This window comes from Klebsiella sp. JN_Kp126 (genome assembly GCF_033843325.1).
Lineage (GTDB): Bacteria > Pseudomonadota > Gammaproteobacteria > Enterobacterales > Enterobacteriaceae > Klebsiella > Klebsiella michiganensis.
Window position 1 is genome coordinate 1 of sequence record NZ_JAWXQV010000080.1, and the last position, 56,642, is coordinate 56,642.

Consider the following 56,642-nt stretch of genomic DNA (forward strand, 5'->3'; position numbering starts at 1 on the left):
AAAACACGCTGACCACGCAGTCAGAAAGCATCACCTCGCTGTCCGGAAGCATCAGCACGCTGCGCAACCAGGTCTCCAACCCGTGGTTTGATGGCTCGCTGGAAAGCTATGCGGATGGTCAGCAGATAAGCGGCAGCGGCGCAATCGTGACCACGGCGCAGAAATTTAACGGCAGCAGGAGCCTGAGGCTGCGCCGTGAGGCGAATAACGGCGGCAACAGCGACAAGCAGATAGGGCCATGGTCGAGTATCCGCGAGAATGCCGTGTACAGTGTTGAGCTGTGGGCAATGATGCCGGCAGACCAGTCCCCGTCGACGGGCTGGCAGACGATAGTCGGCATTCAGGGTCAGAATGCGGCAGGGCAGAACAGTTGGCAGGGGGCGGTCACCATAACGGAAAGTGGCCTGGGCGAGCGCGGGAAGTGGGTGAAGTTCAACGGCAAGGCGCGGATGAACGGAACCGGCAGGACGCGCGGTGTGGTATGGATTTCCACACGCGGAGCGACGGGTAGCGGAACGCCAGGTTACGATCTGTATATTGACGATATTGTCATTACGGATGTGACCGATGCTCAGAAAGCACTGGATGTAGCTGATGCCAGTACCACAGCTGTCAGTGGACTGACTACCCGCGTAACGAATGCTGAGACTAAAATCACGGCACACAGCCAGCAAATAACCAGTCTGCAGAGCTCCCTTAGTGGTAAAGCTGATGCTGGAGCAGTCAATACATTGTCCAGTCGGGTGACCAGTGCTGAAGATAAAATCGAATCAACAGCCAGCAGCCTGACCAGCCTGAATAGTACCGTCGGTACGTTATCCTCGACCGTACAGGCCCAGGGACAGACTCTGTCGGATACAAACGGCAAGGTTAACTCGACATACTCCATTAAGGTTGAAACAAATAACGGTAAGAAGGTTGGTGCGGGGATCGTGTTAGGGAGCGACGGCTCCACCAGTGACATGCTCCTCTATGCAGACCGCTTTTCACTGTTTAACCGCAACAGCAAAACCGCCGTGCCGGTGATGATTGCGGAAGGTAACGAGCTGTATATTGATTCGGCACGAATTAAAAACGGCGCGATTGATATTGCCAAAATCACAGATCGACTTTCCTCTACTAATTATGTGGCCGGATGGAGAGGCTGGAGTATTACCAAGAGCGGAAGTAGTGAATTCAATAACGTTGTGGTTCGCGGTGAAATTCAGGCTGATACAGGTACTTTAAATAATGTAGTTATTAATGAGAGTTGTAATATCCTGGGCACCGTAAGGGCTAATAAGATTATTGGAGACGTCGGCTCGTGGGCAATCAATATTGCTCAGCACCGCTCCCGTCGAATTGCGAAAGCACAATGGGCCTGGTTCGATTTGCTTGCTGTTGATCGCCAGCCGTTCGAGCAACGAGTGCAGCTTTTAGGCGCGCTTCGCCAGGACGACTCAATTAATATTACGGGTGGAGGTAAATTAACGGCAGGTATGGAGTACAAGAGTTATGAAGGTGGCTCGTTGAGTATGGGTAAACTAGGGTACTGTATTCTCATGCTGGGTACCGGCGCTACTTCGGGTGGTGGCCCCATGACCTGTGCGCTCTCTATTGATGGCGTTTTATATAAGCAGGAAAATGGGAGTATGGAAATTCAATCAATGGATTTCATCGTTCCGCCAGGTACCGGCCAGACTGTTGTGCGTTATGGGTACTATCTGGACAGAAACGGTGGTATGACGGGTGTAATCTTGTCACGTTTTCACGCGTTTGTTATGCGTAATTCAAATATTATTCGAGGTGTTTCAAGTGATTAAAAGGCTAAGCTCTGTTCTAAGGTGGTGATTTACCAGACCACGGATTGCGCAGTGAGTTAAATTTAATAGCCTGAAATACAAACCGAAACGGCGCCCTCATCATGGATGACATAGTGAGGGCGCTTTGCGTTCTGAAACTGAGGATGAATAAAAGCGACCAAAAAATTTGCTAATAAATGTTAATACAGCGCATAAATACGTACTTCGCCTCTCGACGCGGCGCGCTGAGCTGCCTATTATCCTTAGGCTTGTTCATTTTAAGATGTATCTGAGGGGAGAGAAGATGCGAGCTGCGTTTTTAGTGGGATGTGCTGCGCTGTTACTGTCGGCGTGTAGTAGCAATGATGAACCTGTTCAGCAGGCAACGGCGGCGCACGTGTCGCCGGGAATGCGTGCCGCGATGAGCAGCTCCGGCCAGGCAAACTGCGCCATGGTTGGCGGCTCGTTATCGGTCGCCCGCCAGCTTGATGGCTCCGCTATCGGCATGTGCGCATTGCCGAACGGCAAGCGCTGCAGCGAGCAGGCGCTGGCAGGCGGAAGCTGCGGTAACTATTAATTCATCAGGTCGGCGAGCTTATACACCAGCGTCTGGTCGGCGGTCGCCAGCGTCAGCTGCGTTTCCGTCAGGTCGACCTGCGCGCCTTCGCGCAGCATTTTGCTCAGCGTGGCGTCCAGCGCGTTCAGCTGCGAGTCCGTGCAGAGCATGCGGGTCATCGCCAGCTCTTCAACCTTCAGCTCGCCGTCAGAGACTTTGCCCGTGCCGCTGAAGCGGTTGCACATATTACCTGAAACAGACATCTTGCCCGTAATGGGCATCTTTTCGCCGAAGCTCAGCTCCTGCGGCTTCTCCGCGGCATTCAGCGGCTGCCCGTTAACGCTGGTCAGCACAAAACGGTGATGCTGAAGCTGTTCCGCTCTGGTTGACACCTTGCTGTTATAAACGCAGCCCGATAGCAACATTCCCGCCGCCAGCAGCGCAGCAAACTTGTTCATTTAATCTCCATAAATATTTATCGTATTAATAAATGAAGGGAATTGTAACTTTATCGCAGGCGATTACTGTGGGGATTATCTGAATGTGCCCCCCGCAGAGGAGGAGCACAAAAGGGAAAGGAATATCAGACCAGCGCGTTAGGGCAGGTTTCGCCAGCATCCACCTGACGCAGGTTGTCGAGGGTGGTTTGTGAAATGCTGATCAGCGCTTCCGCGGTCAGAAACGCCTGGTGACCGGTAAACAGGACGTTATGGCAGGCGGAGAGACGGCGGAACACATCATCCTGAATCACGTCATTAGACTTATCTTCAAAGAACAGATCGCGTTCGTTCTCATATACGTCCATCCCCAGCGCACCAATTTTCTGATGCTTCAGGGCGTCGATCGCTGCCTGCGAATCGATGAGCGCGCCGCGGCTGGTGTTGATGATCATCACCCCGTCTTTCATGCGATCGAACGCGGCATGGTTCAGCAAATGGTAGTTTTCATCAGTCAGCGGGCAGTGCAGAGAGATAACGTCAGACTCTCTGTACAGGGTTTCAAGATCGACATACTCCACGCCCATATCCAGCGCGGCGGCGCTTGGGTAGGGATCAAACGCCAGCAAACGCATACCGAAGCCTTTCAGAATGCGCAGCGCGGCGACGCCGATTTTACCGGTACCGATAACTCCGGCGGTTTTACCGTGCATGGTGAAACCGGTTAGCCCTTCAAGGGAGAAGTTCGCGTCGCGGGTGCGCTGATAGGCGCGATGAATGCGGCGGTTTAGCGACATCATCATGCCGATCGCGTGCTCTGCGACCGCTTCCGGCGAGTAGGCGGGGACGCGCACCACGCGCAGGCCCAGCTCTTTCGCGGCATCGAGATCAACGTTGTTGAACCCCGCGCAGCGCAGCGCGATGTACTTCACGCCGTGGGCTTTCAGTTCTTCGAGTACCGGGCGGCTACCGTCATCGTTTACGAAGATGCACACCGCTTCACAGCCGTTGGCGGTTTTGGCGGTTTTTTCGGTTAGCAGGAAGTCAAAAAATTCCAGTTCAAAGCCGTATGCATCATTGACGTGCTGCAGATACTTCTTGTCGTACTGTTTCGTACTGTATACAGCGATTTTCATAAGACTTTTCTCCAGTGATAATACCGTCACGGTAGCATAATTAAAATAATCTTACAAATGTTAAAAACTAGTTTAATCAGCAGGTTATAGTATTAATTCTAGAGCATATCGTAGAGTTAAGAAATCTCTTTAAAAGACAATACGTTTCATTAAAAGTTGAGGCTCAGCGCCCCTGGCGCCAGCAGGACCAGCGGCCAGAGTAAACCTGAACTGACGTTAGCGAGCTGAAACTGCCAGAGAGAGGTCCCGCTGGCGCCGGTGACCAGCGGCACGGTGGCGCGCAGCGGAGAGAGAAAGCGGCTAAAAAAGACCGCCCACGCGCCGTGGCGGCGCAGGAACAGCTGGCCGCGAGCGAGGCGTTCGGCATTAAGCCAGCGGATACGATGCAGATGGTGCCGGTAGCGGTAGCCCGTCAGCCACGAGAGCCAGAATCCGCCGATGGCGCCGAGGCTGGCGCTCATCCACATTAACAAAAAATGGCCGACGCTGGCCGATGCCAGGGTACCGAACAGCAGCAGTCCGGAGGTGCCGGGGATCAGCAGCGAGATAACGGCGCAAGATTTCGTGAACGTCAGCAGGAAAACCATCAGCAATACCAATGAATAGCGGCTCTGAGCGTATTCCATCAGCGAGATAATTAAGTCCACAGCACCATCCGTTTACGTTCGCAGGTGTGAACCAGTGTCGCAGGCGAAAACTAAACCCCGGTTAAATAGCCGGCTGGTGAATCACATGGCGGCGACTACGCTTAAACGGGATGGAAACTTTAACTCACAGGTCGAACGTGCCACAATAGCGGCCTCTCGGCTTTTACTTATTTCGAATCAGGATATTAGCTGCCCATGAAGGGTAAATATAAAGCCGCCATCGCGCTATTATTAGCCCTCGTGCTGCTACCGCTGGCTTTGCTATTAACGCTCACCCACTGGGTGCCCACGCTGGCAGGTATCTGGCTACCGGCGGGAACCCGAATCTCACTTAATGAAAGCCCGCGACTGACGCGCTCCGCGCTGCGTATTCCGGATCTGCGCTACCTGGTCGGCGACTGCGAAATCGCGCGCGTCGCCAATGCCTCGCTCTCGCGTCCCAGCCGCTGGCGTTTACATATCAGCGAGCTGGATATAAACAGCGCCTGCCTGAACAAGCTTCCGGAAAGCGAAGCCGCGCCGGGGGCGCCGAAAACCCTCGCCGAATGGCAATCAATGCTCCCTTACAGCTGGCTGACGATTGACAATCTGCGCCTGTCGCCGTGGGAGAAATGGCAGGGGCGGCTGGTGATGTCGCTAACGCCACAGCAGCAGGATATCGGCTATGCCGGTAAAGAGGTTACCCTCCAGGCGCGGCTGCGCGGCCAGGCGCTGACGGTCAGCGATTTTTCCGCGCGTCTGGTGGAAGACCAGGCGCCGGTGAAGCTGGTGGGCGAGTTTCAGATGCCGCTGGTGCCGGACGGTTTGCCGGTCGACGGCCACCTGTTCAGCACCTTTGAATTTCCACAAACCCCCGGTCTTGTCGATGCCGAGCTGGAGTGGCAGAAGAACCGCGGGCAGCTGCTGGTCACGCCGCGCGGTGAAGTGGAGCCGATGCTTGACCTGCCGTGGGAAATCACCCCGGATCGTATCGTCATCAGCGATGGCCGCTGGCACACCGAATACGCGGGCAACGCGTTGAGCGGCCGGGTTGCGCTTTCGCTGGGCAACTGGCAGCAGGGCACCGAGCAGATGCAGGTCAGCGGGCGTCTTAACGTGCTCACTCAGGGCCAGGCCGGGAAGGGCAACGCCGTGCTGAATATCGGCCCCGGTAAGCTGAGCATGGACAGCAGCGACATGCCGCTACAGCTGACCGGCGAGGCCAAGCTCGGCGATCTGATTTTTTATGCCCGACTGCCCGCGCAGCTGAGCGGGCCGCTTACCGCGCCGGTGCTCAATTTTCACCCCGGCGCGCTGCTGCGTTCGCGCGGGCGGGTCATCGATTCGTTGAATATCGATGAAATCCGCTGGCCGCTGGCGGGCGTTAAAGTGACGCAACAGGGCGTTGATGGCCGCCTGCAGGCTATTCTGCGCGCCCATGAGCAGGAGATGGGGGATTTTATCCTGCATCTTGATGGCCAGGCCGACAACTTTATGCCCGACCGCGGCCGCTGGCAGTGGCGCTACTGGGGCGATGGCCATTTCACCCCGATGCAGGCGCGCTGGGATGTTAAAGGCGCGGGCGAATGGGTTGATAGCGCCATTGTGCTCAACAGCCTGTCGACCGGCTTCGATAAGCTGCAGTATGGATCCATGCTGGTGAGTACCCCGCGCCTGACGCTGGAAAAACCGATCCACTGGCTGCGCGATGAGCAGCATCCTAAACTGACCGGCGCGCTGTCGCTGGATGCCGGGAAAACCACCTTCAGCGGCGGCAGCGAACTGCCGCCGTCAACGCTTAAGTTCAACATTGATGGCCGCGATCCGACCCGGTTCCGGTTCAGCGGCTCCCTGCATGCGCAAAAAATTGGCCCCGTGCGCGTGACCGGGCGCTGGGACGGCGAACGTCTGCGCGGCGAGGCGTGGTGGCCAAAACAGTCGCTGACCGTTTTCCAGCCGTTGGTGCCGCCGGAGTGGAAGATGAACCTGCGTGAGGGAACGCTCTACGCGCAGGTGGCATTCTCTGCCGCCGCCGAACAGGGCTTCGAGGCGGGCGGTCACGGTGTGCTCAAAGACGGCAGCGCCTGGATGCCGGATAACCAGATCAACGGCGTCGATTTTGTGCTGCCGTTCCGCTTTAGCGGCGGCACCTGGCAGCTTGGCACCCGCCATCCGGTATCGCTGCGCATCGGCGAAGTCGTCAACCAGTTCACCGCGCGCAATCTGACGGCGGATCTCCAGGGCGCCTGGCCCTGGAGTGAAGACGCACCTTTACAGTTGAGCAACGTCAGCGTCGATATTCTCGGCGGCAAGCTGACCATGCAGCAGCTGCGGATGCCGCAGCACGATCCGGCGCTGCTGCGTCTGCAAAATATCTCCAGCAGCGAGTTAATTAGCGCGATTAAAGTGAAGCAGTTCGCCGTGTCCGGCCCGTTTAACGGCGCGCTGCCGCTGTGGCTGGATAACGATAAATGGATTATCAAGGACGGCTGGTTCAGCAATCCGGGGCCGATGACGATGCGTCTTGATAAAGACACCGCTGACGCGCTGGTGGCCGACAACGTCTCCGCCGGGGCGGCCATTAACTGGCTGCGCTATATGGAAGTGGCCACCTCGTGGACGCGGATCAACCTCGATAACCTCGGCGTACTGACGCTGAAGGCGACGATTAGCGGCACCAGCCGGGTAGAAGGCAAAAGCAATACGGTGCACTTAAACTACTCCCATGAAGAGAATATTTTTGACCTGTGGCGCAGCTTGCGTTTCGGCGACAATCTGCAGGCGTGGCTGGAGCAGAACGCCAGGCTGCCCGCGCCGCGCTGTCAGGACAGTCATACCTGTAAGGAACAACAATAATGATCAAACTATTCGCCGCCTTTCTGGCCACCGCGCTGCTGGCGGGCTGTACGCCGCGTATTGAAATCGCGGCATCGAAAGAGCCGATCACCATCAATATGAACGTCAAAATTGAGCATGAAATTCATATCAAGCTGGATAAAGACGTTGAGAATCTGCTCAAATCGCGTAGCGATCTGTTCTGAGGCGATGATGAGAATACGACTGATAACCGCCGCGCTGGCGCTGGTGCTGTTCAGCGCTCAGGCGCAGGCCCTGACCCTGAATGAGGCTCGCCAGCAGGGGCGGGTCGGCGAAACCCTCAACGGCTATCTTGAACCGCTGCGTCAGGATAAAGAAACCCTTGAGCTGGTGAAGCAGATCAACGCCGCCCGCAGCGACAGCTATCAGCAGCTGGCGGATGACAATAATCTACCGGTGGATCAGGTGGCGAAAATGGCCGGTCAGAAGCTGGTCGCCAGGGCGCAGCCGGGCGAGTACGTGAAGGGCCTTAACGGCAAATGGCTGAAAAAATAGCTATCGGCAGCGCTTGCGATACTCCCCCGGCGAGACGCCGAAGCGCTGCTTAAAGGCGGTGGAAAAATGGCTATGATCGCTGAAGCCCCAGCTGTAGCCGATCCCCGCCAGCTTTTCGTCATCATGGGCGCTTTGCAGCGCGCGGGCGCACAAATCGAGCCGACGATTCTTGATATATTGCGCCACCACCAGCCCCTTTTCCGCAAACAGCCGATAGAGGCTGCGCACCGACATGCCGGTTTCGCTGGCCAGCCACTCCGGGCGCAGATGTTCCGCCTGAATCGACTCATCGATTAACGCCATGATTTTCTGAAACTGCTTATCGCGCCGGGACGGCTGGGCCTCCTGGTGATGCAGCATCGGGCGCAGCAGGCAGACGATGGCCTCCAGCGCCGCTTTGCTTTCGCTGGCCGAGAGTTCAGGGCTGTTCATGCTTTCATGCAGCAGGCGCTGGCTGAGCTGGACCATCGGCAGGCTTTTCGCCAGCCGGGTAGCGATGCTGATTTCGCTGCCGCGCAGCTGTTGCTCCAGCAGCGATCTTGGCAGCAGCAGGGAGGCCTGACGCGAGGTTTGCTGCCAGATAATGGAACAGGGACGAGACGCGTCGATCAGGGTGATATCGCCGCTTTCCAGCATCGCCTGGCGGCCATCCTGCTCGATCGTCGCCTGGCCCGCGAGCTGGAAGACGGTATAAAACCAGGCGTCGTTATCGCGCTGGATCTCTTGTCGGGTGCGATAAAGATTAATGCCGCGGGCGGTCACCGTGCTGACTTTCAGGTCGCCGGCATAGCTGGCGTCGATCTCACCGTGGAAATTATCAGCCAGCGGACGGGCGGCAAACTGCCCGCAGACCTGATTGATTTTTGCTAACCAATGCTGGTAGTTCTGCCCACGATTTGCCGTACTCATCGCGCATCCCTTGTAATAATAATGTTTTTGCATTGTTGCACTTATGATGCCGGAGGCAAGGGTCAACGGCGGAGTATATGAAAGAACTATTACCTGGATCACAGTATTATTATAAAAAAATATTACGTAACACGTTTACTCGGTCACCGCAAATCCGTTATGAAATTTAACAGGCTAAAAATAAAAGAAGATATGATTAGCGGCGGGGCAAACAAGAAATAGCACGTTGTTAACATTGAAGGAGGGTTGTGTCATCCCTCTATGACTGGAATGTTCAGGAATGACACAGAATTTCTAACGCCCACCGATATATTGCAGTGAGCAAATGAAATCAGACGGGGATGCCTTGGGCACTTTCTGAATATAGGAAGCTATATCCTGATAATATTACAATGGGGAATGCGATTAATTACATGTGCATCATGCTATACTCTTCATGACTATAGGGTCACATTAATGTTCGAAATATTGATGCGTGCCAATATAATACGGAGTCGTTATATTATAGGCTCACTCAAAAATATGGGGACCTGTTGCACTATTTTGCATAGAATCGCCAGGCGCATCAAACCCAGATCTTGCCCATGATTTATCACTCGCTACTGCATTTTTACGTCTTGTCCAAAGTTGGTCTAGCTGTTTCGCTTGACGCTCCTGAGGCTCGGGTCTCTGCGATGATTGTTTTACACCAAATGGTGTTAACGTGGATTTTTCCATAAAATTCTCCTGTCTGAATTTTTGCAGACGTTTCCTGTTATTCATAAATGCTGAGTGGATATTAGCATCACCAGGAGAGAATTTATTTCAGCCTTTGTTTATCTTTGTAAATGTATAAAATGCTTCTGAAATCTATATTAGATAAAATACAATCGAGCGCAATCCCTGTCTGGGGGATGTTATCCGCAACTGTTGTCGATATCATAATATAATCTGCATGGCATTAATGAATCAGTGCTGGAATAATATTATTATTCCAGCACTGTGTATCATGATAGTGATTATACCTTTACCACCCTGCTGGCGACTCTCGCAGAATGATAAAAGGAATTATATTTACGATTAATAATCAATGGGCTCGCGAATAATGGGGCAGGTCATGCAGTGACCGCCGCCGCGACCGCGACCTAGTTCGCTGCCAACAATGGTGATCACCTCAACGCCGCTTTTCCGCAGTTGTGCATTAGTCTTGGTATTTCGGTCATAGGCCACGACCACGCCAGGCTCAAGCGCAACCATATTCGCGCCGCTATCCCACTGCTGACGTTCCATGTCGTAGTCATTACCGGCTGTTTCCACAACTCTTAATTGTTTCAGATTTAGCGCGTGGGCTACCGCGTCTACAAAATTATCTTCATCCCTGGTTAAGCGTATTCCGTGGGGCGATCTTTCATCAGGTCGCAATGAAAATGTTTTGATTTGATTAACAATAGGTGGATAAAGCGTGACGAGGTCCCGGTCGCAGAAGGTAAAAACGGTATCAAGATGCATCGCGGCTCGTAGCTTCGGCATGGCGGCAATCATCACCCTCTCTATCCCCGAATGCGGATTCGCAAAAAGCGCTTGCGCAAGCTGTGCTATCGCCTGGTAAGAGGTGCGCTCGCTCATGCCAATTAACACTGTTTTATTACCAATCGGCATTACGTCACCACCTTCAAGGGTAGCCGTACCGTGGTGGACCGTTGGATCGCCGTACCACACGTTAACCTTGCCAGCGAAATCAGGATGGAACCGGTAAACGGCAGTCGCAAGCACCGTCTCTTCATGGCGGGCTGGCCAGTAGAGGGGATTAAGAGTAACGCCGCCATTGATCCAGCAGGTGGTATCGCGGGTGTAAAGCGCGTTAGGTAAAGGAGGAAGCAGGTACTGACTCTGTGCGATAGCGGCGTGGACAAGTCTGCATTCTTCTTTATCGTATTTTCCGCCTGAGGCGTGTAGCAGTTCCAGCGTTGAAAGGCCGCCAAGTAGAGTCTGCGCGAGTTCGCGGGCGGAAATATTATCGAGAAAGTCTCGCGTTTCGTCTATCAGACTCAAGGGGACTTCATCAGGTACCACTTGTAAATCCAGAATCCATTTTCGCGCCAGAGGATTTTTTACCGTTTCTTCCAGCAATTGATGGAACTCAACAACCTCAACCTCGCGCTCACGCATTTTATTCATAAAATCGAAGTGATCGCGTTTGGCGTTCGCTACCCACAGAACATCGTCAAACAACATACGGTCACAGTTCCCCGGAGTAAGGCGTTCATGCGCCATCCCCGGTGAACATACCATAACTTTTTTTAATTTACCGACCTCTGAATAAACGCCAAAGGCGGGTGATGTGTTTTTATTTTCAGTAAGCATAATATTTCCGTTTATTAAATTTGAATGAGTCCCGTTGCGATTGCATAGATACCGATGATGGCTCCTGACATCAGCATGGCAAACAGAAGAAGCTCATGCCTGGTGAAAACTTTCGCCAAATTCTCTTTTCTCGCGAAATAGTAAAGAATGGTTCCCGGACCGTAAATAATGGTAGAAAGTAAAAGATATTTTACGCCACCAGCGTAAATCATCATCAGCGAATAAATCAGGGCAATGGCGGAAAGTATCAGCCCCTTCCTTATCTCTGTTGCCGAGCCGGAGTAGGATTCCCCGGTTAACGCAAGCTTTAAAGCATATGCGCTGACGAGGAAATAAGGAATTAACGTCAGCGAGCTGGTTAACTCCAGTGCCAGCTGGAAGGCGTAGTCGGTGAACAGCGTGATGATTAAAAAGACCTGAATAAATATGTTGGTCAGCCAGACAGCCTTATAGGGGACCCGGTTAGCGTTCTCTTTAGCCAATACTTTTGGCATCAATCCGGATTTTGCTGCGCTGTATAACACTTCTGCTGCCAGTAATGACCAGGAGAGATAGGCGCCTAAAACCGATATGACCAGGCCAATACTGATAAAAATCATCCCCGGACGACCGACAATTGTCTCCAGTACGCCGGCCATCGAGGGTTGACGTAGCGCGGCAAGCTCCGGTCGTAAAAGTACCCCATATGAGAGGAGAGTGACCAGACACAGAATGCACAGGACACCGATAAAACCGAACACCGTGGCGGTACCGATATGGCTACGTTTTTTCGCCAGACGGGAATACACGCTCGCTCCCTCTATCCCGAGAAAGACGAATACCGTCACCAGCATAGTATTGCGGACCTGCGAAAATAAAGACTCGTGCTCATTGTCAGGCGCGGCGATATAGTGCACAAGGTCATGGTATCCTTCAGACAGGGTATGGGAGTGAATATCCCTGATGTCGGGTACCCCCCAGAAGTTAACGGTGAAAATGTCAGCATTGAACGCGAACATAAGAACGACAATAAAGACACCTATCGGTATGATCTTGGCCCAGGTGACCACCGTATTAATAATTGCAGCTTCTTTGACGCCCCTTAATACCAGGATATGGAAACACCACAGGACAACAGAAGCAGTGAGTATCGCGTATAAAGTATTGCCATCGCCGAAGATGGGGGAGAATGTGCCGAGGGTTGATTTTATCAGCACAAAATAAGACACGTTGCCGATACAGGTCCCCGCCCAAAAACCGAGCGCGGAAGTAAACCCAAGGTAATTCCCAAAGCCTTCTTTAGCGTAAATAAATATACCCGAATCCAGATGCGGTTTTCTTATCGCCAGAGTCTGAAAGACCAGGGCGAGGGTTAACATTCCCCCGCCAGCGATACACCACGCGATGATGGCAGCAAGCCCGCCCGCTGCGCGCCCGAAAGTGGCGGGAAGTGAAAATATTCCTGCACCAATCATCGAACCGACCACCAACGCGGTCAGCGCAGGCAAAGACAGCTTTGCATCTGATTTATTCATGATTGAATATCTTGCTCATATAAATTAATGATAAAAACGCTTCTCACCGCAGACTCTCTGCGTAAGTCCATACCGATAAAATGAGGTGGCATCCCGTCAGATGAAACTTCATATAATGCTAAAGTCCGGTATAAATCAGCGTGAAAAAACGGATATTGACAGTGATGGCCAGCATCACCAGCATAGACAGAACAAACATTATGCCCATTCGCATAGACTCTATTTTTTTCTCATAGAAGTTGAGGTCTTTATTTTTATGAATTTTTCTGCGTTGATAGATAAACATAATGCATAGCGAGATATAAAGCACGGGGGAAATAAGGTGAAGGTAGCCGTAAGACCACAATAACAGTTCACTGGTGCCCATGGCGATAAGCCAGGCTATAATAAACAACATATCAAACCCTTTTATAAAGTGTTTTTAACGAAATTTCGACTTTAAGTAGAAAAAAATGGAGAAAATGACATCTACGAAAATCCATAGGCCGCTTAGTAATGCGATGTTTTTAATCGCACCTATCCAGAATGCCGTATCGTGACGCATTCGATGTTCAGTGAACGGGGATGAGGAACTAAAATATAGAGTATAAATACTGATGGTTAGCATTAATGCATTCACTATAATGAACGCGATAAATACAATGCCGTTGATGCTTTTCTTTCTCTTCGGTTTATTTTTCATAATGTTCACACAATTGACTTTCGTTTTATTAATCAGATGTTAGTAATCTATATTAAACGGATATTAAACAAAGGGGGCAGGCTCTTTGATCAGAATCAATTTAACGTATATTAAAAGACCATAGAGGGTCGTTTATGAATTGTTTAATAAGGCATGGTATCGTGATTTTATCTTACGTGTAGTTTAGTTATTAAACTAACAAAGAGAGTCTTGTCAGGCGTGTGATATGACATCAACGATCCTGTCTGCGATTGTAGAATGTTGAATCGATATCGGTTGAAAATGCCACGCTCAGTACAATGGGTGCTATTTATACGCTGAAATCAGGCATTGCTTATATTTTGATGAATTTCAACGGGACGGCTATTTGCATGGTTGTTGCAATATTTCATAATTGTTATGAGTGACAGGGTTAATGCGCCGGAATATCATCCTTTCTGTGATTTTTTTACTCACAATCGTCGGGTGTAGAGGACCTTCGATTGATGCCAATGATGATATGGGAAATACCTTTTATGAACAAGAATCTCCCCCATCATATGGCATTGTTACGGGTGTAAACTATATAACTATTCAAAACGATACGGGTTACAATACCGTAGGTACAGTTAGCGGCGGGGCTCTCGGCGGTATTACCGGACATACCCTTACTGGTCAGCGCCAGGCGATAGTGGGTGTTGCCGCCGCTGGCGTGTTGGCCGGGCAAGCGATACAGAGGCGGTTGGCCCGTAGCCAGCTTGTTGAATTGTTTATCAGACCCACTGATGGACGTGATTTTGTTGTTGTCCAGCCAACAAGAGGAACGCCTTTTTTCGTCGGACAGAGAGTCAAGGTCGCCTATCGACGCGGCAATATTGTCATTTTGCCAGGATAAATGAGTAGCGTATCAAGGTTAATATAACGGCAAGAGAGGATATCGTCATTGAATGTGTTCTCGGGCATCTCAATCAGGCCTGGCCAGCGGGCGTTTTCCAATAATGTATACCTGTCCACCCAATCAACTTAATTGCGGCGCCTGTCACAGCGGCAACAGCGAATGTCACAGAGAAAAAAGCGTGAATCGCGACCCCGGCATAAACTGAAACCACTATCCGTGAACAATAAGGAAGGGGTATGTCCACATCACAGGTCGCGCTACTCGCCAGCGTGCAGCAGTTTTTAGACAGACAGCATGGGTTGTATCTCGACGGTGCGCAGCAGGCGGCAGAGAGCGAAAAGCGCTTAACCGTCTGGGATCCGGCCACCGGTCAGGCTATCGCCAGCACCGCGGATGCTAACGCCGCGGATGTCGATCGGGCGGTGATGTCCGCCTGGCGCGCTTTCGTTTCCCGCAGTTGGGCAGGGCGGACGCCCGCCGACCGCGAGCGGATCCTGCTGCGCTTCGCCGACCTGGTGGAGCAGCACGGCGAGGAGCTGGCGCAGCTGGAGACCCTTGAACAGGGGAAATCGATTAACATTTCCCGCGCCTTTGAAGTGGGCTGCACGCTGAACTGGATGCGCTATACCGCCGGACTGACCACTAAAATCAGCGGCCGCACCCTCGACGTATCGATCCCCTTCCCGCAGGGCGCACGCTATCAGGCGTGGACCAAAAAAGAGCCGGTGGGCGTGGTAGCCGGGATCGTGCCGTGGAATTTCCCGCTGATGATCGGCATGTGGAAAGTGATGCCCGCGCTGGCGGCTGGCTGCTCGATCGTCATTAAGCCGTCGGAAACCACGCCGTTGACTCTGCTGCGGGTGGCGGAACTGGCAACCGAGGCCGGCGTGCCGGACGGCGTTTTTAACGTGGTGACCGGCAGCGGCGCCGGGTGCGGAGCGGCGCTGATCTCTCATCCTCAGGTCGCCAAGGTGAGCTTTACCGGATCGACCGCTACCGGTAAACAGATTGCCCGCGCGGCCGCTGACCGCCTGACCCGGGTCACGCTGGAGCTGGGCGGCAAGAACCCGGCCATCGTGCTGAAAGATGCCGATCCGCAGTGGGTGATTGAGGGATTAATGACCGGTAGCTTTCTGAATCAGGGGCAGGTGTGCGCCGCCAGTTCGCGAATTTATATCGAAGCGCCGCTGTTCGATACGCTGGTGAGCGGCTTCGAGCAGGCGGTGAAGTCGCTACAGGTCGGGCCCGGTATGCTCGAGAGCAGCCAGATTAACCCGGTAGTGTCGCAGGCGCACTGCGCAAAAGTGGCGGCCTATCTTGATGAAGCCCGTCAGCAGAAGGCAGAGCTGATTAGCGGTAACGTGGGGCCGAATGCGCAGGGCTACTATATTGCGCCAACGCTGGTGATTAATCCCGACGCCGGGCTGCGCCTTAGCCGGGAAGAGGTTTTCGGTCCGGTGGTGAACCTGGTACGCGTGGCCGACGGGGAAGAGGCGCTGCGCCTGGCCAACGACAGCGATTTTGGCCTGACCGCCAGCGTCTGGACCCGCGACCTGAGCCAGGCGCTGAGCTATACCGATCGCCTGCAGGCGGGGACGGTGTGGGTCAACAGCCATACGCTGATCGACGCCAACCTGCCGTTCGGCGGCATGAAGCAGTCCGGTACCGGTCGCGATTTCGGCCCCGACTGGCTGGACGACTGGTGCGAAACAAAGTCGGTCTGCGTGCGCTACTAGCCGCCTTTTCCCCGGTGGCGGCTGGCGCCTTACCGGGGCTACAAGCGCGTAACTTGCGGATTCTGTCGCCAGTCCTGCGGCAAAATCCGCGCCTCGATACCTCAAATCCGGCTTATCTCCGTATGCCCGGTGGCGCCTTTCTCCGGGAGTAAACCGTCACTCCAGCAAGGACGGGTCGGCGTCGATCATCATCTGCTTCATCTCTGCAAAATGCTGGCGTGAAAAGTCGGCGATCCCCTCCCAGTCCTGCGCGGTTTTCTCCGCCACCGCATCGGAGAGCACTTTCAGCGGCTGCCCCGTTGACCAGGCGGTCACCAGAATCTGGCAGGCGCGCTCCAGAGTCCAGATATCATCGAAAGCCTCGCCAATCGACGGCGCGGTCACCAGTACGCCGTGGTTGCCCATCAGCACCCGGCGCTTGTCGGCCAGCAGCGACGCCAGACGCGCGCCTTCCGCCGTGGTGTCCGCCATGCCGCCGTACAACCTATCGACGGCTACCCGATTGAAATAGCGCGCCGTGTTCTGATCGATCGGCGGGATATGCGGCGTCTCGAGGCAAGCAACGCTGGTGGTATACACCGGATGCAGGTGCAGCACCACCCGCACCTCCGGCAGGCGCTGGTGGATCTGCCCGTGAATCGCCCACGCCGTGGCGTCCACGTCCGCTCGCCGGGCGCAGGCTTCATCATCGGCGTCCAGCAGCAGCAGGTCGCTGGCGCGGATGCGCGAAAAGTGTTTCCACTTCGGATTCAGCAGGAATTTTTTGCCGTCCGCCGAGATGGCCGCGCTAAAGTGGTTGGCCACCGCTTCGTGCATCCCGAGATGGGCGATGATGCGAAAGGTCGCTGCCAGGTCGATACGCGTCTGTTCTTCATAAGAGCGGGCCATATGATTACTCCGCTTTCGGCATCAGAGTTTGCAGATCCTCTGGCGTCGGCGCCTGGAAGTTATATTTCTTCAGCAGCGCGGCGTATTCCGGCGTCGCGCTGTATTTCTTCAGTCCTTCCTCCAGCGCGGTTTTCACTTCGCTATTGCCTTTTTTCACCCCAAAGCCGTTGAGCACCGGATAAATTAAGGTTTCGGAAGAGATGGTCACCCGATCGCCAAGCTTGTCGATCACGCCGCGCGCCACCGCCGCATCGGTGATTTGTGCCTCAACCGCCCGCGAGAGCAGCGCCTGGGTGGTTTGCGGGTCGGTGGTGTATTCACTGAGCGCTATCGGCTTCAGGCCCTTTTTCACGCAGTAGTCGGCGGAGAGCTTTTGCAGCTGCGCCAGCCAAGAGGTCGCGCCCATAGAGCCAATTTTATGACCGCAAAACTCTTCCGGCGTTTTCGGCTGATAGTCGCTGCCTTTCAGCGCGAGGATCGCTTCGCCGCTTTTCAGATAGGGCACCATATCGATAACCTTCAGACGCTCGGCGGTGATGTACATTGACGAGTTGGTGATATCGAAGCGTCCGCCCTGCAAGCCCGGAATCAAATTCGGAAACCGGGTATCAATATTCACCGCCTCGCGGCCCATGGTTTTCGCCAGCCCGGCAAGAAACTCGATATCGAACCCGGCGGGCTTGTTGTTTTCCATATATTCATACGGGAAAAAGGTCATATCCGAACCGGCGGTAATTTTCCCCGGCTGCTGGAAGGCCAGGGCGCTAAAGGACGACAGGGCGCCAGCGGCGCAAAGGAGCAGGACAGCAGGGCGCAAAGCATTAATACGTTTCATAGAACCTCCAAAAAGTGGGCAAATTACATGCTGGCGCGATCGGTACCGGCCTGCTGGACGAAAAAGGATGCGCCGCGCGGTTTTTGCGGCAGGCGTAAATGATTCACGGTACTGCGCACCAGGCCGCTCTCTTCCCCGGCAACCATCTGCCCGGCGTGCGCGCTGGGCAGCGGGTTTTCGCCGAACGGCAGGGCATCTTCCGCCGCGTAGACGCTGATAAACAGCGTCCGCGGCAGGTCGGTTTCATTGGGGCTGGAGGCGTGAAGCAGACGAGTATGCATAAAGCACACCGATCCCGCCGGGGCGAAACAGGCCTGCGGCTGCTGGCAGTGGGTTTCTTCGACCTGCGGGTCAACGGCGCCGGTAAAACGATCGTTTTGCCAGTGGGACCACAGCGGCCCCTGGTGGCTTCCCGGGACCACGTTGAGCGGACCGTTTTCCGGCGTCACTTCGCTAACCATCAGCAGGGCGGTGATAATGTCGTCGTTGCTGTGGGGAGTGAACAGAAAATCCTGATGCCATTTCACCTGCGTGGCGGTGTGTGGCAGTTTGGAGTTGATTTTGCTGTGATGAAAGCGGGTCCCGCTGCCGCCGATCAGCTGGCCGGCAATCGCCGCCATTCTCGAATCAAGCGCGGCGCGGCGGTAGGCGGCGGAAATCTCGGTGGGCGAACTGACCCGGCGCAGCGAGGGGTGGTTCGGCGCGTGATCGCTTTCGAGGTCGAAGCGCGGACGGCCGTCCAGGGTTTCTCCCCACGCCTCGCTATGCTGGCGGCTCTCTTCGACCCATGCGTCGAAATCGGTCTGCAGCAGAGCCACCTCCTCGGCGGAGAGCACCTCTTCAACAACCAGAAAACCCTGCTGATGAAACTGTTCGATTTGCCACTGCGCGATCATATTTTTCTCCTTTCAGGAACGGAAGCGTTAAGCCAAAGAGACATCTTTCAGGAAGGCGTCCACGCGCGGATGCTGGCCATCGCGCATTGCCTGAGGCGTGTCGTCGCAGACCACGCGTCCTTTTTCCATAAACACAATTCGATCGGAAACCTTAAAGGCGAAGTTCATCTCATGGGTGACGATCACCATGGTGATACCTTCATGGGCCAGCGATTCGATAACCTGCAGAACCTCGTTAACCTTTTCCGGATCCAGCGCCGAGGTGGGTTCATCGAACAGCATAATTTGCGGACGCATCATCAGAGCGCGGGCAATCGCTACCCGCTGCTGCTGGCCGCCGGAAAGCTGATGCGGATATTTCCACGCGTGTTCCAGCATGCCGACTTTATGCAGCAGTTCGCAGGCGTGCTGCTTCAGCTCGTCTTCGCTGGCCAGATGGTGATAGCGAGGCGCCAGCAGCAGGTTGCCGAGTACGGTCAGGTGGGGGAACAGGTTGAAGCTCTGAAAGACCATGCCGATATTCTGGCGATGCTCGCTGTTCTCCATAAAACGCGGCTTCTGCTGCCCCTGGCGGTCAAGGTGAATAAAAGGCTGGCCGTTGATTTTGATCTCGCCGTTATCAATCTGCTCAAGGCCGTTCAGCAGGCGGATCAGTGTGGTTTTACCGGAGCCGGACGGGCCGATGACGGAGACCACTTCGCCGGGCTGAATTTGCAGGCTGACGGCGCCCAGCACTTCGACATTGTTATAGGCTTTATGCAGCTTTGAAGCCTGTAGCGCCGGTTCCTGCGCGACGCTAACGCTGCGGGCCATTGCCGGACGCCGCGCGGTAGCCAGCTGCTGCATTTCTTCATCCACCGGTCGCGTGGTCTTACGCTGGGTGACGTCGAGCCAGGTCTCGAGGCGCTTAAGCAGGAAATCAAACACCGTGACGATCAGGATGTAGTAAAACGCCACCGCCGCCATGGTCTCCATGACGAGGAAATTCTGCGAATAGAGCCGCTGGCCGACCATTAAGATCTCGGTCAGGGAGATAACCGACACCAGCGAGCTGAGCTTGACGATGGCGATATACTCATTAGCCAGCGCCGGCAGGGCGACGCGCAGCGCCTGCGGGATCACCACACGCCACTGGGTGCCGGCATAGCGCAGCCCGAGCGCGCGGGCGGCTTCGCTCTGTCCTTTCGGAATCGACAGCAGTCCGCCGCGATGAATTTCAGCAATATAGGCGGCTTCGCTCAGCACCATCGCCAGCAGTCCGGCCCAGAACGGGTCGTTCAGCACCGGCGCGAAGGCGGGCAGCGCCTGCGGCATGTTGTAGACAAAAATCAGCAGCACCAGCAGCGGCATGCTGCGAAACAGCCAGATATAGAGGCGGGCAGGCGCGTTAAACAGCTTGCGCGGCGACTGTTTGGCCAGCGCCAGAATAAACCCCAGCACAATACTGAAAGCCCAGGTCAGCAAACTTAATTTGATGACGGTCCAGGTGGCCTGCCAGAAATCGACATCGCTGAGCAGGCTTAACATATAGTTCCAGTTAAACGTCATGGGCTATTTCACTCGCCATAATTAACGGAAATTAAGGCGATTCCCCTGTTCTAAAATGGGGAGCCGCCGGCGTTCATCTTGCCATGACACTATGCTGGCACTCTTCGACCGGTGGCAATTAGTAAATTTTTGGCCTTTAAGTTTAAAAAAACTATACAGCTATATTAACCTCAGGGAATTTAACGCAATTAATGAGAAACAGCATTGAAACAACTTAAAAACAATCACCCTTATTTTTAAACCTGATTTTTCGTAAAATGACAATTTGTGCAATATTGGGGCGCGCCGCGGGCGAATAAGGTGCAGGGCGATGCTTTATGGTGCAATACGCGAAATCAGGCAAAAAAAGAGGGCGGGTTATTAAATAGAAACGGCGGTTATTTACCGACGAGGTAAAGCGCAAACGGCATGGCACGATGCTTGCAGGCTGCTTATCGTAAAACTAAGCCCGTTCGTAATAAGACAATATTTTATCAATGGTGAAGCGATGAACCGATTTACCCTCAAACAGCTTAAATATTTCGTGACGGTGGTGGAAACGGAGAGTATCGCTGAGGCTTCCCGTCAGCTGCACATTGCCCAGCCGTCGATCTCTATTGCGATTAAAAACCTCGAAAGTACCTTCGACCAGCAGCTGTTTATTCGTCACCACGCGCAGGGCGTATCCCTGACCTCAAGCGGGCGGCGCTTCTACGATAAAGCTAAAGAGCTGCTGCGGCTGTCCTATGAGTTTGAGCAGAACTCGCGGGCGGATAAAGAGCTGGTATCCGGGACTATTTCCGTCGGCTGCTTTGAATCCGTCGCGCCGCTGTATATGCCAAAACTGGTGGCGGGGTTTAAAAAAATGTATCCCGAAATCACTCTCCAGCTCTACGACGGCGAACAGCATGAACTGATGCACGGTCTGCACCGCGGGCGCTTCGATCTGGCGCTGGTCTACGACCTTGAGCTGGGTCACTCCATTCATAAAGAGCTGCTGAACGCCCCGCATAAACCCTATGCTTTGCTGCCCGCTTCTCATCCGCTGGCGCAGAAAAAATGCGTCACGCTTCAGGAATTAAGCCGGGAACCGATGATTTTGCTCGATGCGGTCCCCAGCAAAAACTATTTTGTCTCGATATTTAAAGAGAAAGGTTATCACCCGGAAGTGGCCTACAGTTCGCCGTCCATAGAAATGGTGCGCTGTATGGTCGGGCAGGGATTAGGCTTTTCGGTACTGGTTACCCGTCCGCTGTGCGATATGACCTATGACGGCGAAAAGCTGGTGCAGCTGGATATTGCCGACGAAATGCCCGCATCGACATTAATTATGGCGCATCTTGCCAATAATGAACCCACGCGTCCGACGCAGCTATTTATGGACTATTGCCGCAGCATAGAATTAACGCCGCATCAGCACGCGTAATTTAATTAACGCGGCCGCAAGCGTTATTTTCTTGTCGCGTTATTCAGCCTCGTAAATTTCTATTCAGACGATCGTTTTATAATAATTTACCATTTCATCACACTTACTTAACCTGAGTTCTGTCAATCCCGGCGGATAAGCCGGACAACCGTGCTTGAAGGACACAGATATGACAGAGCAGATTACAGAGATCGATACCCTGGTGGTAGGCGCGGGGCAGGCGGGCGTCGCCATGAGCGAGCATCTGACGCATCACGGCATTCCGCATCTGGTGCTGGAAAAAAAGCGCATCGCTGAGGCCTGGCGCAGCGGCCGCTGGGATTCGCTGGTGGCCAACGGCCCGGCCTGGCACGATCGGTTTCCCGGCATGACCTTTCCCGGCTGCGACGCCGACAGCTTTGTCGCCAAAGAGCAAATCGCCGACTACTTCGCCGCGTATGCCAAAACCTTTAATGCACCGATCAAGACCGGCGTTGAGGTCTTTAGCGCCGAGCGTTTAAAAGGCCGTCCGGGGTTTCGCGTGGAAACGTCACTGGGCGTGATTGAGGCGCAGCGTATCGTCGCCGCTACCGGGCCGTTCCAGCGCCCGGTGATACCGGCCATCGCGCCGCAGGATAGCGCTGTACAGCAGATTCATTCCGCGCACTATTTCAACCCGCAGCAGCTTCCGGAAGGCGGCGTGCTGGTGGTTGGCGCGGGGTCGTCCGGCGTGCAAATCGCCGATGAGCTCCGCCGGGCGGGGCGCGCGGTATGGCTCTCCGTCGGCGCGCACGATCGCCCGCCGCGCCGCTACCGACAGCGCGATTTTTGCTGGTGGCTGGGGGTGTTAGGGCTGTGGGATGCGGCGGCCAATCAGCCCGGCAAAGAGCACGTGACGATTGCGGTCAGCGGCGCGCGCGGCGGTCATACCGTTGATTTTCGCCAGCTGGCGCACCAGGGAATTACCCTGGTCGGACAGACGCACGGCTTTACCGAGGGCAAAGCCGTTTTCCGTGCCGATCTGGCGGACAACATTCGTCTCGGCGACGCCTCTTATCTGGCGCTGCTCGACGCCGCGGATGAGTATATCGCCCGCAACGGGCTGTCGCTGCCGGAAGAGCCGGAAGCGCGCTTTTTCCTGCCCGACCCCGATTGCCTGACCCAGCCCCTCACCGAGCTCGACCTGGCAGCCGCGGGGGTGAGCTGCATTATCTGGGCTACCGGCTATACCACCGATTACCGCTGGCTGAAGGTCAACGCCTTTAATGAACAGCAGCGCCCGCAGCATCATCGCGGCGTTTCCAGCGAACCGGGCGTCTATTTCCTCGGTCTGCCGTGGCTCTCCCGCCGTGGCTCAACCTTTATCTGGGGCGTCTGGCACGATGCGAAATATATCGCCGATCAGATTGCCATTCAGCGCCAGTATCAACGCTATCAACCTTCCTGCTAATGCCTGATTTGAGGACGCAACCTATGCCAACCCATACCCGTATTCGGATGTTTAACACCAAAGAAACCTATCCCAATCAGACACTCAATAACGATCTGTGCCAGGCGGTGCGCGCGGGAAACACCGTGTACGTTCGCGGTCAGGTGGGTACCGATTTTGACGGCAATTTGATCGGCCTGGGCGACCCGCGCGCCCAGGCAGAACAGGCGATGAAGAACGTTAAACAGCTGCTGGAAGAGGCTGGCAGCGATCTGACGCATATCGTGAAAACGACGACCTATCTGATCGACCCGCGCTACCGTGAACCGGTGTACCAGGAGGTGGGGAAATGGCTCAAAGGCGTGTTTCCCATTTCGACCGGCGTGGTGGTATCGGCTCTCGCGCAGCCGCAGTGGCTGATGGAAATTGACGTTACGGCGGTGATCCCTGACGACTGGCATGCGCAGGAGGCACCATGACCCTCTCTATTTCCGCCCTGTGCCCGGAGTCGGGTCAACTGGGCATTGCGATTAGCTCATCCAGCATTGCCGTCGGCGCCCGCTGCCCGTGGCTGCTGGCGGGCGTTGGCGCGGTGTCCAGCCAGAACATCACGCTGCCCGCGCTCGGACCGCAGATTCTTGCCGGGCTTGAGGCGGGGCTCACGCCGCAGCAGGCCCTGACGCAGGCGCTGGGCGAAGACCGGTTTAGCGATTATCGCCAGGTGGCGGTCATCGACGCCAGCGGCGAGAGTGCCGTGTTCAGCGGCGAGCATACGCTCGGCATCTGGCAGCTGGCGCAGGGCGAGAACTGCGTGGCGGCGGGGAATATGCTGGCCAACCCGCAGGTGATTACCGCCATGACGGCGGCGTTCGAAGCCGCCAGCGGCGAACTGGCCAGCCGCCTGATCGCGGCTTTGCAGGCGGGTATCGATGCGGGCGGCGAAGCCGGGCCGGAGCACTCGGCGGCGCTTAAAGTCGTGGAGGATTACGCCTGGCCGGTGGTGGATTTACGCGTCGACTGGGCGGAAGAACGCCCGGTAGCGGCGCTGGAAGCGCTGTGGCTGGCCTACGAGCCGCAGATGGAAGCGTACATCACCCGCGCGCTTGACCCGCGCGAAGCGCCGACCTACGGGGTGCCGGGCGATGAATAACCGCGTGCGTGAGATCCTCGGCGCGCTGCTGGCGTTTGATACCACCAGCCGCGAGTCGAATCTGGCGCTGATTGCCTGGATCGGCGACTTTCTGCGCGCGCGCGGCGTGACGTCGCAGCTGTTTTATGACGACGAAGGGCGCAAGGCAAACCTCTATGCCCGCCTTGGGCCAACCGGCCCCGGCGGGGTGATGCTCTCCGGCCATACCGACGTGGTGCCGGTGGATGGTCAGGCGTGGACGGTGCCGCCGTTCGCCCTTACCGAACGTGACGGGCGCTACTACGGTCGCGGCAGCGCGGATATGAAAGGGTTTATCGCCTGCGTGCTGGCGTCGCTGGAGGCGTTTCTTGCCGCGCCGCTGCGGATGCCGCTGCACCTGGGATTCTCTTATGATGAGGAGGTTGGCTGCCTGGGCGTGCGCAGCCTGGTGGATTTTCTCCGCGCCTCCGCCGGGAAACCGGCGCTGTGCATTATCGGCGAGCCGACCGACATGCGCCCGGTCTACGGCCATAAAGGCAAGCTCGCGGTGCGCTGTCGCGTGGAAGGGCACGCCTGCCACTCGGCCTACGCCCCGGAAGGGGTTAACGCGATCAGCTACGCGGCCAGGCTGATTTCCCGGCTGGACGCGCTGGGTGAAAGCCTTGCGCAGCAGCAGGATAGCCGGTTTTCGCCGCCCTCGGGCACGCTGCAGGTGGGGACGATTCACGGCGGCGCGGCGCTGAATATCGTTCCGCAATCCTGCTGGTTCGACTTTGAAATTCGCTATTTACCCGGCACGCGCCCGCAGGCCGTGACCGACGCCCTGGGCGATTATGCCCGCGAGCAGCTGCTTCCGGCGATGCGCAAGGTGGCGCAGCGCAGCGATATTCATTTCCAGACGCTGAGCCACTATCCGGGGCTGCTGAGCGACCCGCAGTCAGAGTTCGCCCGCTGGCTGGCGCAGTGGTGCGGCAGCGACGATTTCACCACCGTCGCCTACGGCACCGAAGGCGGCCTGTTCGATGAGGCGGGCGTCGCGACGCTGATCTGTGGGCCGGGCAGCATGGCGCAGGGCCACAAGGCGGACGAATATATCAGTATCCCCCAGACCGAACGCTGTATGGCGATGCTGGAAAACCTTTGCGCCTGGATGCGCGCCGATCCCTCCGATTCTCTTCGCTGATTTATCAACACAGGATGGCGACTATGCAAAACCCGAACTCCCCGCTTATTGATCAACAGACCGTCGACCGCTGGCAGGCCGACGGCGTCGTGCTACTTAAAGGCGTGTTCACGCCGTGGATCGAGAGCCTGTCGCACGGCGTTGCCGCGCTGATGGCGAACCCCAGCGAGTACGGTCACGCGCGAACGGTGATCCCCGAGGACGGCTCGGCGCCGTTTTTTCAGGACTATTGTAACTGGCAACGAATCCCGGAATTTCGCGATTTTGTTTTTCAGTCGCCGGCGGCGGAGATCGCCGCGGCGCTGATGGGGTCGCAGACGGCGAAGTTTTTCCACGAGCACACGCTGGTGAAACAGCCCGGCGGCAGTACGGTAACGCCATGGCACCACGATCAGCCCTATTACTGCGTGGAGGGGCGGCAGAATGTCAGCCTGTGGATCCCGCTCGATCCGGTAGCGGAGGCGATTTCGCTGCGCTGTATTCGCGGTTCCCATCGCTGGAACGATGAGTTCAGCCCAACGCGGTTTAACGGTTCAAAGCTCTATTCCCATTCGCGCTTTAAAGAGCTGCCGGACATTGATGCCCATCAGGAGGATTACGATATCGTCAGCTGGGCGCTGGAGCCGGGCGATGCGGTCGCTTTTCATTTCCGCACGCTGCATGGCGCAAAGGGCAATTCAACCGCCCGCGCGCGGCGGGTATTTTCCGCCCGTTGGGTAGGGGATGATGCGACATTCGCCGACCGCGGCGGCGTGACGTCGCCGCCGTTTCCGGGGCTTAAGCTTCGCAACGGAGAGCCGCTTGTCGCCGATGAGTTTCCGCAGGTCTGGCCGCGGTAGCGGCGGCAGGGCGGGCGAGGCCCCGCCCATCTTGCGGCGAAAGGTTTTCACTCACTGACTGAGGGAATTGAAGCTCCTTAATTTTTTGCTGTAAGGGCTAAGGGGGAAAATTGATATGACTCGGTTACTCGTGGTTATGATCTCTTAGAAAGACGGTCAGTACGTCCTTGGGTGGGGTTACACCACTTTCTGAAAGTAGCCAACCTACAGCGCCGCGATGATATGTTCCGTGAAACAGCACATGATTGAGCATATCGACCGCCTTCATCTCACCCGGTCCGCCATCGACAAACTGGAATTTAATGGTTTCAGCAAGGTCAACGGGGGACATAGCATTGACGTATTGAATATACCAGTCTGTACATTCAGTCATCGTTCTCAGAAGCTCATCGGCAGAGGGCGTATCTGGCGTGTTCAGTGCGGTGTAGGAGTGCTTCTGGCCGGTAATGTTAGCGCGGAAGATCATATCAACCACATGTATGTGATTCATTAATCTGAGCGTCAGATGGTGTTTTTCTGCATTCGCAGACGCATCAATTCTTTTAATCGCTTGTAGCGTTTCAATATCTATCCAGCGTTTGTATCTAAACAGCGTAGCTATTTTGTCAGTACCCATGCGTCACCTCTTTTATCTATTTTGTGATTATATCAGTAACATTCAGTACCGCTGGCAGGGCGGTACTGTTGCTTTAGCGTAGGCCGCCGTCAGGTTTATATGCCGTTTATGACGTCAGCCGATAGTGCGACTGCACCAGTCCCGAAGGGAAGCTGCGGCTTGATAACAGCGTCAAATCGATATCCCTGGTCAGGGATCCGAACAATGGTATTCCCGAACCGAGCAGGACAGGAACGGTCGTGATAACGATATCGGCGACCAGACCTTCGCGCAGGAACGACTGTATTACCTGCCCGCCATCCAGATAGACGCGATGCGCGTTTTGCGCCGCCAGGTCAGCAAGCACTTCACCCGGCGTGCGGCTTGAGAGCTGCACTTTGCCCTTCAGCGCCTCGGGAATGGCGGTATCGGTTAGCTGTCGGGAGAGAACCAGCACGGGTCGATCGTAAGGCCATTGGTCAAAAGTCAGCGCCTTCTCATAGCTCCCCCGGCCCATAACGATCCAATCTTTGTCCGCGATGAATGCGGCATAGCCATGATCTTCTGTCGGGTCATCGCGCTGCAACAGCCAGTCGATATCGCCATCCTGTCGGGCGATATAACCATCAAGACTGACCGCGATAAAAACATGTGTGGTGACCATCAAGTGCTCCGTATTCAGCTTGTATCTATGCCGTTGAGTTTAGGGGGAGGTGTTTTGTCCACATAATATGATTCACGCTTTGCCAGCCAAAATATTCAACATGCGGCGTAATGGTTCCGCTGCTCCCCACAATAGCTGATCGCCGACCGTCAGGACCGAGTAGATAGGTTCATTGTTTAGCGACATTTTCTTGTAACGGCCAATACCCACCTTAAGCGAACCGCTGATACAGGCCGGTGTCAGGGTACTGACACTCTCTTCCTTGTTATTGGGCACATAGTTAACCCAGGGATGGGAATTCATCACTAATTCTGCAAATTCCTCTTCGTTGACTTCACGCTTGAGCTTAAGGGTTATAGCAGCGCTGTGGCAGCGGATCACGCCGACGCGTATGCATAAGCCGTTTACCGGGATCGTACCGGGAGACAGGCCTAAAATTTTGTTGGTTTCCGCCTCACCTTTCCATTCTTCACGGCTGTTGCCATCGCCTAAATCGCTGTCAATCCAGGGAATGATGCTGCCCATCAAAGGTGCACCGAAGTTCTGGGTCGGCATATCAGCGCTGTTAATCAATTCACTGACCTTATTAACTAACGGAAGCACTGAACCTGAGGATGCCAGCTCATCCGGAGATAAATGGCGGCTTATGTAAGCACTTTGCGCAATGAGTTCCCGTACATACTGTGCACCAGCACCCGATGCGGACTGGTAGGTCATCACACTCATCCATTCGATCAAGTCAGCCTTTATCAACCCAGCCAGCCCCATAAGACTCAGCGTAATGGAACAGTTGCCGCCGACAAAAAGTTTAATACCTTCTTTAATTGCACGATCGATATTGTTGCGGTTGACGGGGTCAAGAATAATGCAGGCTTTCTCATCCATCCGCAGCGCTGAAGCCGCGTCAATCCAGTAGCCTTCCCAGCCATGGTTAAGCAAAGCAGGGTATATTGCTTTGGTATAATCCCCGCCCTGGCAGGTTATGATGATGTCCATTTCGGCCAGCGCACTCACGGAATTAGCATCTTTAAGTGTGTAGCTGACGCCATCAATGACAGGACCGGCGGCTCCTGCACTGGAGGTGCTGAAAAAATGCGCTGATATATTGTCGAAGTCGTTCTCTTCGATCATTCGCTGTAGCAAAACAGAACCGACCATTCCTCGCCAACCAACAATGCCAACCTGCTTCATTTGCTTAACCCTAATTACGTTATGAGAATGTTAATTCTCTTCGAGGCACGTTATATCTCATTCCAAATTAAAGGTCATTACGAACAACATCCGATTCCATCATTATTAAAATCTTTCATCTGGCATCAGCGATTTTTATCTCTTTCACAGCTAAAAAATCATAACCTTTTGACCTGCGGCATTTGTATTTAAAGACAAGAACAGGCTTAAGACATCCGCTTCTGGCACACAACAGCCAGACTGAACAAAGCCAGGGTTTGCAATGAGCGGGGAGCGGACGCTGGTTTACCGCGCCTTGTCACGGTAAATATCTGGCAGCAAGAGCCGTGCTTCGTTCAGTTAATATAGTGGAATCGATTTTTATTTGAGGTTATAGGGAAAAGCCGCTCTATGATCTTTCCTGTCCCTGATAGTTAATGAATAAGTAATAAATGAAGGTTAGCAAATAATGAAGTCAGTTCAGCCAACAATGATTGCCGCCGCCGAAACTCGCGGCGGTAGGGGAGTAATGGTGACTGACTCCTGATAAAACCGATTCTCACGCCCCGCCAAACCTGACGGGGAAGGAAATCTCTCCGTTCAGAACGTTCTGAGACGTCAGGAGGCGCGACTATAGTCTATCCAGCTCATGTACAGTACGTTCATTGACGATATTGCCCGTATTCAGCGTCGTTTTTGGCTCAAGTAAAACGACGCAGCACTCTTCAGTTAACGCTTCAGGACAATGCTCGGTTCCTTTCGGCACAATGATAAACTCACCCGCTTCAAGCACGATATCGCCCGTTCTTAACCCCATTCGCAAGCGGCCGCTGATAACAAGAAAAAGCTCGTCCTCATGCTCATGATGATGCCAGTCAAACTTTCCGGCTAACTTAGCCAGTTTGACATACTCGTTATTAATTTCGCCGACAATTTTGGGGCTCCAGCATTCGCTGAACAGAGCAAAACTTTCTTTTAAATTAACTTTATGCACTCATCTTCTCCGTCACATATATAATCCAGATGGATTTATTTGGCATAGTAAAAGAACCGACAATGGTAGCGTGGTGCGCCACCGGAAGGTCGATATTCATTGCTAAAAAACTCCGGCGGACCGAAGATAAATTGGCCGTAACATGGCCAGTTTTCGGGCGCTAACAACTGCTTCGCATTGCGGCAAAATACAGCGCAGGGAAGCCAGTGCGGTTGTTCGAAATAACAATACAGTCAGCCCGCACGCAGAACAATGGGTTTCCCGGTTACGGGCGCAATAATTTATCAATACGAAATCAGTCGGCTGAATTTACTTCATTTTATTTATAAAAGAATTTTCCGCCTTGCTTTCAGGAGAGCGTTTTTGTTTCTTTAAGTGAACACATGTCCGCTCTTCGGCATTTTATCAGAGGGCTCCTGGCCAGATAATCGCGTAGAGGAGTTAACCTGGCTCGAGGTGAGTCATCACCACCGTTGCGCTAATCGCCGTCTCTTTTGAGCTGTATGTGTGCGCAACCTGCGCGGAGAAAGCGTAAAAATCCCCGGGTTCTAATGTGATGACTTCGTACTGACTAAAGCGCAGATGCAGGGTGCCGCTGTGAACCAGAATATGTTCATGCGACCCGTCTGAATGCCCGGGACTGTGGATGGTGACCTGCGGCTCCATTTGCAGCAACCATATCTCGGAGGTATTGCCGGGGCCGATGCGGAATTTCATCATTTGTGAATATTCGCCCGGCGCGGGACGATGCTTATCAAAACAGGGATATATCCTGCTGCCGCCGCTCAGTAAATCGCCAACCGGTAAACGTAATGCAGTGGCGATAGCGTCCAACGTATCGACACGGGGGCTGGAAAATCCTGACTCCAGTTTGGATAATGCCCCCTTTGAAACCCCTGACAATTTAGACAGGTCGTTTAACGAAATCCCCCGTGACTGCCGCAGTCGTCTTATTTTATTGCCGATATTTAATGACAACGCAGCAGGTTTATCGTGTCCTGAATCAGCCATTATTGCGACCCTCCCCGAGTGTGGCTTTCTCATATGAATAAATGCCCGCCCAGTTATGATCGCGGTAAGGACATGACGATGCTGTCGCCGGCCTGATATATCGTAGCTGCATCAACAGGCAGCAATTTATCACGCGCCCGCAATGCCTGGATACTCTATTTATCCATTCAGATGACCCCCCTGGGGTTTACAGACTCATGAGGGGCCGCCTGAAAAACGGGAAATATTGCACATCAAGTAAAAATTTTAGCGCTCAGATGTTGATGGGCTGCTTTGAACGATAAGCCGGTCTTCAATGATTTGTATCAGACTCTCTGACGAGAGTTCCATTAGTCGCGAGTGGTTTCCCGGATAGCGGTGTTTGTCCTGGGATTTGAGTATTAGTGGCATCTTCCACGATAGTTTTACATTCCGGCCATGTAAGCGGCCGGAAGTATCGTTTAAACCCGTTCAGAATACGCTTTCAGCATGGCAAGGAGCGCCCGTCGTGCCGCATCGTCCGCGATATTTTCAGGCAGCGCATCAGCGCGCAGATTGATATAAGCGTCAACCGCTTTGCTGATGGCGATGCTGACGGAGTCACGATCGTGCGTGGCCAGCGTGGAGGTCAGCAGGCCCTCAGGATCGATATTGTGGCATTCAATGCGGCGAACCCCACGCTGCGGTAGATTGGCGCGGCGGTACAGCATCGGTCCCAGCACTTGCTCCCGGAAGAATGACAGCATACCCATCGCTTCGAAAAGTTCGCCCCTTCCCAGTTTAACCACCGCATAATGAAGCCAGATCCAGGCTCGGGACTCAAACCACTCCGGCGTCATGTCAGGCCACTGGGCCCGAAATTGTGCCAGATGTCGCTCCAGGGCATGGCGATCGCGAGAAAATAACACTACCGGCTCCTCAACGCGTTGAGTGAGCATGTCCAGGGTGACAAATTTCAGATCGACATGGAGGAGTTCAGGACCATACAGGCATATCAGCAGGCGAGGCTCTCCGACATGTTCCCCGGTGAACGCATGCAGCAGGTTGCCTGCTGTTCCGGCGAACGCCACACGCTGCGCCATGATTTCATCATAGTAAAGAGGGTCTACCACAACGACAAAATCCAAATCGGAGTATTGATCAAATCCGCCATGAATAAGCGATCCGCCCCCGAGCAGGGAGTGAATCCGGGCGTCAGACTGAACGTTAAGCTTGAGTTGCTCTGCAAAACTTCTGTGTAAATCGGGTAACGTACTAAGCATACTTTTTCCTGTTCACAAAAAATACAAAGCATTACAGAATATCGAGTTCGGTATATTCGGGCCAGATATTTTTGCAGGAAGCGTCGTTTCCTCATTGAGTCTCGGGTCCACTATGGGTGGAGAGCCTGAGCCACGTAGCCCGATCCTCCGCTATGCCCGCCGTCAGGGCTTTCAGGCAGGATGGAAACGCTGGCGGATAGTCCCGCCACCAGTTCAATCCCTTCCGGTATCTTATCTAACTGAATACGAACGGGGACTCGCTGCGCAAGTCGCACCCAGCTGAAGGTGGGATTGACATCCGGCAGCCCCAGCCCGCCGGTCTCGTCATTGCTATCATCGATCCCCCGGCCGATACTCTCCACGTGCCCGGTGATGAGCGGGTCAAACCCCATCAGCGAAATGTGTGCGGCGCTCCCGACGCGAATATGACGCAGCTTAGTCTCTTCAAAATAGCCCACCACCCAGAAACTGTGCGCATCGACCACGGCGATCTTTGTCTCTCCCGCCGCGGCGTAGTCGCCGGGGCGGAGCCGAAGATGCGTCACGTAGCCGGTAACCGGGGCGCGCACCGTTGCATGGGATAAATTCAGCTGCGCCAGTTCCAGCGCAGCCAGCGCCCCCTGATAATTGGCCGCCGCGACGCGCGCTGCGCTGCCTGTTTGCTGGATATCCTCGCCGGAAATGACCCCTTTGATGAGCGCGCGTCGCCGGGCGGCATCCTGGCGCATCAGCATTTCATGACGTTTTGCTTCGACGTCGGCCTGCGCGCTGAGCACCGCCAGCTTCAGCCAGCGCGGGTCGATGGCATAAAGCACATCGCCGCGGTTAACCCACTGATTATCCCGCACCGCCACGCTGCTCACCGGCCCGGAAACATCCGGCGCAATCTGCACCACATCTGCCCGAACCCGGCCATCGCGCGTCCAGGGCGTCTGCGCATACTGTTTCCAGAAAATAAACGCCACGCAGGCCGCTACCGCTACTGCGATTAACGTCAGCGCGTAACGGCCCAGCAAAGAGAAAAAAGATTTCATGCGAATAACCCCAGTGTGGTCAGGCCCTGCAAAAGCAGGAAAAAGGTCACGATATAGGTTGAAACATCAAGCAGCGGGCGTAAGGGCAAGCGGCGGTAAAGCCTGCTGCAGGAGAAAAGCGGTACGAGTAGCAGCGTACAGACCAGGGCAATGAGCGCGGTCAGCAGCAGTCCGGGGATAAAAACGCCCCCGATATTGATGTCATTTATCATGGGTGGGTTCCTCGTTCTGCGTCCGTAACGCGCAGTGCAGATCGACCAGTCGGTCGACAAACTGGCATGATTGTTCCTCCCTCGCGGGCAAGCAGCGGTTCGCCATGGCGGCAATGCGCTCGCGTAAGGCTTCGGTCTCCGTTGTGTGGGTAAGACGAGAAAGCACCTCGTGGATATCGCTGCCGGCGGGCGTTTCGCAACGGCGCAGGCGCATCACGCAGAGGCCTATGCGCAGAAAGTGCACCAGGCGATCGAGCGCCCGGGCGGAGGACTGCCCGCTGCGCGGCAAGCGTGGTAGCAGCAGGGCGGCCCGGTCGATCATCAGATTGGTCCAGTGCGTTTCATCGCCTTTAAATACGCCGCTCACGCTGCGGCGAATATCGCGTTGGCACAGTTTCAGCAGACGCTTTATCGCCGCGTCCGCCTGTACGGTTTGCAGCAAACTCATGCCGATAACCGCAAAGCCGGTCGCGAAAAACAGGGCGATCGCGGTGTTGGCCGCGTCGGCGAAGTCGCCGCTGTAGCGCGCGCCCAGCTCGCACAGTACCGGCAGCGTCAGGGTGATCCCCATGGCCATAAAGGTCGTGGGGGGCCGCGCCTGCAGCGATCCGGCAAGCAGATAGACCGGGGCAAGCACCGCCACCAGCACGGGGAAATCGCTGAGCGGAGGAAGCAGGGCGAAGCTATAGATAAGGCTTATCACTACGCCCCAGACAGAGCCGATAATATATTTCACAATATGCGGGGCCGGCGTGTCGAAACTGCCAAACAGCGTGCAGCAAACCCCAAGAATCGACACCGCCGTGCCGCCATCGGGCCAGGCAGAGTAAATCCATAGCAGACAGCCGCTCAGAATGATGACAAAAGCGCCCAGCGCCGTGCGGGCGGCGCTGAGGGGATCGCGATGGAAAACGTATCCTGTCGCCGCACGATCTTCTGCCTGCGCTGGCGCAGGTCTGGCGTGATGAATGGCCTCTGAAAGCCGCTCACACTGCTGCAGGAGGGTAATCAACTCAGCGATATAGCGTAAGAAATTTACCCGCAGCGCATCTTCAAAGGTCAGCGCCTGCGCCGCGAGCCGCTGCGCTAACTGCGCGCTGCGCTGGTGCAGCGCTTCTGCGGCGTTTTTGCGTTGGCCGGTATCGTCGCAGGTCAGCCAGACCTGCACGTCATTGAGTAGAGCCTGCATCGCGGCGGGCATCTCGGCGATGATCTGCAAACGATCGCGCACTTCGCCGTTGACAATCACTAACCGCGCCAGCCTGTCATGGAGCGCTTTCCTGGCCTGGCGGGCCGGAACCGAAAGGGCAAAATCATACGGGATATGGTGGCTGATACCCTGCAGAAACTGTAGCGCCAGCGCCAGATGCAGCGGCTCTGACTGCGCGTCGGCCTTGCCTGCCAGGGTGTCGGCAATCCGCTGGCGCGCGGCGTGCAGCGTCTGGGCTAATTTGCTGTTGAACAGCCCTGATATCCGGGCAGGTAAAATGTAGCGGTGAATCAGCGCGGCGCAGACGATACCGATCGCGATTTCCTGTACCCGGATGAGGGCGATGTTAAACACCGTGCCGGGATCGGCGACGGCGGGAAAACCAATCAGGCTTGCGGTATAACCGGCCAGCACAAAGGCATAGGCGCGGGGCGTGCGTTCAAGCAGGGATAAATAGAGGCAGAAGGTGATCCAGCCTGCCAGAATTACGCTACATAGAATTGGCGTATTCACAAACGTCGGCACAATCAATACCGTGGCCCCCGCGCCGGCCACGGTACCGGCCAGGCGATAAAGGCTTCTGCTCAGGGACGCGCCCACCGAGGTTTGCGACACGATGTAGACGGTGATGATGGCCCATGAGGGCCGTTCAAGGCCAATCGCCAGGGCAACGTAATAGGCGAGCATCGCGGCGGCAAAACTCCTGACGGAATAGAGCAGGGCATGGGCGTCGCTCAGCAGCGAGGGAGAGGCTATGCGGCCTGACCAACGGCTTATCGCGTGTAAAAAACGGCTGTGATGGGAAGTTAATGTGCTCATGCCGGGAATTATTCCCGCTTTGCGCGTCTCCTTAAATACTCTATTCTGTCAAAAAATACCTAAATGTTGCCAATGAGATGCCATCCAGACTTGCCCATACCCTGTTTGATCCCGATAGCACGCCGAGCCCTGCCGTCGCGCGGCATATTGATTTCGTTGATTACGCGGCAGAAGTGCCGGTTCATACCCACCGCAAGGGACAACTGATCGTTGCCCTCTATGGGGCGGTGATTTGTCGTGCGGAAAACGATATCTGGATAGTGCCGCCAGACTGCGCGGTGTGGATCCCCGGCGGGATCCCGCACAGCGCCAAAGCGACCTGGAATGCGCATCTCAACTATTTGTTTATTGAACCCGGCGCCGCCGCGCTGCCGGAGAAATGCTGCACGCTGGCTATTTCGCCGCTGATTAAAGCGTTAGTTGACCGCTTAACGAATGCGGACGTCGATTACGCCGCGGAGAGCCATGTCGGCAGGCTGACCAGAGTGACGCTCGATGAGCTGGCCACCATGCCGCAGCAGAAGCTGAGTCTGCCGGTTTCGGCGCATCCTAAGATCCGCGCCATGGCGGATGCGCTGGTCAGCCACCCGGAGGATCGCAGCACCTTTAAAGTTTGGGCGAAACGGCTGGCGCTCAGCGAGCGCTCATTAGCGCGCCTGATGCTGCGCGAAACCGGCCTGACCTTCGGGCGATGGCGTCAGCAGCTGCATTTGATTATTGCCCTGCGGGAGCTGGCAAGCGGGGTATCGGTGCAAAACGTGGCGGCTAATCTGGGGTATGAGTCGGTCAACGCGTTTATCACCATGTTCAGAAAAACGATGGGGAGCACCCCCGCGCACTACTTTGCCGGTCGAAGAACGGCAGATCCCTGAGCGGCGCGCAGACTGGATGCGGAGTGAGGCGCTTAATATCCGCCGCGGCCACAGCGCCGCGGCGAGCGCAAAATTTAGTCAGAGAAGGGCGGGGTCGGCTGGCGTAATCCCGTCGTATCCGGGTTGCCGATGCTGCGGCGCCATGCGCCGGGGGCCTGGCCGAACTGACGCTTGAAGCTGCGGTTGAAGGACTGCTGGGAGTCAAAGCCCAGGGCGATCGCCACGTTCAAAATCGGTTCGTCGCTGTGGGCTAAGCGCTCGACCGATTTTTGTAGTTTTTGCGCGCGAATATACTCGGCGAGAGGATAACCGGTATGCTCCTTAAATAGCCGCTGCAGATGCCATTTCGAATAGCCGGCTCGCCTGGCGACGGTGCCAATATCCAGACGGCTATCAAGATTGTTGTCGATCCAGTCGAGTAAATCGTGAATGAATGCGCCAGTGTTCATCTGATGTACCTCTACGCAGCGTCTAAAAAAGCATCTTTATCTGTTGCATTTAAAGGTGGCCCGTTTATGCACTAATTGCAAGTTTTATTATTGCATTTAAATCCATGCCGGAAACGCGCCATTTTTTAGGCGCCAGGAATAGCACATAAAGTGCAACAATTATTCTTGCACTTAATTAAGCGCCTTCCTACAATCGCCGCGATAGTGTATTCGCAACTGTTACAGTTTTGTGGCGATGAACGACACAAATGGCCTTAAGCCAGCCCGGACAAAGGAAGTGGCGCGGTGTCTTCCGCTGCGTCTTGCCCGGCGGCTACCAATACCGGAATAAAAATAATGAGCCTGCAAAAATACTGGGGTAACTTTCATCTGACTGTGCCGGGCGTGATGCTGCTCTCGGCGCTCCTCGTTGGATGCGATGAGGGCGTCGCGCAAAACGCCGCGCCGCAGGCGCCCGCCGTCAGCGCCGCTGATGTGGTCGTCAAATCCATTAGTCAGTGGGACAGCTTTAACGGTCGGATTGAAGCGGTGGAAAGCGTCCAGCTGCGACCCCGCGTCTCCGGCTACATTGACAAAGTGAATTACACCGACGGCCAGGAGGTGAAAAAGGGGGAGGTGCTGTTCACTATCGATGACAGAACCTATCGCGCCGCGCTGGAACAGGCGCAGGCGACGCTGGCGCGAGCCAAAACGCAGGCCAGCCTGGCGCGAAGCGAGGCTAACCGTACCGATAAATTAGTCAATACCAACCTGGTCTCCCGCGAAGAGTGGGAGCAGCGCCGCGCCGCGGCCACTCAAGCGCAGGCCGACATTCGAGCCGCCCAGGCGGCAGTCGACGCCGCGCAGCTTAACCTGGACTTCACCAAAGTGACCGCACCTATCGATGGCCGCGCCAGCCGGGCATTGATCACCAGCGGTAACCTCGTCACCGCCGGCGACAGCGCCAGCGTGCTCACCACGCTGGTGTCGCAGAAGACGGTTTACGTCTACTTTGACGTGGACGAGTCGACCTACCTCCATTATCAAAATCTCGCCCGCAGCGGGCAGGGCGCGTCCAGCAATCACCTGGCTCTGCCGGTTGAGATTGGCCTGGTTGGCGAAGAGGGCTACCCCCATCAGGGCAAAGTGGATTTTCTGGATAATCAGTTAACGCCGAGCACCGGCACCATCCGGATGCGCGCGCTGCTGGATAACGCGCAGCGTCAGTTCACGCCGGGTCTCTTTGCCCGCGTCCGCCTGCCGGGCAGCGCGGAATTCAACGCCACGCTTATCGATGATAAAGCGGTGTTGACCGATCAGGATCGCAAATATGTTTATGTCGTTGATAAAGAGGGTAAAGCGCAGCGCCGTGATATTACGCCGGGCCGTCTGGCCGACGGTTTGCGCATCGTGCAGCAGGGGCTGAAGCCGGGCGACAGAGTCATCGTCGATGGTCTACAGAAAGTGTTTATGCCGGGCATGCCGGTTAACGCGAAAACCGTGGCCATGACCGCCAGCACCGTCCTCAACTGATCCCTTGACCTGAGAATCCAACCCATGGACTTTTCCCGTTTTTTCATCGACAGGCCGATTTTTGCCGCCGTTCTGTCGATTCTGATTTTTATCACCGGATTAATCTCCATCCCGCTGCTGCCGGTGAGCGAATATCCTGACGTCGTACCGCCCAGCGTGCAGGTGCGCGCGGAGTATCCGGGCGCCAACCCGAAAGTGATTGCTGAGACCGTGGCAACGCCGCTGGAAGAGGCGATCAACGGCGTTGAAAATATGATGTACATGAAATCCGTCGCCGGTTCTGACGGCGTACTGGTGACCACCGTAACCTTCCGTCCGGGTACCGATCCCGATCAGGCGCAGGTTCAGGTGCAAAACCGGGTATCGCAGGCCGAAGCGCGTCTGCCGGAAGATGTGCGGCGTTTGGGGATCACCACCCAGAAGCAGTCGCCGACGCTGACGCTGGTGGTGCATCTGTTTTCGCCAAACGGTAAATACGACTCCCTGTACATGCGTAACTACGCCACGCTGAAGGTGAAGGATGAACTGGCGCGCCTGCCCGGCGTCGGCCAAATTCAGATCTTCGGCTCGGGCGAATACGCGATGCGCGTCTGGCTCGATCCCAACAAGGTGGCGGCGCGCGGGTTGACCGCATCGGATGTGGTCACGGCGATGCAGGAGCAGAACGTCCAGGTTTCCGCCGGGCAGCTTGGCGCCGAGCCGCTGCCGAAAGAGAGCGACTTTCTGATCTCCATTAACGCCCAGGGGCGCCTGCATACCGAAGAAGAGTTTGGCAATATTGTCCTGAAAACAACGCAGGACGGTACGGTCGTCCGCCTGCGCGACGTGGCGCGTATCGAAATGGGCTCCGGCAGCTATGCGCTGCGTTCCCAGCTGAACAATAAAGACGCGGTCGGGATTGGTATCTTCCAGTCGCCGGGGGCGAACGCCATCGATTTGTCTAACGCGGTGCGCGCCAAAATGGACGAGCTGTCGAAGCGTTTCCCGCAGGATATGAAATGGGCGGCGCCTTACGATCCGACGGTATTTGTTCGCGATTCCATTCGCGCGGTGGTGCAAACGCTGCTGGAAGCGGTGGTGCTGGTTGTGCTGGTGGTGATCCTGTTCCTGCAAACCTGGCGCGCGTCGATTATTCCGCTGATCGCGGTGCCGGTTTCGGTGGTGGGTACCTTCAGCATTCTCTACCTGCTGGGCTTCTCGCTGAATACCCTGAGCTTGTTCGGGCTGGTGCTGGCCATCGGCATCGTGGTGGATGACGCCATCGTGGTGGTGGAAAACGTCGAGCGAAATATCGAGGAAGGGCTGGCTCCGCTCGCCGCGGCGCATCAGGCGATGCGTGAGGTGTCCGGCCCGATTATCGCCATTGCGCTGGTGCTGTGCGCGGTGTTTGTGCCGATGGCGTTTCTCTCGGGCGTAACCGGCCAGTTCTACAAGCAGTTTGCGGTGACGATCGCCATCTCCACGGTGATCTCCGCCATCAACTCGCTGACGCTCTCTCCGGCGCTGGCCGCGCTGCTGCTAAAACCGCACGGCGCGCCGAAAGACTTCCCGACCCGGCTTATCGACCGTCTTTTCGGCTGGATTTTCCGTCCGTTTAACCGCTTTTTCCACCGCTGCTCGAACGGCTATCAGGGGCTGGTGGGAAAAACGCTCGGACGACGCGGGGCGGTGTTTGTGGTCTATGTGCTGCTGCTCTGCGCGGCGGGCGTCATGTTTAAAGCGGTACCCGGCGGATTTATACCGACGCAGGATAAACTGTATTTAATCGGCGGCGTGAAAATGCCGGAAGGTTCTTCGCTGGCGCGCACCGATGCGGTGATCCGCAAAATGAGCGAAATCGGGATGAATACCGAAGGCGTGGATTACGCGGTCGCGTTTCCGGGGCTTAACGCGCTGCAGTTCACCAATACGCCGAATACCGGAACGGTCTTCTTTGGCCTGAAGCCGTTCGACCAGCGTAAACATTCGGCGGCGGAAATTAACGCTGAGATCAACGCGAAAATCGCGCAAATCCAGCAGGGCTTTGGCTTCTCTATTTTGCCTCCGCCGATTTTAGGGCTCGGCCAGGGTTCCGGCTATTCGCTCTATATTCAGGACCGGGCAGGTCTTGGCTATGGTGCGCTGCAAAGCGCGGTAAACGCGATGTCCGGTACCATTATGCAGACGCCGGGGATGCACTTCCCGATCTCCACCTACCAGGCGAACGTGCCGCAGCTGGATGTCCAGGTCGATCGTGATAAGGCGAAAGCGCAGGGCGTGTCGCTCACCGATCTGTTTGGTACGCTGCAAACCTATCTGGGATCGTCTTACGTCAATGATTTTAACCAGTTCGGGCGGACCTGGCGCGTGATGGCGCAGGCTGACGGCCCGTTCCGCGAAAGCGTGGAGGATATTGCCAATTTGCGCACGCGGAATAATCAGGGCGAAATGGTGCCAATCGGCAGTATGGTGAATATCAGCACCACCTACGGGCCGGACCCGGTGATTCGCTACAATGGCTATCCGGCGGCGGATTTGATTGGCGATGCCGATCCGCGCGTACTCTCTTCCTCGCAGGCGATGACGCAGCTGGAGAAGATGTCCGGCCAGATATTGCCGAACGGGATGAATATCGAATGGACGGATCTGAGCTTCCAGCAGGCCACGCAGGGCAATACGGCGCTGATCGTCTTCCCGGTGGCGGTGCTGCTGGCGTTCCTGGTGCTGGCGGCGCTGTATGAAAGCTGGACGCTGCCGCTGGCGGTGATTCTTATCGTGCCGATGACGATGCTCTCCGCGCTGTTTGGCGTCTGGCTGACCGGCGGCGATAACAACGTGTTCGTACAGGTGGGGCTGGTGGTGCTGATGGGGCTGGCCTGTAAAAACGCGATTCTGATCGTGGAGTTTGCCCGCGAGCTGGAAATCCAGGGGAAAGGGATCATGGAAGCGGCGCTGGAGGCGTGTCGCCTGCGTTTACGCCCGATTGTGATGACCTCTATCGCCTTTATTGCCGGGACCATCCCGCTGATCCTCGGTCACGGCGCGGGCGCGGAAGTGCGCGGCGTTACCGGGATCACGGTGTTCTCCGGGATGCTGGGGGTGACGCTGTTTGGTCTGTTCCTGACCCCGGTGTTTTACGTGACGCTGCGTAAATTCGTGACGCGCGGTAAACCTGCTGAGGACGTTTCGCCGGCGTAGGGTGCGGCAGATAACAAAAAACCGCCTTCACTGTGAAGGCGGTTTTTTGGCGCTCAAGGAAAATTAATGGGCTTCTTTATATTTGGCGATAAGTTCAGGCACCGGATCGCACCCGCTGGTATCGGCTTTTTTCACTTCTTCCAGCGCGCTTGCCACGGTGTGGCGTGCCAGTACCTGTAGCGAAGCCTGCTCCGCTTCATCGGCGATAGATTTGAAGTACCAGCACGCGTTCGCGCTGACCACGCAGCGGGCGGGGACGTCAGGGCGCGACGCCCACAGTTTTTTATCTTCGATAACGGAGACGTAGATATCGCGCAGGGTGATCTCTTCCGCCGGGCGGCCAAGATGAATAGAGCCGTTGCGGCCAAGCGTTGAGACAATAATGCCGTCACGCGTGAGAGGAACCATGAGTTTGCGGATAAAGCTCGGGTTCGCTTCCAGGCCGTAGGCCAGAATCGCGCTCGTCGAACGTTCACCCAACTGCTCCGCCATTGCTACGCTGAGAACCATCTGCAAAGCTGTCGGGAAGCGGTAATCTAACATTTTCTTATCCTGGGTAGCGGTGAATCTTGTTCTTTTTGGCACCGCAGAGGTGAGTAAGCAATAAACAACAATATACCAAATACGGTAATTTTTTTGAAGCAATCTGCGCTTTTCCCGCCAGGTAAAAAAGCGTGAGTGAGAGCGGGGCCAGCCGATGCCTCACGCCATGGCGTGAGGCACTGATGAAAAAGGTATCAGCATTTAATACCCGCTCGGGCGCACAGAACCCCCGGGGTCTTAATGGGCGTTTATCGTTGAAGTTGAATGAGATGGGTAGCCATCCCCCATCTGAGCGCGGCGCATTTGCCGTCCGTAAAATCGAAAACAGAGTAACTCGCATTGGGGTGCGCATAGCGAGAGAAGTTATCGAGAGTCCCCTCTTTAAGTAACGCCAGCACGCCCTGACTGACATGCCCGTGAGAAACAACACCGACGATCTGATGTTCATTGGTATTTTGCAGGTGTTGTAAGAAATTTATCACGCGTCGAGTCGCCTGGGCTAACGACTCTCCCTCCGGGGGACAATAGGCTGCATCAAGGGCGAGCAACGCATCTGCATCACGCGGATTGTCTCGCCTGAAGTGCTCAAAAGATATCCCTTCAAAGCAACCAAACGACTGTTCCTTAAGAGATTCTTCAACTTTTAACGGGCAGCCAAGACCTTCAGACAGCTTCAGCCCCATGTGCAAGGCGCGCCCAAGCGGGGAGCTGTAAACACATTCTATCGGATATGCCTCTTTCGTCAGCGCTGTCAGTAACGCCGCTGTTTCTTGCATACCGCGGTGGGTTACGAAGCTGTCGCGATGCCCCTGAATAATCCCTCTATGATTCCACTCGGTTTCTGCGTGCCTCACCCATATCACTTTCATCGTATTTGAGATCCGTTATCCAACGATAGTGTCCGCTTCTTGCCATTTGACGCCGGAGTACCCTGATGGAATACCATTTTCCATTGGCCATTCTCTGACATTTCCCAGCATGAGGAACGAAGAGAGGCACAGCTGCCATCTTGATAAAAAGTCCTGTAATGTAATATTGCGAAATTATCTCTAACGCTGATAAGTCTGAAATCGCAACTGAGAAGGGGCGGAATATTTTCTTCAGTAGAAAGTGCCTCTATTGTTCCTGCACGATCAACTAGTACACCCGATCGTGTTATTTCTCTAAATTCCTCATGAAGTATCTGCTCAAGCCATTCCCGCTCTTTGCGCTTGTCGCCATGAAGAGAACATTCGAGTACTTTAAGCGTCTCCAGGGGCATAGTGTTTGTCCTCATAACCTTCGGTCATTCACTCTTAGGGCAATAATCGCTGGAAAGCAACACCCGCTCCCGGCTATCACTGATATTTGGTGACCACATACTCCTCTTCGCTGCGTCGCCAGAAATGTGAAGGAATAAACGGGGATATATACTCATACGAGGGCGCGAAGAAGGATCGTACCTGAGCCCGGCGATAAAAAACGAAAAAACGTATTTTTTATCGAATAGATTAAAAGGTTGTGGCGTTAACTCATCATCAACGTACTGATGGAGTCATCATTTATGACTGCAACAACGCAACCGCTAACACAACAGTGCCGCGATAGTTTTACCTTGGCACGGCATTGGGTCACCGCAGCCAATGTCATTTTCCTGTTTGCAAGCGCACATATCCGGGAGCCGCTGGAGCGGGGAACGCCCCTGAAAAAAAGCGGCGGGCCGGTCATATTTGCTGCGCGCTTTTCCCTCACTATCTGCTACGGGACAGCATACCGCGTCGTATGCTGCCTTGCCGTTCTTTCGTTAACCCGGAGTTCACTATGAACACGTTGTCGTTTTTACATTCCGCCATTAATCAACGTCTGCTGCTGCCCGTGGTGTTTGCTCTGCTGACCACGCCGGTTTTGGCCGCAGGTGACAATAGTACCAATAGCAAAACGCCGGACTGCCCCAGCGGTCAGGTGTATGACAGCACGAAAAAACAGTGCGTCCCTGAAAAAACAAGCCAGCTCAGCGATGAAGATAAAACGCGTTATGCCTATCATCTGGCCAAAAAAGGGGAGTACCAGGCGGCCCTGGACCTGCTCAACACCCTGAAAAATGGCGATACCGCGGAAGCCTGGAATTACCGGGGCTATGCCACGCGTAAGCTGGGCCGTACCGATGAGGGCATCGGCTACTATCAGCGTTCAATCGCGCTCGATCCGACCTATGCCAAAGTACGTGAATACCTTGGTGAAGCATGGCTGGCGAAAGGCCGTCCTGACCTGGCAAAAGAGCAATTGAAAACTATCGCCACGCTGTGCGGCCATAGCTGCGAGGAGTACCGGGATCTTCAGGCAGCGATCGACGGTCATCCTGAGTCCTGAATAAGAGTATGAGGATAAAAAAATTACGACCAGCGGCGTCCGTCAGCATCTTGCTGCACATCTGACACGCCTGTGGCGCTATGGGCTGGTTCTGGTTGTCGAAGAGCTGGTTCAGTCTGCCTGTGCCCGCGCGCTTGAAAAAAGCGCGCGGTTCACCCCGAGGAGGCGGCCGACACGTTGCCCGTCCCGATTGGTTACCCTATCCTGGTTTTATCTCCAATTGACCGGCCCCGGGCAATAGCCGCTGTCAATGTCCTCTGGCCAATTCGTGGCATACGATACCGAGCTGTTCTACGGCATGCAAAAGTGCGGGGGTGGGTTCATTCGCACCGTTCAGGCGCAGGTAGTTTTGCAGTTCCGCCGCGCCCGGGGAAAACAGCGGCCCCGGACTGACGCCAATGCCCAGGGCGAGTGCGCGACGATGTACCTCCAGCGCATCTATCCTGGAGGGGAGTTGAACCCAAATCAAAAAGCCGGCTTCCGGAGCCGCGACGCGCGTGCCCGGTGGGAAGCAGGCTTCAACTCGGGTGATGATAGCGCGCATACCTTCCGCAATCCGCAGCTTTAGATGCCGCAGGTGCCTGTCGTAATCGCCGCTGGCGAGGATCTCGTTTGCCGCGGCTTCAATCAGCGGCGCGCCTGCCCATTCTCCGGCCATGCGGGCCTGCAATACCGCGGAGTGATAGCGTCCGGCAGCAATCCAGCCAATTCGCCAGCCCGGCGCCAGGGTTTTCGACAGCGAACTGCAATAAATCACATTTCCGTCCCTGTCGAAGGCTTTACACGCGGGCGGACGCTGCGCGCCACCGGCCAGATCGCCATACACATCGTCCTCAATGAGCGGGATGCCCTTATCGGCGAGCAGCGCCACCAGCGCCTGTTTGCGCACCACGGGCATGCTGGCACCCAGCGGATTTTGCACCGTGGGTGAGGCAAGCACGGCCGCAGGGCGGTGGCGCTGGATAGCGTCTTCAAGGGGCGCCAACAATAAGCCTTCAATCGGGTCTGTGGGGATCTGTAACGCCTTCAGACCCAGATCTTCCAGCAGCAGAAGCGTGCCGAAGTAGGCGGGCTGCTCAATCGCCACCGCATCGCCCGGCTGGCATACCGCGCGGAGCGCCAGACGTAGCGCCTGGGTTGCGCCTGCTGTAATGATAAGGTCATCCGCGCCAAAAAGAGCGCCCCACTGCGCAGCGCGTGCGGCAATCTTTCTGCGCAGATCCGCTCTTCCCGGGGGCAGGCTATAGCTCTGCCCGCGCGCATCAAGCCGACGACCGGCGGTGTGCAGCGCCCGCTGTAGTGCATCCACGGGAAGCCAGGCGGGATCGGGTAGCGCGGCGCCAAGCGGCACCAGACGCGCTTCGGCGCTACCGAACAGCGACCGGGCAATGGCGGACATAGTTACCGGCACCGGCCCGGGCAAAGAGGCAGCGCGCTGTTCGTTTCCTGAGGCGGCTGGCTGGCGGACAAAATAGCCTGAACGCGGTCGCGCGATAATCAGACCCTCCGCCTCAAGATAACGCAGCGCTTCCAGGGCCGTGGGGAGGCTGACCTGCTCGCGTTCGGCCAGTTTACGCGCGGAGATAATGCGATCGCCTGCCCGTAACGCGCCTGAAGCAAGCGTCAGCCGCAGCATATCGGCTATACGGCGGTAGTGGGGCGTCGGCGGGGATATTTCGGACATCGTCATCTGTATAGTCTGCTTTTTGATAAATCTGACTATACAGGCGAAGCGGGGCGCCATCTATAGTGTGTTCCACACCAACCAGCCGGGGAAATCACATGCACAGCGACAGTTTTGACCTTTCACTTTACTTCCGCCGCATAGGCTATAGCGGGCCTGCGGCAGCGGATACCGCAACGCTACACGCGCTCATGCGTCACCAGCTCTTTGCCATCCCCTTCGAAAATCTGGACGTACAGGCAGGTAAAATCGTGTCGATGGAGCCCGATGATATTGCCAACAAGCTCTTACGGCAGAGACGGGGCGGCTACTGCTATGAACTCAACGGGCTGTTTACCATGGCGCTGGAAGCGCTGGGCATTGCCTGGCGGTTTGTCGCGGCGCGGCCCATGTTCTATCCCGCGCGCCGGCCTAAAACCCATATGGCGGTCGTCGCGGAAGTCGAGGGCCGTCAGTGGCTTTGCGACCTTGGCTTTGGGAGCTACGGTATTCGCGCGCCGCTGGCCCTGGATGAACTTGATACGGACATTATCCAGGATTTCGATACGTTCCGGCTTAGCCGCGATGCGCACGGCGACTATCTGCTGCAGGCAAAAGTTGAGGGAAGCTGGGCCAACCAATACGGTTTTGACCTGTCACCTCAGGAATGGATTGATTTTGCTCCGGCCAATTTCCTTAACTCCACGCACCCCGACGCGGTCTTTGTACAAAAGCTGCTGGTTATACAGCATCAGCCCGAGGGGCGCTTTATTCTGCTGGGCAATATGCTCAAGAGCATTACCGCGGATCGGGTAGAAAAGCAGCGGCTGGAAGACGATGAGATTGCGCATGTACTTGAGCAGCGCTTTGCGTTGTCTGCCCGCTAATTAATCAAAAGGGCCAATGAGTCCAGGCGGAACGGGCACGAAGCAGGGATGCCGGGGGAGCCATCGCGATCGCCATGAGGCGGGAGTGACCGCTTCCCCGTGCCTCTCTCAATCTGTTCATCTGCTGCGACATCAGCAGCAGGCGATTATTTACGTTGCCGGCGGGTATATGAAATAGCAGATAATGCAAATAAAAAACTAAAGCCACTTTTAATAAACAAGGCTATTCAGTTAATTACCACTACAAAAATAAGATAATTCTATCTGAGCTGGCTAACCGCTATCCGCAGTACATATTTTCGCCACACAATCGCCTGCGCCTGGAAATTCATTGCTAACAAGTAGTTACAGCTATACGGCAATATTTTTGGCGATAAAAAATGGTTAAAATAAAATCATCTACTAAAATCAAATTGTTGATTAAATTCATACACTGCTCGTTCGTATTAATTTAGATAATTGGCTCTGTGTCGAATGCCCAAAATTTAAGCAGCGAGTGATGGCTGCTGACGATAATTATCCCGCTCGATATTGCCCTGGGTCTGGCAGGTAAATTCCTGCTCTGGACGTTTGTGTAAAACGACACCGGGCTAATTGAGTTATTTCAAAGGACAACGTAAATGACGAATATCTACGACTCTACCAATATAAGCAGTCAGGAAGCGGCCAGGCACTTGCCTGCGGCTGCTGTAAACAGCGCGAGCGCGGTTTCATGGGGGGCGATATTTGCAGGCGCCGCCGCTGCCGCCTCGCTGGCGCTTATGCTGCTCATGCTTGGCGCCGGATTAGGCCTCACCTCAATCTCTCCCTGGGAAAATCAAGGTTTTGCGGCGGGTACCGTCGGTATTGCCGCCATCGCCTGGCTGACGTTTACCCAAATTGTGGCGTCAGGAATGGGGGGATATCTGGCCGGACGGCTTCGGACTAAATGGGTTGATACGCATACCAATGAAATCTATTTCCGCGATACGGCGCATGGCTTTCTGACATGGGCGGTGGCGCTGCTGGTATCAGCCGTCCTTTTAACCACCACCATCAGTTCACTCATCGGCGGCAGCGCAAAAGTCATTGGTTCCGTTGCCGGGGGCGCGACGGCAACCGCCGTGAATAACGCGGGGGAGGGATCATCGATGTTATCGAAGTCATCGATGGAATATTTTACCCGCTCGCTGTTCAGGGCTAGCGGCTCCACTCCGGCAGGTAACAGCAACGCATCGGGCAATGATGTTATGGCCATGAATCAGCCGGCGCCGCCAAAGGCGGAGTCACCCGCTCAATTAGCCGAGGTGACGGGCATTTTTGCTAACAGTATTTATTCTGGCGCGCTTCCCCAGGATGATCTGACCTATGTGGCGCAGCTGGTTTCTCAGAATACCGGCATCAGTCAGCAAGAGGCCGAGCAGCGGGTACAGGCGGTTTATGATAAAGCCCAGGCTAATTTGAAAGAGGCAAAAGATAAAGCGCAGCAGGCCGCAGACGCCGCCAGAAAAACCACCAGCTACGTCACTCTGTGGTCATTTATTTCTCTGTTAATTGGCGCTTTTGTTGCCAGTCTCTGTGCCACCTATGGCGGCCGTCAGCGTGATTTATAACGTCTAATACTCATTATACGGGAGGAACCTATGCGTTCAATATTGCTTTTCTTTCTGGGTGTGCCAATTCCTATCATTATTTTAATCGCGCTATTTGTGCACTGACTATTTTCCGGCCCCGCAGGAATAGTGGTTAAGTAAATACTGACCCTCGCACATTACCGCTAAAGCATAAATGCCCTTCGAGGGCATTTATGCTTTTTATCAGGCGCTCAGAGGAGCCTGCTGCGCGTCACCAGGGAATCTCTCCGCGACAGAGTGATGTCAACTATCAATAACACCCGCAGTGAATTAACGCTCACGCCTTGCCATCATTAGCGCCAGGTCAACGAGGCGGTTAGAGAATCCCCATTCATTGTCGTACCACGCCAGAATTTTAACCATATTGCCGCCAATCACCAGCGTTGACAGACCGTCGATAATCGACGAGCGCGGGTCACCCTGGTAGTCGCTGGAGACGAGCGGTTCATCGCTATAGCCGAGAATCCCTTTTAGCGGCCCCGCGGCGGCGGCTTCACGAAAGGCATTGTTCACCTCTTCGGCCGTCACCTCTCGCGCCAGCGTCACGGTCAGGTCGACAATAGACACTACCGGTACCGGGACGCGCAGCGAGTATCCCGTTAAGCGGCCATCCAGCTCAGGAATAACTTTGCCCAGCGCCTTCGCTGCGCCGCTGGAGTAAGGCACTATCGACAGCGCAGCGGCGCGAGCGCCGCGCAGATCTTTTTCCGGCTGATCGTGCAGGGCCTGGCTGTTGGTGTAGGCGTGGGTGGTGTTCATTAAGCCGTGCTTAATACCGAAATGCTGGTGCAGAACCTGGGCGGCAGGCGCCAGACCGTTGGTGGTGCAGCTACCGTTGCTGACCACGTAGTGTTTATCCGGGGAGTAGAGGCTATCGTTAACGCCCATCACGATGGTTAAATCATCGTTTTTGCCGGGGGCGGAGATAATCACGCGCTTTGCGCCACCGCGGTGGATATGCACCGCCGCCTTGTCGCGATCGGTGAAGAATCCGGTGGCTTCAATGACGATATCGACTTCACGCTGATGCCACGGGATATTGGCCGGGTCGCGTTCGCTGAATACGGTTATGGGTTTACCGTCAACCACAAGCTGCCCTTCACCGGCGGTAACGTCCGCCTCGAGCTTACCGAGCAGCGAATCGTATTTCAGCAGATGCGCCAGCGTTTTGCTGTCCGTCAAATCGTTGATCGCCACAATCTGAATATCCGAATTGCCCAGTGCAGCGCGCAGTACGTTGCGTCCAATACGGCCAAAACCGTTAATACCGACCTTTACCATGATTAACTCCTTATCCATTGTCTCTGGCGTCAGAGTAGGCCGGGCAGGCTTTGGCGTAAATGACAAAAAAGGATCACTTTACGCCATTTTGCGACAGTGAAATCGCTGGCGATATTCCCCGGGTGTGAGGTGAAGCTGTTTTTCAAACAGCCGTCGCAGGTTAATGCTGCTGCCAAATCCCGTTTGTTCGGCGATACGATCCAGCGTCTCGTTAGTTTGCTCCAGACGCTGCCGCGCGGCGGCCAGACGGGCTTCGGCGACGTAGCGCGCCGGCGAAGCACCGGTTTCTCGGGTAAATACGCGGGTGAAATTCCTTGGACTCATGGCGACCCTTTCCGCCAGTTTATCCACGCTGAGATCGGCGGTGAGGTTTGCGAGCAACCACGCCAGCAGATCGTTAATGGGGCCCAGGGTGCTGGTCTGCTGAAGGTTGTAGCGGCTAAACTGCAGCTGGCCGCCGGGACGACGCAGGTACATGACGAAATCCTGGGCAATATCGCGCGCCAGGCTGAAGCCGTAGTCCTCTTCAACCAGCGCCAGGGTGAGGTCGAAGCCGGAACTGACCCCGCCAGAGGTCCAGATGTGTTCGTCCTGAATGTAGAGCGGACCGCCTTCGACGCGTACCTGGGGAAATTCCGCCTGCAGGGTATCCAGTAGCTTCCAGTGGGTAGTGGCTCGCCTGCCGTCCAGCAGCCCGGTTTGCGCCAGCAGCAGGGCTCCGCCGCATATGGAGGCAATGCGGCGGGCATGGGGAGCCGCAAGGCGCAGCCAGTCAACCACCGCAACCCCTTCCTGCGGGTTTTGACCTCTGCCGGTAATCATGATGGTATCGAGCGGCTCGCGAGGGTCTATCTCATGAAGGCGATGATCGGCCAGCAGATTTAAACCGGACTGACCATGGATCACCTGATGCGGCTGGGTGGTCGCTAGCTGGACCTGGTAGCAAAGCTCCCCGGCGCCTTCCGGGTGCAGACGGTTGGCCTGCATCAGAATGTCGGCAATACCGGCGGATTCAAAAAGCATGCCGCCATCCGGGACAATAATAAGTATCTTCTTCATGTCCTGAAAAGTAATCTTTTTACAGAATAAGTCAACAGAACAGACGGGGAAGGGGAAATTTTTGCCACCGCAGCGACGCTCTCGTCTCGCTCGCTGATGGCGTGACGTCGACGGGATGGGGTTGCCTGATGAGGATGGTCTCGCACAAACTGGACTGGAAAAATAGTACCGAATGTCTGCTATGAGCTAATAGCAGACATAACATCCCCGGGATAGTTTGGGAAAGGATACTCTTCCAGCATCAGTTTCGGTTCATGCTTTCTGAGGCAGGATACTTTATGCTGGTTACTCTCATTTATAGGATACGACCATGATAACTGTAGAGAAATCCGATCCATTTTCTTCAGAATCCCATCGCTTAATCGAAATGCTATCAGCTGAACTTGCCGCTATTACGGGGGATAGTGGCAAAAGCAATTTCACCGTTGAAGCAATGAATGATGACAAAGCCTTATGGGTATTGGCAAAGAATACTCATGGCGAAGCAATAGGATGCGGCGCTATTCGGCCGATAACGCAAAATATAGCCGAGCTTAAAAGAATGTTTTCAGACCGAAGCGTGCCTGGAGTTGGGGGAGCTTTACTCACTTTTCTGGAAACATCTGCAAAAGATATGGGATATAGCGAACTCAGACTGGAAACCCGACACATCAACCATCGGGCAGTAAATTTCTACGAGAAAAATGGATATATTCGTATTGAAAATTACGGCCCCTATGTCGGTAGGACAGAAGCCGTGTGTTTCTCAAAAGCATTGCGCTGATTGTATTAATTGGACCCGCTTTCCGCTCCAGGCACAACGCTGTCTACCAAACTCCACCAATGCCCATTTAGCTATAGCGTTAAGGCTGTGAGAGTAAAGACAGATAATGATAATGCGCAGGATCGTGTGTTGCGCTCATGCAGAACCATGGTCATCGCGGTTTCTGCATCGACGCGGAGCTGCCGGAGGAGGGCGTAGAGGCCGGCATGACCGAGGAGCGGGATTCCTCCCGGAGAAAACGCGCGGAGTATACAGGCACTTTAAAGGGACCATTTCTCCATGGCGATTCACTGTGCCTGTTTCTGGCTGATATATTCCTCTAATCCCTTTGCCAGAACATCGAAAACCAATTTGCAGCACAGACTATTGCGCAGGTCTTCGTGCATGACGATCCAGGTATCAAGATAGAAAGAAAAGAAATTCGGCAGTAATCTCTGCAGTGGAACAGAGCCATTGGCCAACTGCACCTGGCATATGCCAATGCCGGCCCCGGCGCGAATAAGATTCAGCTGAGCCACGTCGCTGTCGGTGCGCATGGAAAATGCATTCCGGCTTAGCTGAGGGAATTTTTCCAGGGCCTTACGGATGAAAGGCGTATCCTGATCAAAGCCAATCAGCGCATGTTTCAGCAGATCTTCGCTATTTTCAGGCGTGCCATGTCGTGCAAGATAGGACGTCGATGCGTGGAGACCGAGTTCAATGCGGCCAACGCGACGCGCAATAAGCTGTTCCTGTACTGGCGTGGTCATGCGTACAGCAATATCGGCTTCCCTGTGCAGTAAATCCTGAACCCGGTTCGACAGAACTAATTCAATCGTTATTTGTGGGTGAGACTCCCTGAGCCTGGCAATAAGCGGCGGCAGAACTTCAACGCCGATAACGTCACTCGCGGAGACGCGGACGACGCCATGAATGGACGCGCTGTTATGACTAAAGTTGGAGGCTGTGCGCGCTAGCGTATTCGCGGTGCTCTCCATCGCTTCGGCATGCACCCTCAGCGCCAGCGCCGTTTCAGTCGCCAGCAAGCCCGTCTGCGACCGCGTGAACAACACCTGGCCCAGAGCGGACTCGAGCGCAGCGATATGCCGTCCCGCCGTAGGCTGCGTAATCGAAAGCCTGCGTGATGCGCCGGAAAGCGAGCCTTCCCTGAGCACAGCCAGAAATGTTCGGTACCACTCCCATGGGATAGATGTATTCATACAAATTTGTATAGCTGCCCTATAAAGATATGCAATTCCATTTAGCTCTGCCTGTACGTACGCTGTCAAGGTCAAATCAGCAAAGAGGCAGACAATATGGAAACCCGAGGTAAAGTCCTGATACTTGGCGCAACCGGCGGAATCGGTGGTGAAACGGCGCGCCGGCTCATTCAGAACAAATGGGACGTTCGTGCACTAAAACGAGGACTTCATGGCAGTGAACGACGTGGTGACATCCAGTGGGTAGGGGGCGACGCTCTCGACCCGGAGCAGGTCGCCGCTGCGGCAGCAGACTGTAGCGCGATCGTTCACGCCGTCAATCCGCCCGGCTACAGAAACTGGAAGCATCTGGTGCTGCCTATGCTGCGCAACACGATTGGCGCAGCAGAACGAACCGGCGCCTTGATCGTGCTTCCCGGCACCGTTTACAACTATGGTCCTGACGCTTTTCCGCTATTACGGGAAGACGCTCAGCAGACGCCGGTCACCAGGAAGGGAGCGATCAGGGTACAAATGGAGAAAGAACTGGCGGCCTATTCACAGCGTGGCGGGCGGGTATTGATCGTCCGCGCGGGGGATTTTTTTGGTCCACGCGCCGGTAATAACTGGTTTTCTCAAGGTCTGATTAAGCCCGGCAAGCTGCCTGGCGTCATTACCAATCCAGCTTCGTTTGCAACCGGTCACCAGTGGGCTTACTTACCTGATGTCGCGGAAACGATAGCTGCGCTGCTGGCACGACGCGAGGAGCTTGAGCCCTTTGCACGTTTTCATATGCAAGGTCATTGGGATGCCGACGGCAGCGAAATGGTCAGCGCGATTCAACGCACAGCGGCACGCTATGGCGGCATGGCCAAAATACAATCATTTCCGTGGTGGTTGATGTCCCTGGCAGCACCTTTCAACGCAACCTTACGCGAACTTCTGGAGATGCGGTACCTGTGGCGCCAGCCGGTTCGCCTGGACAATACGAAACTGGTGAATTTTTTAGGTGCCGAGCCTCACACCCCTCTTGATGAAGCTGTCCATGCGACATTACAGGGCCTGGGCTGCATTGATCGTACCGAGATGCCTCGTATAACAATATAGAGACGCTCCAGGGTTGCATCTGGCATGAAGCGGACAGGCTAATTGGGCTGAAGGTCCGCTATGAGCGAAAAGCGGACATCGTCCAGTTTAAACAGATGTCCGCAATACATGTCGTTAATACAGATAAGCAATAGTCTTTGATTATTCAATCAGTAAGAATCAGCATTTAATACATATCCTTTACGAGCACTGAGCCAGGCAAGATAAGCTAAGCCCAGAGCAATAAAGGACAGAATAGCGCCCGCCCAGTTCGGTGAGGCCAGACCAAACCCTGCGGCAATAGTTACCCCGCCAGCCCATGCGCCCAGCGCATTTCCCAGATTAAACATGCCAATATTGACCGATGCTGCCATCGTGGGGGCACCCGCCTGGCTTGCCCGTTCCATTACCAACTTCTGAATAGGCGATACTGTCGCAAAGCCGAATGCCGCCATCAGGAATACTGAAATTCCGGCAATCCACTGATGTTCGACTCCCACCCAAAATACCAGTAGTACTAGCCCCTGAGCCGCGAGGGTGACGAAAAGCGTGCCAAACAAGGAGCGATCGGCAAATCGTCCGCCAATCCAGTTGCCAACGGCAAGTCCGAGACCAAACAACACCATTAACCCCGCCACGCCGCCTTCGGAGAAACCGGCCTCTTGAACCATCATCGGCGCAATATAGGTGATAGACGTGAAAAAGGCTGCCGGGCCGAAAATAGTAATCCCCATGACCAGCAGCACCTGCGGATCAACAAAGGCCCGAAGCTCGTTACGTAAAGCAATAGGCTTACCTTTCGCAATGTGTGGAACCAGTATGGCTACGCTTGCCATTGTCAGCAGACCGATACCAGCAATTACCCAGAATACCAGTCTCCAGCTAAATGTCTGAGCAAGCCACGTCCCGGCAGGCACGCCGAGAAGATTGGCTAATGTCAGCCCCGAAAACATAAAGGCGATGGCACTTGCCTGACGACCGGGCGCGACCAGCGATGCAGCAATAATTGAACCTATACCGAAAAACGCTCCGTGATTAAATGAGGTGATAATACGACCCACAACCGCTACCGCCATCGTCGGCGCAAGTGCTGTAATAACATTGCCCAGAGTAAAAATTCCCGCTAACGCGATCAGCATAGCCTTACGAGGAACTCTTGCGCCCAGCACGGTTAACAGCGGTGCGCCGACAAAGACGCCAAGCGCGTAGGAAGTCGCCATCAATCCCGCTTTAGGAATACTGACACTAAATTCTGCGGCAATTTGCGGGAGAATTCCGGCAATGACAAATTCAGTCAGACCGATACCGAATGCTCCGACAGCAAGGGCGAAAAGTGCGATAGGCATTGCAACTCCATTATCTGTTTTGTGGCTTAATAATATTAGGTGGAATAAAGTATATTCATATTTTCATTCAGAATGAGAAGCCATATGAGTACATTTGATAAAGAAAAAGATGGTATTCGGCAGACAAGGCATAAACCAGCGGAACTGGACGCCATTGACCGAAAAATATTAGGTGCCTTAGCGGATGACGCAGGCCGCAGCTATACGGAGTTGAGCGAGATTGTGAATTTATCGGCCCCCGCAGTTCACGATCGCGTAAAACGACTGAAGCGTGATGGGGTAATCAAGGGTACCGTGGCGGTACTGGATGGCTGCAAACTGGGACGGACCCTTTTAACGTTCCTTGTTATCGATACCAGCAGCTATCATGCGACACGTGCCCTTTTGCAGTTCACCAACCGCAAGGAAGTGGAAGAATTACATACCGTCGCCGGTGACGGCTGCGTCTTTATCAAAGTGCGGGCCGCCGATACCGAATCGCTGGAAAATTTCCTGATGGAGATTCAGAGCCTTGAGGGTGTACGCTCTGTGCGCAGCTATATCGCGCTTTCTACGTTCCTGGAACGTGGCCCTTCACCTGATTCAGCTTGATAAGAGCAGGCTTGTCAAAGATAACTCAGTTCTTTTACAAATAAATGTCCGCTTTTGGCACGCAGCAGACGGCCATCGGACGCGCAATCCGCCATGGACGAGGAGCGGACTTTCTATTTTGCAGATACTCAAAAGCGGTGTCCCGCAATCAGCGATTACCAACCTTAAAGCGACGCCTCGGCCAGTAATGCGGCCTGTACCGCAGGACGGGCATTGATCGTTTCCCTGTACGCCAATAGCGCAGGCCAGCGCTCCAGTGAGATTGAGAAGAATTTACACCAGCCCAGCACAGTGAAAAGGTAGGCATCAGCCACGCTGAAGGATGGGCCAGTCAGATAGGTTTGTTCGTTGAGAGTCTCCTGAAGGAAATCGAACTGTCGGAACAGCTTCTCACGAAAAATCGCTCTGACCTCTTCGGGCAGCGCGGGATTGAACAACGGTGCCGAGCCAGCATGTATTTCACTGGTGATAAAGTTAAGCCATTCCTGCAGACGCACCCGAGCCCAGCTGCCAGCGCGGGGCGCCAGGCCGTGCTCTGGTTTTAGATCGGCGAGGTACTGCACGATGGCCGGGCCCTCAGTGAGTATCTGACCATCATCGAGCTCAAGGGCCGCGACATAACCTTTAGGATTAATGGCGCGGAAGTCGCGACCATCAGCGGTGATCTTGCTTCTGTTGTTGACTCTAACCAGTTCAAACTCAAGTTGCAGTTCGCGCAGCACAATGTGCGGCGATAACGAACAGGTATCCGGGGCGTAATAGAGTTTCATTTTGTCTCCGTTAAAGGTGAAAAGCGGTCGGGGGACGTCCTGAACTCACTGTATTTGACGCGGAATGCGCTGTAAAATTAATGATAAAGAAAACAACTATTAGCTGAGCTACTGATAATCATGATGAACCTTTTACATTGGCGCTTACTGGTGGCCGTGGCGGATGCCGGCAACATCTCGCGCGCCGCAGAGGAGATAGGAATGACTCAGTCCGGCGCCAGCCAGGCAATCGCCCAGCTAGAGTCTTCACTGGGATTTTCGGTATTTATACGTGAGCGACGATATATCGGCGTGACCGCGCTGGGCGGGCAGGTTGTTGAACATGCAAGAAACATGCTTTCGCAGCTGAATGCCATCCGCGAACTGGCCGATGAGAGCCGGGGTTTAAATCGCGGGCGCATTCGCCTGGCCAGCTTTCCATCAGTGACGTCCACCTTGTTGCCTGGACTGCTG

Annotated in this window: 54 protein-coding genes and 2 pseudogenes (1 of these 56 running past the window's edge); 25 read left to right on the plus strand and 31 right to left on the minus strand. The window is 55.1% G+C overall.

Going from position 1 to position 56,642, the window contains the following annotated elements; translation table 11 throughout:
• Both SIK97_RS19140 and SIK97_RS19145 read left to right on the plus strand, forming a co-directional pair.
• Window positions 1-1,802 (plus strand): phage tail tip protein (locus tag SIK97_RS19140; protein WP_319610956.1); only part of this gene is annotated, 1,802 nt, incomplete at its 5' end.
• A 283-nt stretch (window positions 1,803-2,085) separates the two neighbouring features.
• Window positions 2,086-2,358 carry a DUF333 domain-containing protein gene (locus tag SIK97_RS19145; RefSeq protein WP_004101621.1) on the plus strand — a complete coding sequence of 91 codons (273 nt, stop codon included), beginning with the start codon at window positions 2,086-2,088 and terminating at the stop codon, window positions 2,356-2,358.
• On the opposite strand, the gene hslJ is transcribed toward SIK97_RS19145, so the two are convergent.
• From hslJ to SIK97_RS19160, 3 genes are all read right to left on the minus strand, one after another.
• A complete protein-coding gene (hslJ, locus tag SIK97_RS19150; protein WP_032749338.1) occupies window positions 2,355-2,795 on the minus strand; it encodes a heat shock protein HslJ in 441 nt (146 codons plus the stop codon). The two genes, SIK97_RS19145 and hslJ, sit on opposite strands and share 4 nt — an antisense overlap.
• Before the next feature lie 125 nt (window positions 2,796-2,920).
• Window positions 2,921-3,910, minus strand: coding sequence for a 2-hydroxyacid dehydrogenase (locus SIK97_RS19155; protein ID WP_004112629.1), 990 nt, complete (start codon window positions 3,908-3,910; stop codon window positions 2,921-2,923).
• Window positions 3,911-4,059: 149 nt separating this feature from the next.
• A complete protein-coding gene (locus tag SIK97_RS19160) occupies window positions 4,060-4,557 on the minus strand; it encodes a DedA family protein (RefSeq protein ID WP_004850371.1) in 498 nt (165 codons plus the stop codon).
• 195 nt (window positions 4,558-4,752) lie between these two features.
• Between SIK97_RS19160 and SIK97_RS19165 the strand changes: the two genes are divergently transcribed.
• The 3 genes from SIK97_RS19165 to SIK97_RS19175 are packed head-to-tail and all read left to right on the plus strand — an operon-like array spanning window position 4,753 to window position 7,908.
• Window positions 4,753-7,392, plus strand: coding sequence for a YdbH family protein (locus tag SIK97_RS19165; RefSeq protein WP_049102097.1), 2,640 nt, complete (start codon window positions 4,753-4,755; stop codon window positions 7,390-7,392).
• Window positions 7,392-7,577: a YnbE family lipoprotein gene (locus SIK97_RS19170; protein WP_004121063.1), complete on the plus strand. Its 186-nt coding sequence runs from the start codon at window positions 7,392-7,394 to the stop codon at window positions 7,575-7,577. The genes SIK97_RS19165 and SIK97_RS19170 overlap by 1 nt, the downstream gene beginning before the upstream one ends.
• Window positions 7,578-7,584: 7 nt before the next feature.
• Window positions 7,585-7,908 carry a YdbL family protein gene (locus SIK97_RS19175; protein WP_014838317.1) on the plus strand — a complete coding sequence of 108 codons (324 nt, stop codon included), beginning with the start codon at window positions 7,585-7,587 and terminating at the stop codon, window positions 7,906-7,908.
• Here the strand turns inward: SIK97_RS19175 and feaR are convergent, their stop codons facing one another.
• The 5 genes from feaR to SIK97_RS19200 form a co-directional block, all read right to left on the minus strand.
• Complete coding sequence (gene feaR / locus SIK97_RS19180; protein WP_032749332.1) at window positions 7,909-8,817, minus strand: transcriptional regulator FeaR; 909 nt, start codon at window positions 8,815-8,817, stop codon at window positions 7,909-7,911.
• A gap of 510 nt (window positions 8,818-9,327) precedes the next feature.
• Window positions 9,328-9,534 (minus strand): hypothetical protein, encoded by a 207-nt coding sequence (locus SIK97_RS19185; protein WP_134896712.1) that lies wholly within the window; start codon window positions 9,532-9,534, stop codon window positions 9,328-9,330.
• A gap of 342 nt (window positions 9,535-9,876) precedes the next feature.
• Window positions 9,877-11,160, minus strand: a complete 1,284-nt coding sequence (locus SIK97_RS19190; RefSeq protein ID WP_057173908.1) for an arginine deiminase — start codon at window positions 11,158-11,160, stop codon at window positions 9,877-9,879.
• A 14-nt stretch (window positions 11,161-11,174) separates the two neighbouring features.
• Window positions 11,175-12,674: an amino acid permease gene (locus SIK97_RS19195; protein WP_071957414.1), complete on the minus strand. Its 1,500-nt coding sequence runs from the start codon at window positions 12,672-12,674 to the stop codon at window positions 11,175-11,177.
• 118 nt (window positions 12,675-12,792) lie between these two features.
• Window positions 12,793-13,071: a hypothetical protein gene (locus SIK97_RS19200; RefSeq protein WP_009652991.1), complete on the minus strand. Its 279-nt coding sequence runs from the start codon at window positions 13,069-13,071 to the stop codon at window positions 12,793-12,795.
• A gap of 700 nt (window positions 13,072-13,771) precedes the next feature.
• Between SIK97_RS19200 and SIK97_RS19205 the strand changes: the two genes are divergently transcribed.
• Together SIK97_RS19205 and SIK97_RS19210 are read left to right on the plus strand one after the other, a co-directional pair.
• Complete coding sequence (locus tag SIK97_RS19205) at window positions 13,772-14,230, plus strand: hypothetical protein (RefSeq protein ID WP_057173906.1); 459 nt, start codon at window positions 13,772-13,774, stop codon at window positions 14,228-14,230.
• Window positions 14,231-14,469: 239 nt separating this feature from the next.
• The gene (locus SIK97_RS19210; RefSeq protein ID WP_057173905.1) at window positions 14,470-15,969 is read left to right on the plus strand and encodes an aldehyde dehydrogenase family protein; all 1,500 of its coding nucleotides are present in this window, start codon (window positions 14,470-14,472) and stop codon (window positions 15,967-15,969) included.
• Between the two features lie 156 nt (window positions 15,970-16,125).
• Here SIK97_RS19210 and SIK97_RS19215 read toward each other — a convergent pair whose 3' ends face one another.
• From SIK97_RS19215 to SIK97_RS19230, 4 genes are read right to left on the minus strand one after another with little or no spacing between them, the layout of a single operon-like run.
• Window positions 16,126-16,857, minus strand: coding sequence for a class II aldolase and adducin N-terminal domain-containing protein (locus SIK97_RS19215; RefSeq protein ID WP_032749322.1), 732 nt, complete (start codon window positions 16,855-16,857; stop codon window positions 16,126-16,128).
• Between the two features lie 4 nt (window positions 16,858-16,861).
• Window positions 16,862-17,692: an ABC transporter substrate-binding protein gene (locus SIK97_RS19220; protein ID WP_004121052.1), complete on the minus strand. Its 831-nt coding sequence runs from the start codon at window positions 17,690-17,692 to the stop codon at window positions 16,862-16,864.
• A gap of 23 nt (window positions 17,693-17,715) precedes the next feature.
• A complete protein-coding gene (locus SIK97_RS19225) occupies window positions 17,716-18,588 on the minus strand; it encodes a phytanoyl-CoA dioxygenase family protein (RefSeq protein ID WP_057173904.1) in 873 nt (290 codons plus the stop codon).
• A 27-nt stretch (window positions 18,589-18,615) separates the two neighbouring features.
• Window positions 18,616-20,136 (minus strand): amino acid ABC transporter permease/ATP-binding protein, encoded by a 1,521-nt coding sequence (locus tag SIK97_RS19230; protein ID WP_057173903.1) that lies wholly within the window; start codon window positions 20,134-20,136, stop codon window positions 18,616-18,618.
• 487 nt (window positions 20,137-20,623) lie between these two features.
• On the opposite strand from SIK97_RS19230, the gene SIK97_RS19235 reads away from it, so the two are divergent.
• The 6 genes from SIK97_RS19235 (at window position 20,624) to SIK97_RS19260 (ending at window position 26,100) form a co-directional block, all read left to right on the plus strand.
• Window positions 20,624-21,541 carry a LysR substrate-binding domain-containing protein gene (locus SIK97_RS19235; RefSeq protein WP_009653045.1) on the plus strand — a complete coding sequence of 306 codons (918 nt, stop codon included), beginning with the start codon at window positions 20,624-20,626 and terminating at the stop codon, window positions 21,539-21,541.
• A gap of 169 nt (window positions 21,542-21,710) precedes the next feature.
• Entirely contained in the window at window positions 21,711-22,970 is a 1,260-nt protein-coding gene (locus tag SIK97_RS19240; protein WP_049102540.1) for a flavin-containing monooxygenase, read from the plus strand.
• A gap of 23 nt (window positions 22,971-22,993) precedes the next feature.
• Window positions 22,994-23,428, plus strand: a complete 435-nt coding sequence (locus tag SIK97_RS19245; protein WP_004139129.1) for a RidA family protein — start codon at window positions 22,994-22,996, stop codon at window positions 23,426-23,428.
• Window positions 23,425-24,099, plus strand: coding sequence for a DUF1028 domain-containing protein (locus SIK97_RS19250; RefSeq protein WP_014229145.1), 675 nt, complete (start codon window positions 23,425-23,427; stop codon window positions 24,097-24,099). Before SIK97_RS19245 ends, SIK97_RS19250 begins: the two co-directional genes overlap by 4 nt.
• On the plus strand, window positions 24,092-25,261 hold the full coding sequence (gene argE / locus SIK97_RS19255; protein ID WP_014838323.1) for an acetylornithine deacetylase: 1,170 nt from the start codon (window positions 24,092-24,094) through the stop codon (window positions 25,259-25,261). The genes SIK97_RS19250 and argE overlap by 8 nt, the downstream gene beginning before the upstream one ends.
• A gap of 23 nt (window positions 25,262-25,284) precedes the next feature.
• Entirely contained in the window at window positions 25,285-26,100 is an 816-nt protein-coding gene (locus SIK97_RS19260; protein WP_032749318.1) for a phytanoyl-CoA dioxygenase family protein, read from the plus strand.
• 124 nt (window positions 26,101-26,224) lie between these two features.
• Here SIK97_RS19260 and SIK97_RS19265 read toward each other — a convergent pair whose 3' ends face one another.
• The 9 genes from SIK97_RS19265 to SIK97_RS19305 all read right to left on the minus strand — a co-directional run bounded on the left by SIK97_RS19265 (window position 26,225) and on the right by SIK97_RS19305 (window position 35,050).
• Window positions 26,225-26,716 carry a DinB family protein gene (locus tag SIK97_RS19265; RefSeq protein WP_032749317.1) on the minus strand — a complete coding sequence of 164 codons (492 nt, stop codon included), beginning with the start codon at window positions 26,714-26,716 and terminating at the stop codon, window positions 26,225-26,227.
• Window positions 26,717-26,822: 106 nt separating this feature from the next.
• On the minus strand, window positions 26,823-27,359 hold the full coding sequence (locus tag SIK97_RS19270; RefSeq protein WP_014229148.1) for a dihydrofolate reductase family protein: 537 nt from the start codon (window positions 27,357-27,359) through the stop codon (window positions 26,823-26,825).
• A 72-nt stretch (window positions 27,360-27,431) separates the two neighbouring features.
• Window positions 27,432-28,550, minus strand: a complete 1,119-nt coding sequence (asd, locus tag SIK97_RS19275) for an aspartate-semialdehyde dehydrogenase (protein ID WP_014838326.1) — start codon at window positions 28,548-28,550, stop codon at window positions 27,432-27,434.
• A 610-nt stretch (window positions 28,551-29,160) separates the two neighbouring features.
• Window positions 29,161-29,523: a cupin domain-containing protein gene (locus tag SIK97_RS19280; protein WP_014229150.1), complete on the minus strand. Its 363-nt coding sequence runs from the start codon at window positions 29,521-29,523 to the stop codon at window positions 29,161-29,163.
• Between the two features lie 441 nt (window positions 29,524-29,964).
• Entirely contained in the window at window positions 29,965-30,534 is a 570-nt protein-coding gene (locus SIK97_RS19285; protein ID WP_032749316.1) for a helix-turn-helix domain-containing protein, read from the minus strand.
• Window positions 30,535-30,974: 440 nt separating this feature from the next.
• Complete coding sequence (locus tag SIK97_RS19290) at window positions 30,975-31,775, minus strand: hypothetical protein (protein ID WP_049069654.1); 801 nt, start codon at window positions 31,773-31,775, stop codon at window positions 30,975-30,977.
• A gap of 110 nt (window positions 31,776-31,885) precedes the next feature.
• On the minus strand, window positions 31,886-32,809 hold the full coding sequence (locus tag SIK97_RS19295) for an HlyD family secretion protein (protein ID WP_057173594.1): 924 nt from the start codon (window positions 32,807-32,809) through the stop codon (window positions 31,886-31,888).
• Complete coding sequence (locus tag SIK97_RS19300; RefSeq protein WP_014229155.1) at window positions 32,806-33,021, minus strand: DUF1656 domain-containing protein; 216 nt, start codon at window positions 33,019-33,021, stop codon at window positions 32,806-32,808. Before SIK97_RS19300 ends, SIK97_RS19295 begins: the two co-directional genes overlap by 4 nt.
• Window positions 33,011-35,050, minus strand: coding sequence for an FUSC family protein (locus SIK97_RS19305; RefSeq protein ID WP_064375770.1), 2,040 nt, complete (start codon window positions 35,048-35,050; stop codon window positions 33,011-33,013). Before SIK97_RS19305 ends, SIK97_RS19300 begins: the two co-directional genes overlap by 11 nt.
• 77 nt (window positions 35,051-35,127) lie before the next feature.
• Here SIK97_RS19305 and SIK97_RS19310 point away from each other — a divergent pair, with 77 nt between their 5' ends.
• On the plus strand, window positions 35,128-35,922 hold the full coding sequence (locus SIK97_RS19310; RefSeq protein ID WP_009653008.1) for an AraC family transcriptional regulator: 795 nt from the start codon (window positions 35,128-35,130) through the stop codon (window positions 35,920-35,922).
• Between the two features lie 74 nt (window positions 35,923-35,996).
• Here the strand turns inward: SIK97_RS19310 and SIK97_RS19315 are convergent, their stop codons facing one another.
• A complete protein-coding gene (locus SIK97_RS19315; protein WP_004850429.1) occupies window positions 35,997-36,371 on the minus strand; it encodes a helix-turn-helix domain-containing protein in 375 nt (124 codons plus the stop codon).
• Window positions 36,372-36,707: 336 nt separating this feature from the next.
• Between SIK97_RS19315 and SIK97_RS19320 the strand changes: the two genes are divergently transcribed.
• Together SIK97_RS19320 and oqxB are read left to right on the plus strand one after the other, a co-directional pair.
• Window positions 36,708-37,883, plus strand: coding sequence for an efflux RND transporter periplasmic adaptor subunit (locus SIK97_RS19320; protein ID WP_049078947.1), 1,176 nt, complete (start codon window positions 36,708-36,710; stop codon window positions 37,881-37,883).
• A 24-nt stretch (window positions 37,884-37,907) separates the two neighbouring features.
• Complete coding sequence (gene oqxB / locus SIK97_RS19325; protein ID WP_057173856.1) at window positions 37,908-41,060, plus strand: multidrug efflux RND transporter permease subunit OqxB; 3,153 nt, start codon at window positions 37,908-37,910, stop codon at window positions 41,058-41,060.
• Between the two features lie 63 nt (window positions 41,061-41,123).
• Here oqxB and SIK97_RS19330 read toward each other — a convergent pair whose 3' ends face one another.
• From SIK97_RS19330 to SIK97_RS19340, 3 genes are all read right to left on the minus strand, one after another.
• Window positions 41,124-41,603 carry an RrF2 family transcriptional regulator gene (locus tag SIK97_RS19330; protein WP_004121015.1) on the minus strand — a complete coding sequence of 160 codons (480 nt, stop codon included), beginning with the start codon at window positions 41,601-41,603 and terminating at the stop codon, window positions 41,124-41,126.
• A 248-nt stretch (window positions 41,604-41,851) separates the two neighbouring features.
• Window positions 41,852-42,472 carry a histidine phosphatase family protein gene (locus SIK97_RS19335; protein ID WP_032749305.1) on the minus strand — a complete coding sequence of 207 codons (621 nt, stop codon included), beginning with the start codon at window positions 42,470-42,472 and terminating at the stop codon, window positions 41,852-41,854.
• Complete coding sequence (locus SIK97_RS19340) at window positions 42,469-42,879, minus strand: DUF4440 domain-containing protein (RefSeq protein ID WP_305955822.1); 411 nt, start codon at window positions 42,877-42,879, stop codon at window positions 42,469-42,471. Before SIK97_RS19340 ends, SIK97_RS19335 begins: the two co-directional genes overlap by 4 nt.
• A gap of 267 nt (window positions 42,880-43,146) precedes the next feature.
• On the opposite strand from SIK97_RS19340, the pseudogene SIK97_RS19345 reads away from it, so the two are divergent.
• The 3 genes and pseudogenes from SIK97_RS19345 to SIK97_RS19355 form a co-directional block, all read left to right on the plus strand.
• Window positions 43,147-43,293 (plus strand): annotated as a pseudogene (locus tag SIK97_RS19345) (cytochrome b); the annotation flags it as partial.
• A gap of 110 nt (window positions 43,294-43,403) precedes the next feature.
• The gene (locus SIK97_RS19350; protein WP_014838337.1) at window positions 43,404-43,952 is read left to right on the plus strand and encodes a tetratricopeptide repeat protein; all 549 of its coding nucleotides are present in this window, start codon (window positions 43,404-43,406) and stop codon (window positions 43,950-43,952) included.
• 61 nt (window positions 43,953-44,013) lie between these two features.
• Window positions 44,014-44,130, plus strand: a pseudogene (locus tag SIK97_RS19355) (RNA polymerase sigma factor); the annotation flags it as partial.
• A gap of 69 nt (window positions 44,131-44,199) precedes the next feature.
• Here the strand turns inward: SIK97_RS19355 and SIK97_RS19360 are convergent.
• A complete protein-coding gene (locus SIK97_RS19360; RefSeq protein WP_032749303.1) occupies window positions 44,200-45,696 on the minus strand; it encodes a PLP-dependent aminotransferase family protein in 1,497 nt (498 codons plus the stop codon).
• A gap of 38 nt (window positions 45,697-45,734) precedes the next feature.
• Here SIK97_RS19360 and SIK97_RS19365 point away from each other — a divergent pair, with 38 nt between their 5' ends.
• Window positions 45,735-46,502 carry an arylamine N-acetyltransferase family protein gene (locus SIK97_RS19365; protein WP_032749302.1) on the plus strand — a complete coding sequence of 256 codons (768 nt, stop codon included), beginning with the start codon at window positions 45,735-45,737 and terminating at the stop codon, window positions 46,500-46,502.
• 620 nt (window positions 46,503-47,122) lie between these two features.
• Complete coding sequence (locus SIK97_RS19370; RefSeq protein WP_032749301.1) at window positions 47,123-48,094, plus strand: hypothetical protein; 972 nt, start codon at window positions 47,123-47,125, stop codon at window positions 48,092-48,094.
• 291 nt (window positions 48,095-48,385) lie between these two features.
• On the opposite strand, the gene gap is transcribed toward SIK97_RS19370, so the two are convergent.
• Window positions 48,386-49,396 carry a type I glyceraldehyde-3-phosphate dehydrogenase gene (gene gap, locus SIK97_RS19375; RefSeq protein WP_032749300.1) on the minus strand — a complete coding sequence of 337 codons (1,011 nt, stop codon included), beginning with the start codon at window positions 49,394-49,396 and terminating at the stop codon, window positions 48,386-48,388.
• Window positions 49,397-49,474: 78 nt separating this feature from the next.
• Window positions 49,475-50,455, minus strand: a complete 981-nt coding sequence (locus tag SIK97_RS19380; protein ID WP_014229170.1) for a GlxA family transcriptional regulator — start codon at window positions 50,453-50,455, stop codon at window positions 49,475-49,477.
• A gap of 310 nt (window positions 50,456-50,765) precedes the next feature.
• On the opposite strand from SIK97_RS19380, the gene SIK97_RS19385 reads away from it, so the two are divergent.
• Window positions 50,766-51,218, plus strand: a complete 453-nt coding sequence (locus tag SIK97_RS19385) for a GNAT family N-acetyltransferase (protein WP_014229171.1) — start codon at window positions 50,766-50,768, stop codon at window positions 51,216-51,218.
• A gap of 287 nt (window positions 51,219-51,505) precedes the next feature.
• Here the strand turns inward: SIK97_RS19385 and SIK97_RS19390 are convergent, their stop codons facing one another.
• Window positions 51,506-52,417: a LysR family transcriptional regulator gene (locus SIK97_RS19390; RefSeq protein ID WP_032749299.1), complete on the minus strand. Its 912-nt coding sequence runs from the start codon at window positions 52,415-52,417 to the stop codon at window positions 51,506-51,508.
• A gap of 96 nt (window positions 52,418-52,513) precedes the next feature.
• Here SIK97_RS19390 and SIK97_RS19395 point away from each other — a divergent pair, with 96 nt between their 5' ends.
• Window positions 52,514-53,503 (plus strand): NAD-dependent epimerase/dehydratase family protein, encoded by a 990-nt coding sequence (locus SIK97_RS19395; RefSeq protein WP_032749298.1) that lies wholly within the window; start codon window positions 52,514-52,516, stop codon window positions 53,501-53,503.
• 149 nt (window positions 53,504-53,652) lie between these two features.
• Here SIK97_RS19395 and SIK97_RS19400 read toward each other — a convergent pair whose 3' ends face one another.
• A complete protein-coding gene (locus SIK97_RS19400) occupies window positions 53,653-54,828 on the minus strand; it encodes an MFS transporter (RefSeq protein ID WP_032749296.1) in 1,176 nt (391 codons plus the stop codon).
• A gap of 84 nt (window positions 54,829-54,912) precedes the next feature.
• On the opposite strand from SIK97_RS19400, the gene SIK97_RS19405 reads away from it, so the two are divergent.
• On the plus strand, window positions 54,913-55,419 hold the full coding sequence (locus SIK97_RS19405; protein ID WP_170927880.1) for an Lrp/AsnC family transcriptional regulator: 507 nt from the start codon (window positions 54,913-54,915) through the stop codon (window positions 55,417-55,419).
• A gap of 164 nt (window positions 55,420-55,583) precedes the next feature.
• On the opposite strand, the gene gstA is transcribed toward SIK97_RS19405, so the two are convergent.
• On the minus strand, window positions 55,584-56,189 hold the full coding sequence (gene gstA / locus SIK97_RS19410; RefSeq protein ID WP_032749292.1) for a glutathione transferase GstA: 606 nt from the start codon (window positions 56,187-56,189) through the stop codon (window positions 55,584-55,586).
• Window positions 56,190-56,309: 120 nt separating this feature from the next.
• On the opposite strand from gstA, the gene SIK97_RS19415 reads away from it, so the two are divergent.
• A protein-coding gene (locus tag SIK97_RS19415; protein WP_032749290.1) for a LysR family transcriptional regulator crosses the window boundary here: on the plus strand, window positions 56,310-56,642 show its beginning. 543 nt of this gene lie beyond the right edge of the window; 333 of the gene's 876 nt are visible here — the first part of the coding sequence; the start codon lies at window positions 56,310-56,312; its stop codon lies off the right edge, out of view.

Bases quoted from the DNA above. Each gene is read 5' to 3' on its own strand.
- SIK97_RS19145 (WP_004101621.1), top strand. From the start codon at position 2,086: ATGCGAGCTGCGTTTTTAGTGGGATGTGCTGCGCTGTTACTGTCGGCG.
- hslJ (WP_032749338.1), bottom strand. From the start codon at position 2,795: ATGAACAAGTTTGCTGCGCTGCTGGCGGCGGGAATGTTGCTATCGGGC.
- SIK97_RS19155 (WP_004112629.1), bottom strand. From the start codon at position 3,910: ATGAAAATCGCTGTATACAGTACGAAACAGTACGACAAGAAGTATCTG.
- SIK97_RS19165 (WP_049102097.1), top strand. From the start codon at position 4,753: ATGAAGGGTAAATATAAAGCCGCCATCGCGCTATTATTAGCCCTCGTG.
- SIK97_RS19170 (WP_004121063.1), top strand. From the start codon at position 7,392: ATGATCAAACTATTCGCCGCCTTTCTGGCCACCGCGCTGCTGGCGGGC.
- SIK97_RS19175 (WP_014838317.1), top strand. From the start codon at position 7,585: ATGAGAATACGACTGATAACCGCCGCGCTGGCGCTGGTGCTGTTCAGC.
- feaR (WP_032749332.1), bottom strand. From the start codon at position 8,817: ATGAGTACGGCAAATCGTGGGCAGAACTACCAGCATTGGTTAGCAAAA.
- SIK97_RS19185 (WP_134896712.1), bottom strand. From the start codon at position 9,534: ATGGAAAAATCCACGTTAACACCATTTGGTGTAAAACAATCATCGCAG.
- SIK97_RS19190 (WP_057173908.1), bottom strand. From the start codon at position 11,160: ATGCTTACTGAAAATAAAAACACATCACCCGCCTTTGGCGTTTATTCA.
- SIK97_RS19195 (WP_071957414.1), bottom strand. From the start codon at position 12,674: ATGAATAAATCAGATGCAAAGCTGTCTTTGCCTGCGCTGACCGCGTTG.
- SIK97_RS19200 (WP_009652991.1), bottom strand. From the start codon at position 13,071: ATGTTGTTTATTATAGCCTGGCTTATCGCCATGGGCACCAGTGAACTG.
- SIK97_RS19205 (WP_057173906.1), top strand. From the start codon at position 13,772: ATGCGCCGGAATATCATCCTTTCTGTGATTTTTTTACTCACAATCGTC.
- SIK97_RS19210 (WP_057173905.1), top strand. From the start codon at position 14,470: ATGTCCACATCACAGGTCGCGCTACTCGCCAGCGTGCAGCAGTTTTTA.
- SIK97_RS19215 (WP_032749322.1), bottom strand. From the start codon at position 16,857: ATGGCCCGCTCTTATGAAGAACAGACGCGTATCGACCTGGCAGCGACC.
- SIK97_RS19220 (WP_004121052.1), bottom strand. From the start codon at position 17,692: ATGAAACGTATTAATGCTTTGCGCCCTGCTGTCCTGCTCCTTTGCGCC.
- SIK97_RS19225 (WP_057173904.1), bottom strand. From the start codon at position 18,588: ATGATCGCGCAGTGGCAAATCGAACAGTTTCATCAGCAGGGTTTTCTG.
- SIK97_RS19230 (WP_057173903.1), bottom strand. From the start codon at position 20,136: ATGACGTTTAACTGGAACTATATGTTAAGCCTGCTCAGCGATGTCGAT.
- SIK97_RS19235 (WP_009653045.1), top strand. From the start codon at position 20,624: ATGAACCGATTTACCCTCAAACAGCTTAAATATTTCGTGACGGTGGTG.
- SIK97_RS19240 (WP_049102540.1), top strand. From the start codon at position 21,711: ATGACAGAGCAGATTACAGAGATCGATACCCTGGTGGTAGGCGCGGGG.
- SIK97_RS19245 (WP_004139129.1), top strand. From the start codon at position 22,994: ATGCCAACCCATACCCGTATTCGGATGTTTAACACCAAAGAAACCTAT.
- SIK97_RS19250 (WP_014229145.1), top strand. From the start codon at position 23,425: ATGACCCTCTCTATTTCCGCCCTGTGCCCGGAGTCGGGTCAACTGGGC.
- argE (WP_014838323.1), top strand. From the start codon at position 24,092: ATGAATAACCGCGTGCGTGAGATCCTCGGCGCGCTGCTGGCGTTTGAT.
- SIK97_RS19260 (WP_032749318.1), top strand. From the start codon at position 25,285: ATGCAAAACCCGAACTCCCCGCTTATTGATCAACAGACCGTCGACCGC.
- SIK97_RS19265 (WP_032749317.1), bottom strand. From the start codon at position 26,716: ATGGGTACTGACAAAATAGCTACGCTGTTTAGATACAAACGCTGGATA.
- SIK97_RS19270 (WP_014229148.1), bottom strand. From the start codon at position 27,359: ATGGTCACCACACATGTTTTTATCGCGGTCAGTCTTGATGGTTATATC.
- asd (WP_014838326.1), bottom strand. From the start codon at position 28,550: ATGAAGCAGGTTGGCATTGTTGGTTGGCGAGGAATGGTCGGTTCTGTT.
- SIK97_RS19285 (WP_032749316.1), bottom strand. From the start codon at position 30,534: ATGGCTGATTCAGGACACGATAAACCTGCTGCGTTGTCATTAAATATC.
- SIK97_RS19290 (WP_049069654.1), bottom strand. From the start codon at position 31,775: ATGCTTAGTACGTTACCCGATTTACACAGAAGTTTTGCAGAGCAACTC.
- SIK97_RS19295 (WP_057173594.1), bottom strand. From the start codon at position 32,809: ATGAAATCTTTTTTCTCTTTGCTGGGCCGTTACGCGCTGACGTTAATC.
- SIK97_RS19300 (WP_014229155.1), bottom strand. From the start codon at position 33,021: ATGATAAATGACATCAATATCGGGGGCGTTTTTATCCCCGGACTGCTG.
- SIK97_RS19305 (WP_064375770.1), bottom strand. From the start codon at position 35,050: ATGAGCACATTAACTTCCCATCACAGCCGTTTTTTACACGCGATAAGC.
- SIK97_RS19310 (WP_009653008.1), top strand. From the start codon at position 35,128: ATGCCATCCAGACTTGCCCATACCCTGTTTGATCCCGATAGCACGCCG.
- SIK97_RS19315 (WP_004850429.1), bottom strand. From the start codon at position 36,371: ATGAACACTGGCGCATTCATTCACGATTTACTCGACTGGATCGACAAC.
- SIK97_RS19320 (WP_049078947.1), top strand. From the start codon at position 36,708: ATGAGCCTGCAAAAATACTGGGGTAACTTTCATCTGACTGTGCCGGGC.
- oqxB (WP_057173856.1), top strand. From the start codon at position 37,908: ATGGACTTTTCCCGTTTTTTCATCGACAGGCCGATTTTTGCCGCCGTT.
- SIK97_RS19330 (WP_004121015.1), bottom strand. From the start codon at position 41,603: ATGTTAGATTACCGCTTCCCGACAGCTTTGCAGATGGTTCTCAGCGTA.
- SIK97_RS19335 (WP_032749305.1), bottom strand. From the start codon at position 42,472: ATGAAAGTGATATGGGTGAGGCACGCAGAAACCGAGTGGAATCATAGA.
- SIK97_RS19340 (WP_305955822.1), bottom strand. From the start codon at position 42,879: ATGAGGACAAACACTATGCCCCTGGAGACGCTTAAAGTACTCGAATGT.
- SIK97_RS19350 (WP_014838337.1), top strand. From the start codon at position 43,404: ATGAACACGTTGTCGTTTTTACATTCCGCCATTAATCAACGTCTGCTG.
- SIK97_RS19360 (WP_032749303.1), bottom strand. From the start codon at position 45,696: ATGGCGCCCCGCTTCGCCTGTATAGTCAGATTTATCAAAAAGCAGACT.
- SIK97_RS19365 (WP_032749302.1), top strand. From the start codon at position 45,735: ATGCACAGCGACAGTTTTGACCTTTCACTTTACTTCCGCCGCATAGGC.
- SIK97_RS19370 (WP_032749301.1), top strand. From the start codon at position 47,123: ATGACGAATATCTACGACTCTACCAATATAAGCAGTCAGGAAGCGGCC.
- gap (WP_032749300.1), bottom strand. From the start codon at position 49,396: ATGGTAAAGGTCGGTATTAACGGTTTTGGCCGTATTGGACGCAACGTA.
- SIK97_RS19380 (WP_014229170.1), bottom strand. From the start codon at position 50,455: ATGAAGAAGATACTTATTATTGTCCCGGATGGCGGCATGCTTTTTGAA.
- SIK97_RS19385 (WP_014229171.1), top strand. From the start codon at position 50,766: ATGATAACTGTAGAGAAATCCGATCCATTTTCTTCAGAATCCCATCGC.
- SIK97_RS19390 (WP_032749299.1), bottom strand. From the start codon at position 52,417: ATGAATACATCTATCCCATGGGAGTGGTACCGAACATTTCTGGCTGTG.
- SIK97_RS19395 (WP_032749298.1), top strand. From the start codon at position 52,514: ATGGAAACCCGAGGTAAAGTCCTGATACTTGGCGCAACCGGCGGAATC.
- SIK97_RS19400 (WP_032749296.1), bottom strand. From the start codon at position 54,828: ATGCCTATCGCACTTTTCGCCCTTGCTGTCGGAGCATTCGGTATCGGT.
- SIK97_RS19405 (WP_170927880.1), top strand. From the start codon at position 54,913: ATGAGTACATTTGATAAAGAAAAAGATGGTATTCGGCAGACAAGGCAT.
- gstA (WP_032749292.1), bottom strand. From the start codon at position 56,189: ATGAAACTCTATTACGCCCCGGATACCTGTTCGTTATCGCCGCACATT.